This is a genomic window from Nocardioides sp. ChNu-99 (assembly GCF_029493445.1).
Classification (GTDB): domain Bacteria; phylum Actinomycetota; class Actinomycetes; order Propionibacteriales; family Nocardioidaceae; genus Nocardioides.
In genome coordinates, this window is the sequence record NZ_JAHWBL010000032.1 from 1 (window position 1) to 42,745 (window position 42,745).

The window sequence follows — 42,745 nt, forward strand, 5'->3', positions numbered from 1 at the left end:
ACCGCGGCGCCGGACACCGAGCCGGTCGAGGCGGCCGAGCCCGGCGCGTGGGCGCGGGCGGCGGCTGCCGGCGTACCGGGGGAGCCCGGCGAGCGCGCGACGCTGCTGCAGTTCTCCTCCGCCTTCTGCGCCCCGTGCCGCGCCACGCGGCGCGTGCTCGGCGAGGTCGCCGCGGTGGTGCCGGGCGTGGCCCACGTCGAGGTCGACGCGGAGCACCACCTGCAGCTGGTGCGGGACCTGGACGTCCGGCGTACCCCGACGACCCTCGTGCTCGACGCCGCCGGTCGCGAGGTCACCCGCGCCGCGGGCGCGCCGACCAAGCAGCAGGTGCTGGCCGGCCTCGAGGCCGCGCTGTAGGGCCCCTAGCGCACCCGCTCGAGCATCCGCCCCCAGGTGTGGTCGGGGCGGTCGACGTCGACGGCGTCGCCGCGCACGACGGTGCGGACGACGCGGCCGCCGTACCGGATGCCGTCGTACGCCGAGATGGGGTTGCGGTGGGCCAGCTGCGCGGCCTCGACGCGGAAGTCGACGCCGGTGTCGTAGACGGCGAGGTCGGCGTCGGCGCCCACGGCGATGCGGCCCTTGTGGCCGAAACCGACGAGGTCGGCGGTGTGGCGCGACATCCACCGGCTGACCTCGGCGAGCCCGATGCCGCGCCGGCGGGCCTCGGCGGCCATCACCGCGAGCCCGACCTGCAGCCCCGACACCCCGCCCCACGCCTGCTGGAGGTCGCCGTCGCCGCGGCCCTTCTCCTCCGCGGTGGCGGGGGAGTGGTCGGAGACGACGCAGTCGATGATCCCGGCGCGCAGCGCGGCCCACAGCTCCTCGCGGTTGCCGGCGTCGCGGATCGGGGGGCAGCACTTGAACTGCGCCGCCCCGTGCGGCACCCGCTCGGCGTCGAAGACCAGGTAGTGCGGGCACGTCTCGACGGTCAGCCGCAGCCCCTCGGCGCGGGCGTCGGCGATCATCCCCAGCGCCCGCGCGCTCGACAGGTGCAGCACGTGCACCCGGGCGCCGGTCTCGCGGGCGCCGTCGATCACCTGCCGGATCGCCGCGGTCTCCGCCTCGTGGGGCCGCGAACGCACGAACGCGCGGTAGGAGCCGCCCGCCTCCTGCGGCGCCGCGGCCAGCACACCTGCGTCTTCCGCGTGCACGATCATCAACCCGTCGAAGCGGGCCACCTCCCGCAGCGCGAGCAGGAACTGGGCGGGGTCCAGCGGCGGGAACTCGTCGACGCCGCTCGGCGCGAGGAAGCACTTGAACCCCAGCACCCCGGCGTCCCACAGCGGCTCGAGGTCGCCGACGTTGCCGGGCACCGCGCCGCCCCAGAACCCCACGTCGACCATGAGCTGGTCGCGCGCGACGGCCCGCTTGACGCGCAGGTGCTCCACCGTCGTGGTCGGCGGCAGGGAGTTCAGGGGCATGTCGACGAGCGTCGTCGCGCCGCCGAGCGCCGCGGCCCGCGTCGCGGACGCGAAGCCCTCCCACTCGGTGCGTCCCGGCTCGTTGACGTGCACGTGGGTGTCGACGACCCCGGGTACGACGTACGCCGTGTCGGCGGCCTGCACGACCACGCCCTCGGCCTCGTGCTCGTAGGCCTCGACGGCGGCGATCCGCCCCCGCTGGACGACGACGGTGGCGGGCACGAAGGCGTCCCCGACGAGCACCCGCCGGCCGCGGACGGCGTCGACCCGCATCAGGCGAACGCGGGCACGGTGGCCCACGCCTGCGGCACCTCGGCCTGCCCCTCCCGGGTGATGGTGGCCTGGATGAGCCCGTACGGGCGGTCGGCCGCGTAGAACACCTCGCCCGGGTTGTCGAGGCCGAACGGCTCCAGGTCGACGAGGAAGTGGTGCTTGTTCGGGCACGACAGGCGCACCTCGGCCACCACGCCGTACCGCTCCAGCACCCGGCGGCCCATGGCGAAGAGGGTCTGCTGCAGCGCCAGGGAGTGGAGGTCGGCGAACGCGGCGAGCAGCTCGGCGCGGATCCCGTCGTGGAGGGCGTCGAAGTCGAGCCCCTCGAGCTCGGCCTGGGTCTGCGGGGCGTAGCGCCACCACGCGGTCACCGACGTGGCCATGACGCGGTCGTCGACCTCGGCCAGCGTCGTGTAGCGGTCGCGCGGGAACCCGTGGAACTCCGAGCCCGTCGACTTCAGCACCACGCAGTCCTTGAGGCCCGACACGATCCAGGTCGCGTCGCCGTCCTTCTGCACGACCGTGGTGCGGGTCTCCTGCCCGCGCCGCACGAACGAGTGGTCGTGCGGCGCGCCGTCGACGCTGATGCGGTCCCAGGTGGACGTCTCGGCCTCCCAGCGCCCGCCGCTCACCCAGTCGAACCCCTCGACGAAGTGCGCGCCGTACGTCATGAGGAAGTGCTCGGGCGTGCGCACGCCGTGCTCGCGGGCGAAGGCGTAGAGCGTGTTCTTCTGCGTGTCCGTGGCGACCACCTGGCTGTTGTCGCCGTCGGTGTGGCAGGCGGTGAAGTCGCCGCGCAGCTGGGCGGTCACGGTGAGGTCGGTGATGCGGTGGACCGGGCTGTCGCGGTCGACGCGCACGAGGCGGCACTCCGCCTTGCCGTACTGGTTCGCCCCCAGGACGATGTCGCCGATCGCCATCTCAGCTCCCCTTGTAGGTGGTGTAGGAGTACGGGCTCAGCAGCAGAGCCACGTGCACGTGCGGTCCCGCGAGGGCCACGGTCAGCTCGACGCGCGGGAAGAAGGTGGCGCGGCCGGCGGCCGTGAACCAGGGGCCGGTCGCGAACCGCAGCTGATACGTCGCGGGGCCCAGCTCGGTCGGTCCGCCCGCGCGCCGCAGGGCGTCGGGCCAGCTGACACGCCCGTCGGTGTCGGTCGTGGCGTGGGCCAGCGCGGTGCCCGCGGCGTCGGCCAGGGTCACCTTGAGCCCGGCCGCCGGCACGCCGCGGGCGGCGTCGAGCACGTGGGTGGAGCAGGTGGTCACGAGAGGATCCCGTCGAGCCGGAGGAGCGCGATCTGGGTCAGCTGCTCGGCGACCTCGGCGGCCTCGGCGGCCGGCTCGTTGTCGAGCCGGCGCACGAGCTCGTCGAGGATCTCCTTGCGCGTGCGGCCCGCGGCGCGGATGAGGAAGACGCGGTCGAAGCGGGCCTCGTACGCCGCGTTCCCGGCCGCGACGGCCTCCTCGAGCCCGGGGTCGCGGGGGCCGGGGTCGACGATGGCGGCCTGCTCGCGGCGGCTGTGGGCGGCCTCGGCGCCCTCCCCGGCGGGGCGCTCGCCGATCCGGGGGTGGTGGGCGAGGGCGGCGTCGACGTCGGCGGTGCTCCACCGGGCCGCGTCGCGCTCGGCGCGGGCGAGCAGGGCGTCGCGGTCGTCGTACGGACGCGCGGCGACGAGCCCGTCGACCCACCAGCCGACGTCGGCGGCCGGGCGCAGCACCTCCCGCGCCGCGTCGGCCGGCAGGCCGTTGAAGTCCTCGATCCGCACGCCCCTGGCTCCCTTCCCGGCGGTCGGCGACCAACCTAGGGACGCCGTGTTTCACGGACCGGCGCGCGCGTTTCGCGGTGGTAACGAACGTTTCGTCAGACGCCGTCGCGGCTGCGGGCGAGGTCGGCGGCGAGCGCGAGGAGGTCACGGTCCCGGCCGGGGGCGGCGACGAGGCAGACCCCGCAGGGCAGTCCCTCGGCGGTGCGCAGCGGCACGTTGACCGCCGGGAGGCCGCCGATCCCGGCGATCGAGGTGAGCGCGAGCAGGGTGTCGCGCAGCTGCTGGTCGGCCGTGCCGGGGTACGGCGCGACCGTCGGCGTCGAGGGCAGCAGGAGCACCCGGTCACCGATGCGGTGTCGGATCTCGAGCCGGATGCCGGTCAGGGCGTCGGCGGCGGCCGTGACCTCGGCGGGGTCGAGGCGGGCGGCGGCCTCGAAGCGCTCCCGCACCGGCGTGCTCAGGGTCGAGAGCCGGGAGGCGACCCAGCCCGCGTGCTGGCGCCACGCCTCGGCGGACTGCACGAGCACGAACGTGCGCCGCCAGTCGGTCAGCTCGTGGGCGCCGAACGGCTCGCGGAAGACGGTGCCCCACGACCGGGTGACCGCCTCGACCGAGGCGCGCACGTCGGGCGCGGCCAGCGCCAGCAGGTCGGTGGCGAGCACGAGGTCGCTCACGGTCGGGGGCGGGGCCGGGGGGAGCAGCACGTCGCCGACGCGGGTGAGCAGGCCGGCGTCCCGGGTCATCCACCCGACGGTGTCGAAGGTCGGTGCCAGGGCGAGCAGCCCGTCGCGCGGCACCGCGTTGCGGGAGGTGCGGATGCCCCACAGCCCCTGCCACGAGGCGGGCACGCGGATGGAGCCACCGGTGTCGGTGCCGAGCCCGATGCTCACCTGGCCGAGGCTCGTGGCGGTGGCGGAGCCCGACGACGACCCGCCGGGGATCCGGTGCGGTGCGTGCGGGTTGGGCGGCGTGCCGTGGTGCTCGTTGGTGCCGAACAGGCTCCACGCGAACTCGTCGGTGCGCGCGATGCCGGTGACAACCGCGCCCGCGTCGAGCAGGCGCTGCACGGCTCGGGCGGTGCGGGGCGCGGGCGGGGCGGCGGCGAGGTACGCCGGGCTGCCCGCCCCCACCTTCTGGCCCGCGATGGCGTAGACGTCCTTGACGGCGACCGTCTCCCCGGCCAGCGGGCCCTCGCCGCGGCCGGTGACGAGCGGGTCGCCGACGACGCGCCAGATCCGGGTGTCGAGGGCGGGCGGGGTGGTCGCGACGTGGGCCGCGGTGACGACCCAGCCCTGCTCGCGGCGCTGCCACAGCTGGGTCTGCACACCGCGGCCGCCGCGGGCCAGCTCGGTGGTCGCCATGACGAGCGCGTTCGCGTCGTCAACCACCTGCACGCGGACGTCGACGACGGTACGGCGGGGCGCGCCGCCGCGGCCGCCGCGGAACGCGCTGATCTGCTCGTGCCCGACGAGGACGCCGGCGGCGTCGGCGCGCAGGGTGTCGGGACCGGGGGCGAAGAGCGCGTCGAGCGTCGCCAGGTCGTCGGCCATGAGCGCCCGCTCGTAGGCCCAGAAGGCCTCGACCAGACCGGGGGGCAGGTCGTCGGGGGCGTTCGCCGTACCGCTCATGCGCGGCATCATCGCGTGCGGGGGGCGGTCGGCGGCGGCAGGTGGGCGAAGTCGGCGGTGCGGATCCGCGCGTGAACGCCCTTGACGACGTCGACGACCTGGGAGATGTCGAAGTCGGTGGCGGCCGAGAGGTAGGCGTAGGCCATCGCCGGCTCCATCCCGTAGCGGGCGCCCAGCAGGGCGATGGCGGCGCGCACGCAGTTCTGGGTCGCGACGTCGAGGTCGGGGTCGAGGCCGGTGGGCACGAGGTGGTCGGAGGTGGCGGCGAGCGGGCCGGCCAGGTCGCCGAAGGCGGCCACCGCGTCCTCGTGCGCGACGACGTCGAGGCGGACGGTCGCGCGGAGGCTGGCCTCCATCGCCGTGAGCGCGACCTCGCCGTCGCCCTGCGCGAAGTGGGGGTCGCCGAGGTAGGCCAGCGCCCCGGCGACCTGCACCGGGAGGTAGAGCGTCGACCCGACGGTCAGCAGGTTGATGTCGAGGTTGCCCCCGTGGGCGCCGGGCGGCACCGAGTGGGGCCGGGCCTCGTCGGCGACGGCGACGCCCATGATCCCGAGGAAGGGCGCGAGCGGGAACCGGGCGCGCGGCGCCTGCGGGTCGCCGTACCCCGCGTGGGTGAGGGGAAGCTCCCCGTACGACGCCCGCTCCCCGCCGGCGCCCGTGTGCTCGGCCATGGCCGCGAAGGCGGAGAAGACGGGGAGGTCGTCGAGGGGGTACTCGCCGGGCAGCGTGCCGCGGCCGTGCCGGTTGGAGACGACGCCGTAGGGGACCCGCGGCAGGGTCTCGAGGACGGTGATGGCGAGCAGGTCCCCGGGGCGCGCGCCGGTGACCGCGATCGGCCCGGTGACCACGTGCGGGCCGTCGGTGCCGGGGTCGTGCGGGTGGTCGGAGGCGGCGAGGTCGACGGCGTCGGCAAGCACCCCGTCGGCCGCGACCCCGTGGCGGGCGAAGAAGGCACGCGGGTCGCGGCCCTGATCCTCCAGCACGCCCTCGTGGCTGAGGGTGTCGACGGTGACCTCGGTGCCGGGGTCGACCGTGAGCACCGGCCGGTCGCGCGCGCAGGGCAGGCGCCCCCACAGGAGGTTCTCGCGGGCCGACGGGAGGTAGGTCGCCGAGCGGATCGGCCCCACCCCGGCGTCGAGCGGCCGGTCGGGCACGGGGAGGAGGGTCACGCGCCGCACGCTAGGAAACCGATGTTTCGGGGGTGTTCCGGGCGTTGCAGCGCTGAGGTTTCCCCGCCTGGGCGCTGCCCGCCCGGACGGCGGCCGGGGGAGTGCGTGGATTCAGTCGGCGGGCGGGGCCGTGGCTGAATCTGCGCACGCGGACGCTGCGCGCTCGGGGTCCCTGCGGTGGAGGCCGCGGGCGGTCAGGAGGTCCGGTTCCTGCCGAGGTACCGGAGCAGCGCGAAGGCGAGCACTGCGTACACGACCACAGCGAGGGCCACCACAGGAAGGAACGACCAGTCCGGCAGGTCGAACAACCTCGGGAGCGTGGACGCGGCGAGGATGAACAGCACGTTGAACGCGGCAAAGACGTCGTTGCGGCGGTCGGGGTGGTGGTCAGTCGTCACGGTCCACTCCCGCCGCCACCCGACGGGACCTCTTCGACCGGAGGAAGACGATCTGGACGAGGACCGCAGCCGCTCCGGTCAACGGCATCACGATCGTGACCTTGAGCCACCAGTGAACGTCTGGCCCACTGAACAGCACCAATGCTGAGGAAGCCGGTGGTGAGGCCGAAGAAGAGTCCCCACTGCTCGTCGGTGGACATCGGCTCCCGCCGCGCGGGGCGTCTCCACCTCTCCCGACCGCGGACGGTGGCGACGGAGTAGCCGAACAGGCAGCCGACAGCCACGCACGACGTCTGACCCGCTGTGCGGTGGGTGGTGGAGACGTCGTCGACCAAGAAGCCCGCCACGAAAATGACGGCAGCGCCGGTCGCGACCACGACGGGCATGAGAAGCGCTGTCACGGCGTCCCGCGGGGGTCGTGCTCGAGCGGACGGCTGGGCGCGTCTGGGCCTGCGACGACCTGGTGCCGGCTCAGGCGCAGGACGGTCTTGTCGATGACGAACATGACAGCGCCACCCACGGGAAATAGGACGAGGACGCCGAACCAGTAAGGGAGGTCGAGACCGATCCAGACGGCCAGGACGACGGCTGCGATGGCGGCACCCGAGACGGCCGCGGCGACTCTGCCCCGGGCGCTGGTGGGCGCGCCCGCGACGGTGGTGATGCTGGCCCGCCCGCGAGGGGTGAGGAGGTGGTACGCGCAGAGCGTCACGGTGGCGAGCAGGAGCAGCCCCGCTGCGACTCGATCCAGCGTGGCATCGTCGCCGTCGAAGATGTAGAGCGACGTGCTCGTCGACACGCTGATCAGCAGGGCCGTGAGGCTCACGGCCGCTCGTCGCTCGTCACCGGTGAGTGCCACAACCGTCAACCTAGCGAAAGTGCGCCGCCCTGTACCCAGAGTGCTCGCGACAGCCGCCCGTGGCTGGTGGGCCTGGGCGCGCGGTCGTGTCTCCGCCAGGCTGGGCGGCTCCTCAGTCCAGGTCCACCACGACGGGCGCGTGGTCGGACGCACCCTTGCCGGCGCGCTCCTCGCGGTCGATGAAGGCCCCCGTCACGCGGTCGGCGAAGCTCGGCGAGCCGACGACGAAGTCGATGCGCAGGCCGCGGTTCCGCTCGTACCGCTGCCGGTAGTAGTCCCAGTACGTGTAGACGTCCGGCCCCGGCGTGTGCGGCCGCACGACGTCGACCCAGCCGTCGTCGAGGAACGCCTGGAAGGCGGCGCGCTCGCGCGGCGTCACGTGCGTCGACGTCGCGAACTGCTTCATGTCGAACACGTCCTCGTCCCGCGGCGCGATGTTCCAGTCGCCCACGAGCGCGGTGGGCGTGTCCGCCCAGGCGCCGGCAGCCTCGCGCAGGCGGGCGAGCCAGTCGAGCTTGTAGACGTAGTGCGGGTCGTCGACCTTGCGCCCGTTGGGCACGTAGAGCGACCACACGCGCACCCCGCCGCAGACCGCGCCGATCGCCCGCGCCTCCGGCTCGACGGGCTCGCCCCAGCCCGGCATGCCGGGGAACCCGACCTCGACCTCCTCGAGGCCGACGCGGCTGATGATCGCCACGCCGTTCCACTGGCTGGTGCCGGCCGCGGCCACCTCGTAGCCGCGCGCCTGCAAGCCCATCAGCGGCAGCTGGTCGACCCGCGCCTTCGTCTCCTGCAGTGCCAGCACGTCGACGTCGTGCCGCTCGAGGAAGGCCTCGACGCGGTCGATGCGGGAGCGGAGGGAGTTGACGTTCCAGGTCGCGATGCGCACCGCTCGAGGCTACGTGGCCCGTGCGGGGGCGACGCGGAACGGGGTCAGCAGGCCCGGCGTCGCGGCGTCGGCCAGGCGCAGCCCGACGCCGAGGTCGACGTCGCGCACGCGCATGGACTCCCCGCCGGCCGCGGTGGTCGCCACCAGGTCGGCCAGACCCGTACGACGCTGGAAGAACGACTGCTCGACCACCCAGCCGATGACGCCCTCGGCCTCGAGCACGGTGCGGGTGCGCGCGAACGCGCCGCTGCCGGCCACGAGGTGCCGCGGCCGCCCGTCGAGCGTCGTGAGGGCGTGGCCGAGGTTGCGGTACGACGACTCCGCCCCCGCGACGCCGAGCACCGCGAAGAACACGACCACCGGCACGGGCGCCCAGGCGGGCGTGCCGTCGACCAGGAGCGCGGCGAGGGCTGCCGTGCCGAAGATCAGCGTCGACCACTGCCAGCGCACGTGGGCGCGGCGGCGAGCACCCGGGCCGTGCGCGACGAGGGGGGTGGTGAGGGGAGCGGCGGCCGCCGCGTCGGGGCCCAGCACGTCGTGTCCGACGGCGACCGCCACGTCGAGGGGGCAGGAGGGCAGCACCTTGGTGGTGCCGTTCTCGACCCCGGTGGCGAGCGTCGACAGCTCCGCGCCGTCCGCGAACCGCATCAGGGCGGGCTCGACGAGCTCGACGCCGCGCACGCGCCGCTCCTCCACGGTGACGGAGCGCGTCGTGAGCAGGCCGGCGCGCAGGTGGAGCGAGGTGTCGCCGGGCCGGCGCCCACCCGGCTGGCGCACGAGGCGGAAGCCGGCCCACTGCACGACGTACCCCGTCAGCGAGATCACCAGCCACAGCACGAGCAGCACGACGGCGACCACGAGCAGCAGCAGCGGCAGGAACTGCCGGCCCAGCCAGTCCCACAGCGCCGAGGCGTGCTCGGTGTCGAAGACCGGCAGGTCGTCGAAGAACTGCGAGCCGGCACCGAACGCGCCGGCCACGATCGCGAGCCGCGCGAGGCTCAGCGGCGCGAAGCGCAGCCACGACCACCGCAGCGTCGCGAGCACCTGCTCCGCACCGGGACCCGGCACGCCGACGGGGGAGCCCGGCACGGCCTCCGGCGGGTCCGGCGACGCGTCCGCCGCCGCCTCGCCCCCACCGACGGCGGGGGTCGGGGCCGGCCCCGCGCCCCCTGCGGTCCGGGGCAGCAGCGCGACCTGCAGACGGTGGGCCTCCGGGGCGGTCACGACGTCCAGGGTGATGCGGCTGTCGTCGACGCCGGTGCCGATCTCGACCTTCGTCACGCCGAGCACGCGGTGCAGCAGCGACGCGGTCTGGTCGACGCTGCGCACCCGGTCGAGCGGCGCCGTCTGGTTGGTGCGGTTGAGCAGGCCGCGGCGGACCTCGAAGTGGGTGGCGGTCTGGCGGTAGTACGTCGTCAGCCACGGGATCGCGCCCAGCACGCACGCGGCCACGACGGCGATCGGCACGAAGAGCAGCGCCCACGGGCCCATCTGCGTGCCGATGCCGATGAAGCCGAGCAGCAGCGGGAAGGCGAACTGCCCCAGCACGCGCACCGGGCCGATGACGAGCATCCGCTTGTCGAGGCGCGTCCAGCCGTCGTCCGGGTCGACCGGCCGGTCGTACGGCGGGGGGTGCAGCTCGCTCACGTCGCGTCGTCCCGGGTGGCGGAGGTGATGGCCGTGAGGTCGGCGACGAGCTCGCGGGCCAGTTGCTCGTCGAGGCACTCGATGCTGATCGGGCCGGCCGCCGACGCGGTGGTGACGGTCAGCGACCGCAGGCGGAACATGCGTTGGATCGGCCCCTGCGAGGAGTCGACCGTCTGCACGCGCGACAGCGGGGCCACCCGCTCGTCGATGCTCAGCCAGCCGCTGCGGGTGTGGACGGCGTCGCCGGTGACCTCCCACCGGTGGATGCGGTAGCGCAGCGGCGGCATCACGACGACCTCGACGAGCAGGACCACGACGGACGCGACGAGGAGCAGCGTGAACCACCACGGCCGCTCGCCCCACAGCACCCAGGCCACCGCCAGGCCGATCACCGGGAGCGACGTCGCCAGCGCCGCGGTGAGCCGCCAGTAGCCGCGGGCGCGCGGCGACACCTGGTGCGCCGGGAGGCGCAGGGCGACGGGGGTCGGGTCCGCGGGCGGATCCTGCCGGGGCGGCGACGTCGGGGTGCTCACGGAGCGAGCCTCCCACGCCGCACCGACGGGGCGGCCGCAGATGTGAGCGGCGGGTGCGGCGCGCCGTACACTCGCGCCCCGTGGCTCTCACCATCGGCATCGTCGGTCTCCCCAACGCAGGCAAGTCGACGCTCTTCAACGCGCTGACGAAGAACGACGTGCTCGCGGCGAACTACCCGTTCGCCACGATCGAGCCCAACGTCGGCGTCGTGGGCGTGCCCGACGAGCGCCTCGCGGTGCTCGCGGAGATCTTCGGCTCCGCCAAGGTGCTGCCCGCGACCGTCGAGTTCGTCGACATCGCCGGCATCGTCCGCGGCGCGAGCGAGGGCGAGGGCCTGGGCAACAAGTTCCTCTCCCACATCCGCGAGTCGGCCGCCATCTGCCAGGTCACCCGCGTGTTCCGCGACGAGGACGTCACCCACGTCGACGGCGAGGTCAACCCCGCCAACGACATCTCGACCATCCAGACCGAGCTGATCCTGGCCGACCTGCAGACGGTCGAGAAGGCGATCCCGCGGCTGGAGAAGGAGGCGCGGGCCAAGAAGGAGCTCGCCGCGACCCTCGCCGCGGCCAAGGAGGCGCTCGGCCACCTCGAGGCCGGTACGCCGATCATCGCCACCTCGGTCGACCGCGAGCTCGTGCGCGAGCTGTCGCTGCTGACCGCCAAGCCGTTCATCTACGTCTTCAACTGCGACGCCGACGAGCTCGCCGACGAGGAGCTCAAGCAGAAGATGCGCGACCTCGTCGCGCCCAGCGAGGCGATCTTCCTCGACGCGAAGTTCGAGGCCGAGCTGGTCGAGCTCGGCGACGACGACGAGGCCCGCGAGATGCTCGCCGAGACGGGCGTCGACGAGCCCGGCCTCGACGTGCTCGCCCGCGTCGGCTTCGACACCCTCGGCCTGCAGACCTACCTGACCGCCGGCCCCAAGGAGACACGGGCCTGGACGATCAAGAAGGGCTCGACCGCCCCCGAGGCCGCCGGCGTCATCCACACCGACTTCCAGCGCGGCTTCATCAAGGCCGAGATCGTCTCGTTCGACGACCTCGTCGCCGCGGGCTCGATGCAGAAGGCCAAGGAGGCCGGCAAGGTCCGCATGGAGGGCAAGGACTACGTCATGGCCGACGGCGACGTGGTGGAGTTCCGCTTCAACGTGTGAGCCGCGCAGCGGCAGACGCCCTGCCACCCACGCCCGCCGTCGGTGACCATCGGCCGCCGACGACGAGCGTGGGTGTCAGTGCTTCGGGCGCGAGCGTCGGTTCTTCGCCGACGCCACCGCCTTCTTGATCTTGGCCTGGTTGTGCGGCTTGCGGGCCTCGTCGTACAGCTTCTTGCCGATCCCGATCACAGCGGCGCTCCTCAACAGCTTCATGGAGGTTCGGTACCCACCGCCCGCTGGCTCACCCGCCGTGGGAGCGTGGTCGGCGCGCCCGGTGGGTAACGGGTGCGGAGCGCGACGACCCCAGCAGGGCCACGACGAGCCAGCCGATCCGGAGGAGGAGCCGCATGCCGCCGCAGATCATCGCCGGCCGCTACCGCATCGAGCGGGAGATCGGACGCGGGGGGATGGGCAGCGTCTGGCTGTGCCACGACGAGGTCCTCGGCCGGGCGGTGGCCGCCAAGCAGGTCGGCAAGCTGCCGGGCGAGTCGACGCCCGACATGGCCCGCGCGATGCGGGAGGCGCGCTCGCTCGCGGCGCTCAACCACCGCAACGTCGTGTCGGTGTACGACGCCATCCAGGACGGCGACCACATCTGGATGGTCATGGAGTACGTCGCGGGCCGGACCCTCTCGCAGATCGTCGCCGAGGAGGGTCCGTTGTCGCCGGCGCGCGTCGCCCGGATCGGCGCGCAGGTCGCCGACGGTCTGGTGGCCGCCCACCACCGCGGCACGGTGCACCGCGACGTGAAGCCCGGCAACATCCTGGTCACCGAGGACGACGTCGCGAAGATCTCCGACTTCGGCATCGCCCGCACCTCCGGGGACGACCAGCTGACGCGCTCCGACATCGTCGTCGGGAGCCCGGCGTTCTTCTCGCCCGAGCTGGCCCGCGGTGAGGAGCCCAGCCGGGCCGCCGACGTCTGGGCGCTCGGGGCCACGCTGTACACGGCGGTGGAGGGCGCTCCGCCGTACCCCGAGCAGGGCAACGCCATCGCGCTGCTCGCCACGATCGCCACGCAGCGCCCGCCGCAGCCGCAGCGGGCGGGCGTCCTCGGCGACGTCCTCGCCCGGATGATGGACCCCGACCCGGTGTCCCGCTGGTCGATGGACGACGCCGCCCACGCCCTGCGCCGCGTGGCGGTGCGGCACGGCTCCGGGGAGGCGCTGCCGCGCTCGGGAGCGTTCCTGGGCCCGACCACGCCGGCGTCGCCGGCCGAACCGGTCGCCGAACCGGTCGCCGTACCCGTCGCCACGCAGGCGCGCCCGGCACCGCCCCCGCCCGTCGCACCGGACCCGCCCGACGACCGCGCCCATCGGAGGCGCTGGTCGCTCGTCGCCGCGCTCGCGCTCCTCGCCGTGCTGGGCGGCGTCGCGTTCCTCGTCTGGGGCCAGGGCGACGACGACCAGCAGAGCGCCGACGACCGCGCGAGCGCCACCCCCACCAGCGAGGCCCCGGCGAGCACGGCCACCGAGGACGAGCCGACGAGCCCGGAGCCGAGCGCCTCGACCTCCGAGCCCGCGCCCACGACGACCACCTCCGCGCCCGACGACGAGGCCGGCCGTGCCGCGTTCGTCGAGTCCTACTACGGGGCGCTGCCCGGCGACACCGCGACGGCGTGGGCGATGCTCGGCAGCGGCTTCCAGGCCGAGATCGGCAGCCTCGACAACTACGAGGGCTTCTGGGCGACGATCGATGCCGTGTCGGTCGACGACGTCCAGCCGGCGGGCGAGGACGCGGTCGACGTGTCCCTCACCTACACCACCGACGGGTCGTCGCAGAGCGAGGTCCGTCGGCTCTACCTGGAGCCCACGGACGGCGGCTACGTCATCGTCGACGACGAGGTCACCGGCTGACCGGCGGCCGCGTCGGGTACCTGCCCCGGTCCACGCCTACCCCCGGAGGCCCCCGTGTTCCTGTTCTTCAGCAACCGCCTCGGTTGCTTCGGCTCGATCCTGCTCTCGCTGGCGCTCACCGCGCTGCTCGTCCTGGTGCTGGTCGTCCTCTGACCCGTCCGACGTGACCCACCGGGCCGGTACGGCGCTCGCCGTACCGCTCAGCCGCCCGCCGCGTGCCACCACCGCGGGGGCGCGTCCACGAGGTACCACGCCACCCACGTGACGGGGAACAGCGCGCCGGCCGCCGCCGCGCGCACCCGTCCCGCACCGCGCCGCCGGCTGCCGCGCGCGGTGAGCACGGCGAGCGCGAGCGGCAGTGCCGCCACCGCCGCAGCCACCCAGACGAGCTCCATGCCGAGCAGTGTGGCCCAGGCGCGGCCGCCGCGCACCCCCCTGCTCGCCGGGCGCTGAGACCGCGGGCCCCGCGCGCGGCGCCCCCGTGCTACGTTCCGACCCGAGTCGATCGCATCCGAACGGATGCCAGGGAACACCGGTGGGAATCCGGGACTGGCGCGCAGCGGTGAGGGAGACGGCGACACCAGGTGCCACTGGGGCGGGAGCCCTGGGAAGGCGGTGTCGTCGGCCGATCCCGAGTCCGAAGACCTGTCGGCTCACGTGTTCGACAGCGGGCCCTCGCGCACAGGGCCCCGGACCCGAGAGGCACCTCGCCGTGGACCCGTCACCCCGTCCCGAACCCACCACCGGCCCCACCCCGTGAGCCACGGGAAGCGGACCCGGACCGCGCGCCCCCGCCGGCGCCTGCCGTTCTGGCCGCTCGTCCTCGTGCTGTCCGCGGCCGCGCTCGCGAGCATCGTCGTGTCGCTGGCCTTCGGGTCCGAGGCGATCCCCGTCGGCGAGGTCGTGTCGGCGGTGACCGACCGCCTCGCCGGGCGCGAGCCGGGCCGCTGGGACGTGATCGTGTGGGAGCTGCGCCTGCCGCGGGCGCTGCTGGCCTTCATCGTGGGCGCCGGCCTGGCCGTGGCCGGCGCCGGCATGCAGACCCTGGTGCGCAACCCGCTGGCCGACCCGTACCTGCTGGGCATCAGCTCGGGGGCGTCCGTCGGCGCGACGGCGGTCATCACCATGGGGGTGCTCGGCGCGCTCGGCATCTACGCCATCTCCGTCGGCGCCCTGCTGGGCGCCCTCGTGGCCGCGCTCCTCGTGTGGCTGGTGGCGACCGCGCAGGGCGGCCTGACGCCGCTGCGCCTCGTGCTCTCCGGGGTCGTCCTCTCCTCGGGGCTGTCGGCGATCGCCTCGTTCCTCGTCTTCCTCAGCGACGACCCGCGCGCCGCCAACTCCGTCATGTTCTGGATGCTCGGCAGCGTCGGCGGCGCGACCTGGGAGAAGCTCGTGATCCCCGCCGTCGTCGTCGCGGTGGCGACCGTGGCCATGGTCGCGATCCACCGGTGGATGGACGCCCTCGCGGCCGGTCCCGAGACCGCGTCGGCGCTCGGCGTCAGCGTGGGCGGGCTGCGCACCACCCTCTTCGTGGGCCTCGCGGTGCTCGTCGGCGTGCTGGTCGCGGTGAGCGGCGGCATCGGCTTCGTGGGCCTCATCGTGCCCCACGCCGCCCGGCTGGTCGTCGGCGCGCAGCACCGCGTCGTGCTGCCGGTCGCGGCGCTCGGCGGCGGTCTGTTCCTGCTCTGGGTCGACGTGGTGGCCCGCCTCGCGGTGCGGCCCCAGGAGATCCCCCTGGGGGTCGTGACCGGGGTCGTCGGCGCGCCGCTCTTCCTGCTGCTCATGGGCCGGGGCCGCTACGAGTTCGGCGGCGGCCGGTGAGCGCCGGGAGCCCGTCGCAGGCGCCCCCCGACCTGGCGCTGCGCCTGCGCGGCGTCACGGCCCGTCTCGGCGGGCGGGAGGTCCTGCGCGACGTGGACCTCGACGTACCCCGGGGAGGCCGGCTCGGGATCGTCGGCGTCAACGGGGCCGGCAAGACTACCCTGCTGCGCGTGCTGGCCGGCGTGCTGCACCCCGGGGCGGGCGACGTGCTCATCGCCGACGCCGCCGGCCGGCTCGAGGACAGCCACGACGTGTCGACCCGGGAGCGGGCCCGCCGCCTGGCCTACGTGCCCCAGGAGGAGGTGGTCGCGGCCGAGCTGCTGGTCGGCGAGATGGTGGCGCTGGGCCGCGTCCCGCGCGCCCGGCCCTGGTCCCGCGGGGGTACGGCGGAGCGCGAGGTCGTGCTCGCCTCGCTGGCCGCCGTCGGCCTGGCCGACCGCGTCGACGACCCCTGCGACCAGCTCTCCGGCGGCGAGCGCCGCCGCGCGGTGCTGGCCCGCGGCCTGGCCCAGCAGTGCCCGGTCATGCTGCTCGACGAGCCCACCAACCACCTCGACGTCTCCTGGCAGCTGCGCCTGCTCGAGGTGCTGGCCGAGCGCGCCGAGACGCTCGTCGCCACCATCCACGACCTCGACCTGGCCCTGCGCTTCTTCGACGTCGTCGCCGTCGTCGGGTGGCCCGACCCCGACCGGCGGGGTGCCGGGCCCGCCGGCCTCGTCGCCGTCGGCCGTCCCGAGGACGTGCTGAGCGCCCCCAACGTCGCGGCCCACTTCGGGGTCGGGTCGACCCAGGTCGCCCACCCCCACCTCGACCAGTCCCACCTCCTCATCCACGCCCGGAAGGACCTCTCGTGAGCAGCAGCGCCCCCGCCCGCCTCGTCGGCCTCGTCTCGCTCGCCCTCGGCGCCTCCCTGCTCGCCGGCTGCGGGGCGGACGACCCCGGCTCGGCCGCCGCGGGCGGCATCACCGTGGAGAACTGCGGCGAGGACCTGACCGTCGCCGAGCCCGTCACCGAGCTCTACGCCTACGACGGCGGCATCATCTCGATCGCCCTCGCCGCGGGCGCGCGCGAGGAGCTCGTCGCCGTCACCGGCATGGCGCGGGACCAGGACGTGCTCGAGCTCGCCTACCCCGACGACCGTGTCGACGAGCTCGAGGTCGTCGGCGACCAGTTCCCGACGCTGGAGAACGTCCTCGCCGTCGACCCGCAGCTGATGTTCGCCGGGTGGGGCTACGGGTTCAGCGAGGCCCGCAACCTCGTGCCCGACATGGTCGAGGAGCACGACATCGCGACCTACCTGCTGAGCGAGACCTGCCAGCAGGACGACGGCGGCCGCGGCACGATGGACGCCTGGACGGCCCTGACGACCGACCTGCGCAACATCGGCGAGCTCACCGGCCACGCCGGGACCGCCGAGCAGGTGGTCGCCGACATCGAGGCCCGTCGTACCGCGCTGCAGGAGGCGCCGCAGCCCGCCGAGGCGCCGACGGCGTTCCTCTTCGACTCCGGCACCGACGCGATCTTCACCTCGGGCTCGTACGGCGGGCCCCAGGCCATCTTCGACGCCGCCGGCGTCACCAACGCCACGGCCGACGTCGACGACACCTGGACCGAGGTCGGCTGGGAGACGCTCGCCGCCGCCGACCCCGACGTCATCTTCTTCGTCGACTACCCGGGCCAGTCCTTCGAGGACAAGGTCGAGGTGCTGCGCTCCAACCCGGCGTCGCGCGACCTGGCGGCGGTGCGCGAGGAGCGCTTCGTGAACCTGCCCTACGCGCTGTGGGTCTCGAGCCCGCTCAACATCGACGCCGCCGAGTGGGTACGGCGGGCGGTCGAGCACTACGGGTTCGCCCCGGAGTCGGGCATCGAGCCGACCCTCGACATCACCGCGCTCGACGAGCTGACCGGGAACGAGTGGATCGGCTGACGCCGAGGCCCTCCCGTTCGTGCGGGGTCGCGGTGGCGGAGGGCGAGCCGTCGCCGGCCTGCTGTCGCAGGTGCGCTCAGCGCGACCGCACCTGCCGCACGAGGTCGGCGGCGGCCTCGGGCCACGACGGGTGCTCGAAGGTGAAGCCCGCCTCGAGCAGCCGCCCGGGCACGACGCGGCGGCTCTTGAGGAGCAGCTCCGTGTCGCTGCGCAGCGCGAACGCCCCGAGCGCGGCCATCCACCGCGTGGCCGGCAGGCCGGGGCGGTGGCCCCACTCCCGGCGCAGGGCGCGCATCAGCTCTCGCTGGGGGAGCGGCTCCGGGGCGGCGACGTTGACCGGCCCGTCGATGTCGTCGCGCTCGAGGAGCAGCAGGACGGCGCGGACGAGGTCGTCCTCGTGGATCCACGAGACGTACTGCCCGCCGCCCGCCACCGGCCCACCCACGCCGAGGCGCGCCATCCACAGCAGGTAGTCGAGGATGCCGCCGCGGTCGGGGCTCATCACGAGGGCGGTGCGCAGCGCCACGCGGCGGGTGGCGGGCGTCGCCGCCTCCGCCTGCGCCGCCTCCCAGCTCCGCGCGATCCGCACGCTGTACTCCCAGTACAGGGGTACGTCGGGCTCCTCGCCGCCGATGACGCCGTGGGTCTCGTCGTGGGCGGGGCCGCGCGTGTCGGCGTAGATCGTCGCGGTGCTCATCTGCAGCCACACCCGGGGCGGCCGTTCCGCCTGCGCGATCGCGGCGCCGACGACCCGGGTCGAGGTGACCCGCGAGTCCATCATCTGCCGCAGGTTGCGGTCGGTGTAGCGGCAGTTGACGGAGCGGCCGGCGAGGTTGACGACGGCGTCGACCCCGTCGAGCTCCTCGGCCCACGGGCCGACGGTGCGCCCGTCCCACACCACGTGCCGCACGCCCGGCTCGAGGGCCTCCGGACGCCGGCTGAGCACGACGACGTCGTGCCCCTCCGCCGCCAGCGCCCGCCGCAGGATGCCTCCGACCTGCCCGGTCCCGCCGGGTATCACGATCCTCATGGGCTGACCGTAGCGCAGAACTGAACGCGTTCAAATAGGCGGCGGGCCTAGGACGCGACAGGATGCCCCGGTGACCGGACCAGAGCACCCGAGCGCTGTCGACATGGCGGGCCCACCAGCGCCGTGAGATCCCTCCTCGAACGGCTGCGCGGCTGTAGGTCGGGCTCGTTCCGGGAGCCCGCGGACTCCGGAGACGCCCGGGCCCTGAGCGCCGCCTGGGCGGCGGCGTGGCCGGGACACGCGCCCGACGCGTGGGAGGTCCGGGCGCTGCCAGGCGCCCACCACGTGCGGCTCGACGGACTGGCCGACGGCCGGCTGCCGCACGGTGACGCGGACGACGCCGACGTGGTGGACCTCTACCTCCGGCTCGTCCGGCGGCTGCGCAAGCTGCACGAGGACGAGCCCCTCGTGATCGTCGGGCACGAGTACGGGCGACGCAACATCATGGCTGGCCACTTCCGGAGGGCGTTCCCCGAGGCATGGCCCTGGCGGACCGACCGTCCGTACGGGGGCGTGCAGCGCGGCGGTGAGCCCATCACGTACTTCTGGGTCGTGGGTCCCGGGGTAGAGGCCGGTGAGCTGCGCCGTCTGCTGCGGGAGATCGTCCGCGACGAGGCGCTCACGGTCGTCCTGGCCCCGTCGTCCTTCACGTGGCTGTTCTACCCCTTCGGGCAGGCGGGCGACCTCGCCGTCGTCGACCGTTGGCGCTTCGACCTCGTGCTCGCCGAGTTCGAGGCGTGGGTGTGCCACCACGACGACGTCCCGGACGACGGGTTCCCGCCCGGCGCCTAGGGTGGCCGCCGTACCCCCAGCCGAGGAGGCAGCCATGGCCACCGTCGTCCTGTTCCACCACGCCCAGGGCCTGACGGACGGCGTCCTCGGGTTCGCCGAGCGCCTCCGCGAGGCCGGCCACGAGGTCCACACCCCCGACCTCTTCGACGGGCGCACGTTCGACACGGTCGTCGACGGGGTCAACCACGTCGCCGACATCGGCTTCCCGGCGATGCTGCAGCGCGGGGCGGCCGCGGTCGGCCACCTCCCGACCGAGCTCGTGTACGCCGGGTTCTCCCTCGGCGTGCTGCCCGCGCAGATGCTCGCGCAGGGTCGTACGGGCGCCCGAGGTGCGCTGCTCCTCGAGGCCTGCGTGCCGCCCAGCGAGTTCGGCGACCGCTGGCCCGACGAGGTCCCGGTGCAGGTGCACGGCATGACCGAGGACCCGTACTTCGCGGGCGAGGGCGACCTCGATGTCGCCCGGGCGCTCACCGCGCAGGTCGAGGGCGGCGAGCTGTTCCTCTACCCCGGGGACGCGCACCTGTTCGCCGACCCGACGCTGCCGTCGTACGACGAGGAGGCCGCCGGCCTGCTCATCGACCGCGTCCTGGCCTTCCTGGAGCGGGTGGACGCCCGGGCCTGAGCCAGGACGTCAGGAGCGCGGGCCCGTGCTGCCGCCGCGGTCGAGCTCGGCGGTCGTCATCGCGCGCAGCGCCCCGGTGTCGCCGTCGAGGACCGCGCCGTGGCGGGCGCCGGCGTCGTCGCGCCACACGATGTCGACCCGCGCGTCGATGGGGCGCAGCAGGAGCACCAGCTGGCCGTCGCCCTCCTGCAGGCTGCGGGCCCGCACGTCGGAACCCGGGTAGAGCGCGGTGCGGGGGTGGGGGAGGGCGACCACGTCGTGGACCGTGCCGTGCCCCGCCCAGCTGACGTGGTGGCTGCGGTGCTGCTCGTCGCCCTGCGCGGAGCTGCGGACGACGAGGTGGCCCGGTCGTCGGACCTCGCCGTGACGTTCGTGCGTCAGGTTCACGGGGTGCGCTCCTGGGGCAGGCGGATCGTGGCGGTGGTCCCGGCGCCGGGGGCGCTGTCGAGCTCGATGGTGCCGGCGTGCGCGGCGACGACGCGCTGCGCGACGGGCAGGCCGATGCCGAGGCCCTGGGTGGCGCTGCGGCGGGCCCGCTCGGTGCGGTAGAAGCGCGTGAACGCCTGGCGCGCCTCCGCCGGGGTCATGCCGTCACCCGTGTCGCGCACGGCCACCACGGCGTCGGGGCCGTTGGGCCCGTCCTCGCGGCGCACCGTGATGGTGACGCAGCCGCCGTCCGGGGAGTGCTTGACGGCGTTCGACACGAGCTGGTCCACGGCCTGCGCCAGGCGGGGCTGCGCCAGCACGCGCACCGGCGCGGGTGGTACGTCGAGGCGCAGCGTCGTGCTGCGCTCGGCCGCCAGCGCGCGGTGGCGGTCGTGCGCCTGGCGGGCCAGGTCGGCGAGGTCCGTCGGGCTGCGGTCGCCACCGACGTCGGCGAGGTCCTCGCGGGACGCCTCCAGCAGGTCGTTGATGCGTCCCATGAGGACGGCGGCGTTGCGGCGCGCGGAGTCGACCGAGCGCACCAGGCGCGGGTCACCCGGGCGGTGGCCGCCGTTCTCCAGCGCCTCGGCGAGCAGCTCGTTGTGGCCGATGATCGAGGTGAGCGGCGTCCGCAGCTCGTGGGAGACGGTCGAGAGGAACCGGTCGCGCACCTCCACCGCCTCGGTGAGCTCGGTGACGTCCCACGCAGCGACGACGGACCCGAGGTGCACCGGCGGCTCGTCGGCCCGCTCGTCGGCCGCCCCCGAGCCGGGACCCGTGCCCGTGCCGGGGAGGGGGCCGCGGTGCTGCCCGCCGCCGGAGGGGGCGCGGCCCTCCCACAGCTGGTGGCAGGAGGCCATCATGGCCCGCTGGTCGCCGGGCGGACCGACCCAGTAGAGCCGGCCGGGCTCGTCGTCGCCCCGTCGGGCCCGGGCGACGATCTGCTCGCGGGCCGGGACCGGGGTGACGCGGTCCTCGTAGAAGACGCGGTGGGGGGAGCCCGGGGGCGGACCGACGGGGACGGGCTGGCTCGCGTCGTACCCCGCGAGCGCCGCGAGGTGCCGCGCGTAGGGGTTGAGCAGCGCGGGGCGGCCGCGGTCGTCGAGGTAGCAGACGCCGGCGTCGATCACGCCCGTGACGCGCTCGGCGACGAGCAGGCGGTGCCGCGCCAGGTCGAGCTGCTCCCGCAGCGCCGCCCGGGAGGCGAGGAGGTCGTCCTGCTTGCGCTGCAGCAGCATCGCCAGCGAGCGGGCGGTCACGACCACCGCGATCGTCACCACGGGGAACAGCGAGGCCTGCACCCAGGCGAGGCCGGTGGACAGGCCGGTGCCGGGACCGACGAAGGTCCAGGCGCTCTGGGCGAACGCCCCCGCCAGCGCGAGGACGATGCCGCGCCCCCCGAACTCGAACGCCAGCCACGTCAGCGGCAGCACCGAGAGCAGGCCGATCGAGCGGAGGTCGCCCAGGTCGAGGCGCAGCACCACGGTCGCCAGCAGGGTGGCCGCGGGCACGACGATGCGCCAGGCGAGGCCCCAGCGCTCCCACGGCGCGGCGAGGGCGGCGACGGAGGCCGCGGCGACGAGGGCGAGGGAGAGGACGATGGGTGTGCTCGCCAGGAGGTGCGGGGCCGTCAGGGCCAGGGCGGTCGCCAGGTAGGCCGTCAGCAGCAGCGTGGGCAGCTGCCAGACGACGAACACGCGCACGCGTCCGCGCAGCGTCACATCACGTTCCGGTCCGAGCACCCGAGTGTCCTTCCATCTCCACGCACCGCGCGTGGGAGGGAACAGTCCACACCAGGAACGGGATGACGCCACCGTGCTTGTGGACAACCACCGCACAACTTGTGGCGGTGCAGAAGCGGTCTTCAGCAGGGCGCGGGAGGCGGCGCCGCAGCGCCGGGGTCCTCGCCAGACTAGGGCTTCGCGGCGCCCCTGTCCGACGATCCGGCGGGCCAGGCCGGCAGCAGCGGGACCAGCACGGCGAGCTGCTCGCGGGACACCCAGGACGGGTTGGAGCCGGCGGGCATCCGCAGCACCTCGAGGTCGCCCGCGCCGGCGGCCCGGACCTCCTCGGCCGGCACGCCGTCCGGCAGGAGCGGTACGTCGAGCCCGACCTCCGGGCGTCCGTCACCGTCGCGGGGGCGCACGGCGGCGGTCACGTTCCCCAGCCCCCAGATGCCGCGCGTCAGCAGCCGCCCGTCGCCGGACACCCAGAGGAGCACCCGGTCGCCCGGCGCCATCATCCGGCCGCGGTAGTTGTCGCTGACGCAGCGCCTCGTCACCACGAGCGGTACGCCGCCCCTCGCCGCCGCGACCAGGTCGGGGTTCGCGCGGGGGTCGGTCTTGACGAGCCACGCGCCGAGCGTCGCGGGGGTGATGCGGGCGGTGGCCACGCTTCGTTCCTACCAGGACCGGGCATGAAGACCGCTCGGAAGGGGAAGGAGAGCAGCCGTGAGCAACGGCAGGAACACCACCCTCGTGAGCTGGCTGTGGGCGCTCGTGCCCGCTGTCACGCTGGGCCTCGGCACCCCGGCGATCATGGCCCACGCGGCGGTCAAGAAGCGCAGCCGGGCGCAGGCGGTCGCCGTCGCGGTCTACCTGGCCGCGGTCGCGGCGCTGTTCGGCGTCGACCGTGATCGGGGCGGCCTCGATGCTGCCCTGTTCACGGCGGCGATGGTCGTGCTCCTGTTCGTGGGTCTGGCGCACGCCGTGGCGATCCGGGCGTGGGTCTTCGCGGACGACAGTCCTGCGGTGTCCCGCTCGCAGCCGTCGCCCGTGCTCGAGCAGCAGGCCGCGGCGGTCGCCGTGCACCGGGAGACGGTAGCGGCACGGGAGACGGCCCGGCACCTGATGGACGACCAGCCCGCGCTCGCGCACGAGCTGCGGATCGGACGCCCCGATCTCGTCGGCCGGACGTTCCCCGACGGTGGCCTCGTGGACGTGAACCGCGTCGACGCCCGCACCCTCGCGCAGCACGCCCACCTGCCCCTGCCGCTGGCGGAGCAGGTGGTGGCCGTGCGGGACGGCATCGGCGGGTACGGGTCGTTCGACGACCTCGTCGCGCTCTCCGGCGTCCCCCCGCACGAGCTCGACCCCGCCCGGGGCGTGCTGGTCTTCAGCCGCCGCCTCGGGTGACGCGGGCTCAGGCCAGCAGGTCGGGCTCCGTCTTGGCGCGGACCTCGGCCTCGTCGACGCCCGGCGCGAGCTCGACGAGGCGCAGGCCGTCGGGGGTGACGTCGATGACGGCGAGGTCGGTGATGATGCGCTGCACGACGCCGCGGCCGGTGTAGGGCAGCGAGCACTCCCGCACGATCTTGTAGGACCCGTCGCGCGCCACGTGCTCCATGAGCACGACGACCTTCGCGGCGCCGTGGACGAGGTCCATCGCGCCGCCCATGCCCTTGACCATCTTCCCGGGGATCATCCAGTTGGCGATGTCGCCCGCCTCGGACACCTGCATGGCGCCGAGGATGGCGGCGTCGACCTTGCCCCCGCGGATCATGCCGAAGCTGGTCGCGGAGTCGAAGTAGGACGCGCCCCGCCGCACCGTCACCGTCTCCTTGCCGGCGTTGATGAGATCGGGGTCGACGGCATCGTCGGTGGGGTAGGCGCCGACGCCGAGGATGCCGTTCTCGCTCTGCAGCACGAGCTCGACGTCGTCGGGCACGAAGTTGGGGACCCGGGTCGGCAGGCCGATGCCCAGGTTCACGTAGGAGCCGTCGTGCAGCTCTCGGGCCGCGCGGGCCGCCATCTCGTCGTGGGTCCAGCCCATGTCAGGCCTCCTCGCCGCTCGCGCGCACCGTGCGCTTCTCGATCCGCTTGTCCGCCGCCTGCTCGGGGGTCAGCGGCACCACCCGGTGCACGAAGACGCCCGGGAGGTGCACGTGGTCGGGGTCGAGGTCGCCGGGCTCGACGAGCTCCTCGACCTCGGCGATCGTCACCCGGCCGCACATGGCGGCCAGCGGGTTGAAGTTGCGGGCCGAGCGGCGGAACACGAGGTTGCCGTGGCGGTCGCCGCGGGCGGCCCGCACCAGGGCGAAGTCGGCGACGATCGCCTCCTCGAGCACGAACTCCTTCTCGCCGTCGGTCGTCTCGAAGACCTGGGTCTGCTTGGCGGGCGAGGCCTTCACGACGTTGCCGTCGGCGTCGTAGCGCCAGGGCAGGCCCCCGTCGGCCACCTGGGTGCCGACGCCGGTGGCGGTGAAGAACGCGGGGATGCCCGAGCCGCCCGCGCGCATCCGCTCCGCCAGGGTGCCCTGGGGCGTGAGCTCGACCTCGAGCTCGCCGGAGAGGTACTGCCGCGCGAACTCCTTGTTCTCCCCGACGTAGGAGGCCACCATCCGCCGCAGCCGGCCCGCTCCGAGCAGCAGGCCGAGGCCCGCGTCGTCCACGCCGGCGTTGTTGGAGAACGCCTCCAGCTGGTCCACGCCCGTGGCGAGCAGTGCCTCCAGCAGGACGGTCGGGATCCCGCAGAGGCCGAAGCCCCCGACGGCGATGCTCGACCCCGACCCGATGTCCGCGACCGCCTCAGCGGCCGAGGCGACGACCTTGTCCACCCGGCTCCTCCTGCCCTCGTCCTGCCCTCGTCCTGCTGCGTCCGTCCGGTGTCGCCCGAGCGACCCGTCCGCGAGTCCACCGCTGGGCCCGCACGGGGTCAAGCGACCGGTCGGGACTGCTCGCCGGGTGACCGCCTCTCGCTGGACGCGTCCACTGAGCGGACGCGTCGTACGATCCCGTCGTGAGCGAACCCCTGGGCATGGTCGGGCGCACCGCGGCCGTGCTGCGGGCGCTCGCCGAGCTCGACGCCGCGGGAGCCCGCACGGCCGACCTCGCCCGGGCCGTCGGGCTGCCGCGCCCGACGGTCCACCGGCTGCTGAGCGCGCTGCTCGAGGAGGGGTTCGTGGACCGCGCGGCCGGGAGCGGCCGCTGGCACCTCGGGCCGGAGCTGTTCGTGCTGGGCGCGGCGGCGGCACGTCGCTACGACGTCGCCCAGGTGGCCCACCCCGCGGTGCGGCGCCTCGCCGAGGTGACGGGGGAGAGCGCCTTCTTCTCGGCGCGCCGCGGCGACGACACCGTCTGCCTGCTGCGCGAGGACGGTGACTTCCCCATCCGCTCCCACGTGCTCGTCGAGGGTGCACGGTTCCCGCTCGGGGTCGTCTCGGCGGGGCTCGTCGTGCTCGCCCACCTGCCCGACCGCGAGGTGGAGGACTACCTCGCCCGCGTCGACCTCGCCCCCCGGTACGGCGCGCCCCACGCCCCCGAGGCGTTGCGGGCCCGCATCGCCACCACCCGGGCCGACGGCTACGCCACCAACCCCGGGCTCATCGTCGAGGGCAGCTGGGGGCTCGCCGCCGCGGTGTTCGACGGCGCGGGTCGCCCGGCGTGGGCGCTGACCCTCACGGGGATCGAGGCCCGGTTCGCCCCCGCCCGGCGCCGCGAGCTGGGCGCCCTGCTGCTGCGCGAGGCCCACGCGCTCGGGACCCGGCTGAGCGCCGGCCCCGCTCGCACGCCCGTCCCCGACGCCTGACGCGCCCCCGGCGTACCGCCCCGCGGGGACGCCCGGTGCGCCATCATGGGCGCGGCCGACCGGGAGGTGCCCGGCCGGGGGAGGGAGCCCACCCGTGCGCACGGACGTCGTCGTCGTCGGAGCCGGCCTGGCCGGACTGGTCGCCGCGGCGGAGGCCGCCGACGCGGGCCGCTGGGTCGTGCTGGTGGACCAGGAGCCCGAGCAGTCGCTGGGCGGCCAGGCGTTCTGGAGCCTCGGCGGGCTCTTCCTCGTCGACAGCCCGGAGCAGCGGCGCATGCGCGTGCGCGACTCCGTCGACCTCGCGCTGCAGGACTGGATGGGCTCCGCGCAGTTCGACCGTGAGGAGGACCGCTGGCCCCGGGCCTGGGCGGAGGCCTACGTCGACTTCGCCGCGGGCGAGAAGCGCTCGTGGCTGCGGGCGATGGGCCACCGCATCTTCCCGGTGGTGGGCTGGGCCGAGCGCGGCGACGGGCGGGCCGAGGGCCACGGCAACTCGGTGCCGCGCTTCCACATCACGTGGGGCACGGGCCCGGGCGTCGTCGCGCCGTTCGAGCGGCGGGTGCGTGAGCACGTGGCCACGGGCCGGCTCAAGCTCGCGTTCCGGCACCGCGTCGACGAGGTCGTCGTCGAGGGCGGTGCGGCGGTGGGCGTGCGCGGGCGCACCCTCGCCCCGGACGACGTCCGGCGCGGCGGCGCCTCCAACCGCGACGAGACCGGCGACTTCGAGATCCGCGCGCAGGCGGTCGTCGTCACCAGCGGCGGCATCGGCGGCGACCACGACCTCGTACGGCGCAACTGGCCGGCCCGCCTCGGCGAGCCGCCCGCGTCGATGGTCGCCGGTGTCCCGGCCCACGTCGACGGCCGGATGCTCGGCATCACGGAGGCGACGGGCGCCCGCGTCGTCAACCCCGACCGCATGTGGCACTACGTCGAGGGCATCCGCAACTGGGACCCGATCTGGGCGAACCACGGCATCCGCATCCTGCCCGGCCCCTCCTCGCTGTGGCTCGACGCGAACGGCGACCGGCTGCCCGCGCCGTACCACCCCGGGTTCGACACCCTGGGCACCCTGCGCCACCTGCGCTCCACCGGCCACGACCACTCGTGGTTCGTGCTGACGCAGAAGATCATCGAGAAGGAGTTCGCGCTCTCGGGATCCGAGCAGAACCCCGACCTCACCGGCAAGGACCTGCGGCTGCTGCTCAAGCGTGTCACGCCCGGCGCCCCGGGCCCGATCGAGGCGTTCAAGGAGCACGGCGAGGACTTCGTCGTGGCCGACGACCTCACGACCCTCGTCGCCGGCATGAACGAGCGCAACGGCACCGCCCGCATCGACGAGACCGCCCTGCGCCGCCTCGTCGAGCAGCGCGACCGCGAGATCGAGAACCCGTACACGAAGGACGCCCAGATCACCGCGCTGCGGGGGGCGCGGGGCTACCTGGGTGACAAGCTCGTCCGCGTCGCCTCCCCCCACCGCCTCCTCGACCCGGCGGCGGGTCCGCTCATCGCGGTCCGCCTGCACGTGCTGACGCGCAAGAGCCTCGGCGGGCTCGAGACCGACCTGCGCGCCCGCTGCCTCACCGCGTCGGGCGCCCCCCTGCCGGGCCTGTACGCCGCGGGCGAGGTGGCGGGCTTCGGCGGCGGCGGCATGCACGGCTACAACGCGCTCGAGGGCACGTTCCTGGGCGGCTGCCTCTTCTCGGGGCGTACGGCGGGGCGCGCCGCCGCCGCCGACGTGCGCTGAGGCGACGCCCCCGGGGAGCGGTCGCGACGACGTCGGGAAGGCGGACCGCCACGGTCCGCCACCGGCGCTAGCGTGCGGGCATGGACACCACGAAGGATGTGCTGCACGCTACCTGCGCTCGCACCGCGAGGCGGTGCTGTGGAAGCTCGAGGGACTGCCCGAGCGCGACCAGCGCTGGCCCGCGACCCCGTCGGGCACCAACCTGCTCGGTCTCGTCAAGCACCTGGCGTTCACCGAGGCGGGCTACTTCGGGCTCGTGTTCGGACGCCCGCCGCACTGGGCGCCCCAGTGGGTGCTCGACATCGCCACGGGGGCCGACGAGGAGCCCAACTCCGACATGTGGGCGCGCCCCGACGAGTCGCCCGAGGAACTGGTCGCCCTCTACCGCCGGATGGCGTCCCACTCCGACGACACCATCGCCGCGCTCCCGCTCGACGCCCCGGGTCGGGTGCCGTGGTGGGGCGAGCAGGGCGACACGACGCTGCACCACGTGCTCGTCCACATGATCGCGGAGACGGCGCGGCACGCCGGGCACGCCGACGTCGTCCGGGAGGGCATCGACGGGGCCCGCGGCCTGGCCGCCGGCAACGACAACCTGCCGGACGCCGACGAGGCGTGGTGGGACCGCTACGTCGACCGTCTCCGCGACGTGGCGCAGGCGGCCGACGGCTGAGCGCCGCCCGGCGCCGGCAGTTGGCCCCTCAGGCGCCGGGCGCCACGCGGTGCACCTTGTGCTGCGCCGCCTGGGCGCGGGGCCGGATGACGAGCTCGTCGATGTTGACGTGGCTCGGGCGCGTGACGACCCAGCCGATGGCGTCGGCGACGTCCTCGGCGACCAGCGGGTCGGGCACGCCGGCGTACACGCGGTCGGCGGCCTCCTGGTCGCCGCCGAAGCGCACGAGGGAGAACTCGGGCGTGTGCACCATGCCGGGCGCGACCTCCGTGATGCGGACGGGCTCGCCGACGAGCTCGAGGCGCAGGGTCTGCGTGACGACCTTCGTGCCGTGCTTGGCGGCGGTGTAGCCGGCGCCGCCCTCGTAGGCCACCCGGCCGGCGGTCGAGCCGACGTTGACGACGACGGCGTCGCCGCTGGCCCGCAGCGCGGGCAGCAGGGCCTGGGTCACCTGCAGCAGGCCGACGACGTTGACGTCGTACATCGCGCGCCACTGCTCCGCGTCCGCCCGCTCGACCGGGTCGGAGCCGAACGCCCCGCCGGCGTTGTTGACGAGCACGTGCACCACGTCGCCCGCGGCCCGGGCGAGGTCGGCGACCTGGGCGGCGACGGTGACGTCGCAGGCCACCGCGGTGCCGTCGATCTCGGCGGCGAGCGCCTCGACCCGCTCGGCGCGCCGGGCGGCGCACACGACGTGGAACCCGGCGGCGGCCAGGGTGCGGGCGGTCGCCGCACCGATGCCGCTGCTGGCTCCGGTGACGACGGCGGTACGGCGGGTGGCGGGGGCGCTGGGCGTGGACATGCGCCCAGTCTGACCGACCTTGGGGCCGGGGTGGACAATGGGCGGCGGTGCCCGGTCCCCGACGTGGGGCGGGCCGAGGCGAGGAGGTGCCGGGTGAAGCGGGTCGCGATGGTCAGCCTCCACACCTCGCCGCTCGACCAGCCCGGCACCGGCGACGCCGGCGGCATGAACGTCTACGTGCTCGAGCTCGCGCGCCGCATCGGCGCCCTCGGCGTGGACGTCGAGGTGATGACGCGGGCGACGTCGTCGCGCCAGCCCGCCGTCGTGGAGGTGGCCGAGCACGTCCGCGTCAGCCACCTCGTGGCCGGCCCCTACGAGGGCATGGACAAGGCCGACCTGCCCGCCCAGCTGTGCGCCTTCGCCCGCGAGGTGCTCCGGCAGGAGGCCGAGGCGCCCCGCGGCCACTTCGACGCCGTCCACACCCACTACTGGCTGTCCGGCCAGGTCGGGGCCCTGGCCCGCGACCGGTGGGACGTGCCGCTCGTGCACTCCATGCACACGATGGCGAAGGTCAAGAACGCCGCGCTCGCGGCCGGCGACCGCCCCGAGCCGGCCGTGCGCGTCATCGGGGAGGAGCAGGTCGTCGACGCGGCCGACCTCCTCGTGGCCAACACCGTCCGCGAGGCCGACGAGCTGGTGAGCCTGTACGGCGCGGCGCCCGAGCGCGTGCAGGTCATCCACCCCGGTGTCGACCTCGGACGCTTCCGTCCGCAGCACCGCGCGAGCGTCCGCGCCGCGCTCGGGCTGCCGCGCGACGCCCGCGTCGTGCTCTTCGCCGGCCGCATCCAGCCCCTCAAGGCGCCCGACGTGCTGGTGCGCGCCGTGGCCCGCCTGCTCGCCGACGACCCGGCCCTGCGCCCCGGTCTCGTCGTCCCCATCGTCGGCGGTCCGTCGGGCTCGGGGCTGGCCCGCCCGGAGGCCCTGGCGCAGCTGGTCGGCGAGCTCGGGCTCGACGACGTCGTCCGGTTCGTGCCGCCGGTCGGCCAGGCCGAGCTCGCGTGGTGGTACGCCGCCGCCGATCTCGTGGCCGTGCCGTCGTACAACGAGTCGTTCGGCCTCGTCGCGCTCGAGGCCCAGGCGACCGGTACGCCGGTGGTCGCCGCCGGCGTCGGAGGCCTGACGACGGCCGTGCGCCACGGCGAGAGCGGCTGGTTGGTCGACACCCACGAGCCGGGCGACTGGGCCGCGGTGCTGCGCCGCCTCCTGCGCGACGACGCCGCGCGCCTCGCGCTGTCGGCGGGAGCGCTGGAGCACGCCCGCGGGTTCGCCTGGGAGCGGGCCGCGGAGGCCACGCTGGCGGCGTACGAGCACGCGCGTCGCACGATGCGCGTGACGGCAGGACGGTGACCCGGTGAGCGAGCTGGACGAGCAGCAGCCCGAGCCCGACGTCGACGAGGGGGCCCGCGCGCTGGTGCGCGCCTACCTCGAGGCGGGCGGCATCGAGCACGACGAGCAGGTCCCCGGCGTCTTCTCCCTCTCGCTGCCCGGCGAGCGCAAGCTGACGATCCCGGTGCGCCTCGACGTGGGCCGGCACGCGCTGGGGGTGCACGCGTTCGTGTGCCGCAACCCCGACGAGAACCACGAAGGCGTCTACCGCTGGCTGCTGCAGCGCAACCTGCGGATGTACGCCGTCGCCTTCGCCGTCGACCGCACCGGCGACATCTACCTCGACGCGCGCCTGCCGCTGGAGGGGCTCGGCGAGGAGGGGCTCGACCGCCTGCTCGGCTCGGTGCTGACCTACGCCGACGAGTCGTTCAACACGATCCTCGAGCTGGGGTTCGCCACCTCCATCCGCCGCGAGTGGGAGTGGCGCATCGAGCGCGGGGAGTCGACCCGCAACCTCGACGCGTTCCGGGGCTGGCTCGAGCAGGGCCCCGACACCGACGCCGGCGCGCGGCGCGGCTAGGACCCTGCAGCGGCCGGCCGCGGCCGGCGCCGGGTCAGCAGCACGCCGCCGATGCACAGCGCGCCGCCGAGGAACGCCAGCGGCGGGGGCACCTCGTCGAGCGCCACCCATGCGATGCCCGCGGCGAGGAACGGCACGAGGAACGTCGTCAGCGCCATCGTCGAGGCGTTGGTGCGCGACAGCGCGTAGGCCCAGGTGCTGAACGCCAGCGCCGTCGGGAACAGCCCGAGGTAGACGATCCACACCACGGTGTCGACCGACGAGTCGCCCAGCATCGTCACGAGGTCGCCGGCCCAGGGCAGGCACACGGCCGCGCCGATCGCGCAGGCCAGGAAGGTCACCTCCAGGGCGCCCGCGTGGGCCAGCACGGGCTTCTGGCTCAGCACCCCCACGGCGTAGGTCAGCGCGGCGACGAGGGCGAGCAGCACGCCGCCCAGGTCACCCGTGCCGTGGCCCGAGGAGGCCTGCGCGATGACCACGACGCCCGCGAAGCCCACGACCATGCCGACGACGAGCCACCGGTGGAGCACCTCGCCGAGGAACACGGTGGCCAGCAGCGCGACGAGGATCGGGCCGACCTGCACCACCAGGGCGGCGGTGCCGGCGTCGATGCGCCGCTCCGCGGCGTTGAGCGCCACGTTGTAGACCCCGAACCAGGCGACGCCGCAGAGCAGCAGGACGGGGAGGTGCCGGCGTACCGGCCAGCGCAGCGAGGAGCGGCGGCGCAGCAGCAGGAGCGCCCCCAGCACCAGGGCGGCGACGAGCAGCCGGCCGAGCGACAGGGCGCCCGGCGAGACGGACTCGCCGAGGTGGCGGATCGCCACGAAGGCCGAGGCCCACAGCACCAGCGTCACGGCGCCGGCGGCCACCGGCAGCCAGGGCCGCTCCGTCGGGCGGGGCGTGACGTCGTCGGGCGCGGGGGCCGGGGCGGGGGCCGCGGCGGGCGGGGGAGTGCTGCTCACCCCCGCACGCTAGGGCACCCCGCCGACCCGGCGACACTGGGTTTCCTGCCGGGCCGCGACGATCCCCCGCCAACCCTCAGAGGTCGAGCTTGTAGCCCAGGCCGCGCACGGTGACGAGGTACTTCGGCTCGCTCGGGTCCGGTTCGAGCTTGGCGCGCAGGCGCTTCACGTGCACGTCGAGCGTCTTGGTGTCGCCGACGTAGTCGGAGCCCCACACGCGGTCGATGAGCTGGCCGCGGGTCAGCACCCGGCCCGGGTTGCGCAGGAACATCTCGAGCAGCTCGAACTCCTTGAGCGGCAGCCGCTGCTCGTTGCCGTCGACCGTGACGACGTGACGCTCCACGTCCATCCGCACCGGCCCGGCCTCCAGCGTGGAGGGCGACAGGTCCGGCTCGGCGCCGCGCCGCAGCACGGCGCGGATGCGGGCCACCAGCTCGCGGGGCGAGTAGGGCTTGGTGACGTAGTCGTCGGCGCCCAGCTCGAGGCCGACCACCTTGTCGACCTCGTCGTCCTTCGCGCTGACCATGATGACCGGCACGCTCGAGGTCTGCCGGATCTGGCGGCACACCTCGGTCCCGGGGATGCCGGGGAGCATGAGGTCGAGCAGGACGATGTCGGCGCCGTTGCGGTCGAACTCGGTCAGGGCCGTGTTGCCGTCGGCGGCGATGGCCACCTCGAAGCCTTCCTTGCGGAGCATGTAGGCGAGCGCGTCGCTGTAGCTCTCTTCGTCCTCGACGACGAGTACCCGCGTCACGGGCGTTCCTCCTGGTGGGTGGGGCGGAGCTCGGAGCTGGACACGAGGTCCCGGGGGTCCTCGGGCACGACGAGGTCGTCGTGGTGGGGGGAGTGGTCCAGGCTGCGGGGCAGCCGGAGCCGGAAGGTCGAACCCTGGCCCTCGACGGACCAGACGCGCACATCGCCGCCGTGCGTGGCGGCGATGTGCTTGACGATGGACAGGCCGAGGCCGGTGCCGCCCGTCGAGCGGTGGCGCGCCGGGTCGACGCGGTAGAAGCGCTCGAAGATGCGGTCGATGTCGCTGGCCGGGATGCCGATGCCCTGGTCGGAGACCGCGATCTCGACGTCGTCGTCGCACGCCTTCGCGGTGATCGCCACCGTCGAGCCGGCGGGGCTGTAGGTCACCGCGTTCGCGACGAGGTTGCCGACCGCGATGAGGATCTGCTCGCGGTCGCCGAGCACCACGAGGTCGGGCTCGGCCGAGAAGGCCACCGTGACGTCGCGCGTCTGCGCGTCGATCGTGTTCGTGTCGACGGCGGCCTCGACGACCTGGGCGACGTCGACCGGCGCGGCGTGCTCCAGCGGGTCGTCGCCCTGCAGGCGGGAGAGCTCGATGATCTGCTGGACGAGCACGGAGAGCCGCTCGCTCTCCTTGATCATCCGCAGCGCGAAGCGCTCGACCGCCTCGGGGTCCTCCGACGCCTCGACGGCTGCGTCGGCCAGCAGGCGGATGGCGCCGACGGGGGTCTTGAGCTCGTGGCTGACGTTCGCGACGAAGTCGCGGCGCACCGCCTCCACGCGGTGCTCGCGGGTGCGGTCCTCGACCAGGCCGAGCACGAGGCGCGAGCCGAGCGGCGCCACCCGGGCCACGATCGTGCGCGTCGGGTAGCCCGGGCGCGCCATCGTGATCTCCTGCTCGCGGATCTGCCCGTCGCGGCGCACGTCGCGCACCATCTCGGCCAGGCGCGGGTCCACGACCTCGCGGCCACGCACGATGCCCAGCGCGTACGTCGGGGCGGAGGCCTTGAGCACGACGTCGTCGTCGTCGACCACCAGGCCGCTGCTGCGCAGCACGGACAGGACGTCGGCGACGCCGGCGGGCAGGGCGGGCTCGGCGGCGGGCGGGGCGGAGCGCTGCAACCGGTCGCTGATGTGCCAGGCCATCACGGCCGACCCGGCCACGAGGGCGCCCAGGAGGGCAGCCACGAGTGCCTGGGTCGACGGGTCCACGCGGCGATCGTACGCATCCTCCACCCGTGCCCCCTCCGCCGTGGACCCCTGCGAGGGGATGTTCACCGCCCGTTCACGCATCGATCGCCGCAGCGGTCGGCGGCCCCGCGGGGCACGTCGTACCGTCGGGGCATGCGCGTCATCTTCCACGAGAAGCTCGACTCCCTCTTCGACGACCTGGCCACGATGGCCGGCCTGATCCGTCACGCGGTCGCCGACGCCACGGAGGCGCTGCTCTCGGGCGACGCCGAGATCGCCGAGCGCGTCATCTCCGCCGACAAGGAGATCGACGACCTCCGCGAGCGCACCGAGGAGAACGCGTTCGCGCTGCTCTCCCTCGAGGCCCCGGTCGCGGGCGACCTGCGCGTCGTCGTCGCCGCGCTGCGGATGGTCACCGAGCTGGAGCGCATGGGCGACCTCTCGGTGCACGTCGCGAAGATCGCCCGCCTGCGCGTGCCGGAGCTCGCGGTCCCGGAGCCGGTGCGGCCCACGCTCGAGCGCATGGCGAAGGTCGCCGAGACCATGACGGCGCGCGTCGAGACGATCATCGCGAACCGGGACGCCGAGTCGGCCGCCGACCTGCGCCTCATCGACGACGAGATGGACCAGCTGCGGCGCGCGACCTTCACGGCGATGCTCGGCGACGACTGGCCGCACGGCGTCGAGGCCGCCGTCGACCTGGCCCTGCTGGGCCGCTACTACGAGCGGATCGCCGACCACGCCGTCTCCGTCGCGAACCGCGTCGTCTTCGTCGTCACGGGCGAGAACCCGTCGGCGCACCAGGTCGCCCGCTGACCCACCGACGACGAAGGGCCCGGAGTGATCTCCGGGCCCTTCGTGCGTGGGGTGGCCGTCGTGACGGCGTCACGGGGGGTACGGCGGGACTCAGCGCCCCTGGTTGGCGACGGCCGCCGCGGCCGCGGCGGCGGCCTCGGGGTCGAGGTACTCCCCGCCGCGCACCGTCGGCGTCATCGACGCGTCGAGGCGGTAGACCAGCGGCATGCCCGTCGGGATGTTGAGCCCGGCGATCTCGTCGTCACCGATCTGGTCCAGGTGCTTGACGAGGGCGCGCAGGCTGTTGCCGTGCGCGGCGACGAGCACCGTGCGGTCGGCCTGCAGGTCCGGGACGATCTCCGACTCCCAGTACGGCAGGAACCGCTCGATGACGTCCTTCAGGCACTCGGTGCGGGGCAGCTCGTCACCGAGGTCGGCGTAGCGGGGGTCGCCGGCCTGCGAGAACTCGTCGTCGTCGGCCAGGGGCGGGGGCGGCACGTCGAACGAGCGGCGCCAGAGCATGAACTGCTCCTCGCCGAACTCCTCGAGCGTCTGCTTCTTGTCCTTGCCCTGGAGGGCGCCGTAGTGGCGCTCGTTGAGGCGCCACGAGCGCTTCACGGGGATCCAGTGGCGGTCGGCGGCGTCGAGCGCGAGCGCGGCCGTGTTGATGGCGCGGCGCTGCAGCGAGGTGTGCACGACGTCGGGGAGCAGGCCCGCCTCGCGGATGAGCTCGCCGCCCCGGACGGCCTCGGCGCGACCCTGCTCGGTCAGCGCCACGTCCACCCAGCCGGTGAAGAGGTTCTTGGCGTTCCACTCGCTCTGGCCGTGGCGCAGGAGCACGAGGGTGTGCGTCATGGCGCTCAGCCCTCCGAGCCGTCGTCGGTCGCGGACGTGGTGGGCTCGCCCGAGGTCGTCGGGGCGACCGTCGCGGCCTCCCCGGCGACGCCGTCGGCCGAGCGGTCGAGACCGGCCCAGGGGTTCTCCGCGCCGTCGTGCGCCTCCTCGTGCTCCTCCCCGTCGCCGCTCTCGTGCCCGTCGCGGCGGGGCTCGGTGGTGAGCTCGTCGTCGTCGGGGACGACGGGCACCCACATGGTGCGGGCGTCCTCGCCCTCGCCGACCTCGAACGGGATGGAGGCACCGGCGTCGACGTCGTCGCCGGACACGGTGATGGGCTCCATGGTCTCGTCGGCGAGGTTGACCGCCTCGTTGCCCGAGAGCTCGAACGGCTCGTAGCCGACCAGCTCGACGCCCTCGGTGGCCTCGATCTGCGGGGTCGTCATGGTGTCGCGCGAGGTGTTGAGGAAGGTGGCGACCAGGGTGCCCCGGCCGTCCTCCGCGGACACGATCACCATGCCGTTGACCTGCACGAGCGCGTCGAGGGAGGACACGCGGTAGTTCGCCCCGTGGTTCGGCACGTAGGGCCGGTCCGTCTCGACGTCGAAGCCGGTCAGCTTCGAGCAGCCGGTCAGCGCGGGGGCCGCCAGCAGGGCCCCGGCCAGCACGGCGCCGGCGGTGCGGCGCCTGCGGGCGCGGGAGGCGGCGGAGGTGCGTGCGGGGGTGCGCGACATCGTGTCTACCTTCGACGGTCGGTGGGCGGGACCTGCGCCGCGCCGGGGCGTGGCGGACGACAGCCTAGCGTCCGGCCCGGGGCCGGGGACGCGTGCCCTCAGGCGGTCAGCCCGACGGTGGCCCCGGCGACGAGGAGCCCGACCACGACCAGGCCGGTCGCCACCCCGGAGAGCAGCAGCAGCCGCGAGGCGCCCGTCCGCAGGGCGACCCGGAGGGGGAGGTGGCGGCGGCCGTCGCGGTTGTCCTGCACCAGCCCGGGCAGGGCCCGCAGGAAGTGCACGCACACGCCGAGGAGCGCCGCCAGCGCGACGACGACGAGGTGCGGCGGCTCGCCCTCGTGGCGCCCGCCGAACCCGCCGTACGAGAGGAAGACCGGGTAGAGGCCGAAGGAGACGGCCCACGGCAGCCACGACAGCACGCTGCCCCGCAGCACGAGGTTGCCCAGCAGGGCGACCACGAGGCTGCCGACGTACGCAGCGGCGGCCACCAGACCGTTCGCCACGGACAGGGGCACGAGGGCCAGCACCGCCGCCGCGACGGCGAACCACACGGTCCCCGCGTCGAGGCGCCCGTCGGCCACCGGCTTGCCGGCCCGTCCCGCGTCGCGGTCCGCCTCGGCGTCCACGACGTCGTTGTGCCACCCCAGCACGGCCTGGCCGATCGCCACCGTCAGCCCGACGAGCGCGACCTCCTCCACGGGACGCCCGGCGACGAACGCGGCCAGGGCCACGGCGGCGGCGGTGAGCACCAGCTGGCGGGGGTGGGCGGCGACGACGAGGGCCAGGGCGTTGCGGACGGCGCCGGGCACGGGGATGCGTCGGCGGGCGCGCGCGGGAGCGGCGTCCGAGGGGCTCGTCGAGGTCGGCGAGGGGGACGAGGACGGCGACGCCGCGGACGTCGTCGTCCCGCTGCTCGTGGTCGGGGCGGCCATGGAGGGGAGTATCGGTCACGACGGGCCGCCCGGGGAGGTCTTGCGCGCAGATCGCGTCCACCGCGGGCGTGCGCACCACAGCGGATCCTGTCTTGTCAACCCCTTGCGAGGCGCTGACCTGCACAAACGTCCCTGAGAGGGAGATGAGAGCCGTGTTAGACTCGACCCCCTAGGAAGGGGAACCTGACATATGACTTTCACCGTCGGCGAAACGGTCGTCTATCCCAATCACGGGGCCGCAGTCATCGAGGACATCGAGATGCGGAAGATCAAGGGAGAGGACCGGCAGTACCTGGTGCTGCGGATCGTGGCCCAGCAGGACCTGGTGGTGAGGGTGCCGGCGTGCAACCTCGACCTCGTCGGAGTGCGCGACGTCGTGGACAAGGCCGGCCTGGACCGGGTGTTCGACATCCTCCGCGCCGAGCAGGTGGAGGAGCCGACCAACTGGTCGCGCCGCTACAAGGCCAACCTGGAGAAGCTGCACAGCGGCGACGTGAACAAGGTGGCCGAGGTCGTCCGCGACCTGTGGCGCCGTGAGCGCGACCGCGGTCTGTCGGCCGGCGAGAAGCGCATGCTGGCGAAGGCGCGCCAGATCCTCGTGTCCGAGCTCGCGCTCGCGGAGAGCACGAACGAGGACAAGGCCGAGTCGATCCTGGACGACGTGCTCGCCTCCTGAGCACCACCACTGCACCACCACTTCCGTCGAGGGCCCCCGGGGTGATGACCCCGGGGGCCCTCGTCGTCCCGGTGCCCGGGTCGTCCCGCCTGAACGACCCCCGTGCCGGGTAACGGCACGGGAGGAGGTCGCATGACGCACGACACGCCCACGTTCCCGGGGACCCACCCCGGCGCCCGCCCGCAGCCCCGTCCGGAGGTACGGCGGGAGCCCCGCCCCGACCCGGCCCGGGGACGCCGGGTGCTCCGTGCCCCCCACCGCCCGCCCGCGTCCTCCGTCCCGCCCGCGACGTGCCTCTACACGCCCTCGGCGGACCCCTCCGGGATGGGTCAGCACATGCTCGACCTCGCCGCCTGCCTCTTGGAGCGGGGCACCGACGTCACCCTCATGGCGTGGCCCACCGACCCGGGCCGGCGCCTCCTCGAGCGCGCGGCGGCCGCGGGCGCCGTACCCGTCGCCCTGCCCCACCCCCGCGACCCGGGCTTCGCCGCCGCGATCGCCACCCACCTGCGCCGGCGCCACGTCGCCGTGTTCCACGCCCACGTCGGGACGGGCCGGGAGAACTTCGACGGCGCCCGCGCGGCCCGGGCGGCCGGCGTGCCGGCCGTGGTGCAGACCCTGCACCTGCCGTGGATGCTCTCGGAGCGACGCAAGCGCGACCCGTTCTTCGCCGCGATCGCGGACGTCGACCACCTCGTGACCGTGTCCGAGGCGCAGCGGGCGACGTACCTGCGGATCGGTGTGCCGCCCGGGATGCTGAGCACCGTGCCCAACGGCGTGCGGCCCCGGGGCGGGCCGCCGCCCGCCGCGCCCTCGGGCTCGACGCGCACCAGCCGGTCGTGATGGCGGTGGGGCGGCTGACCGTGATGAAGGGGCAGCGCTACCTCGTCGACGCCCTGCCCCACCTCCTCGCGCAGTGGCCCGACCTGGCCGTCGTCGTGGTCGGCTCCGGCCACCTCGAGGCGGCCCTGCGCACCCAGGCCGAGACGCTCGGCGTCGCGCACGCCCTGCATCTCGTCGGCCACCGGTCCGACGCCCGCGACCTGCTCGACGCCGCGGACGTCTTCGCGTTGCCCTCGCTGCACGAGGGGATGCCGCTGGCCGCCATGGAGGCGATGGACGCCGGTCTCCCCGTGGTCGGCACCTCGGTGGTCGGCACCGCCGAGATCGTCGAGCCGGGTCGCACCGGCGAGCTCGTGCGCCCCCGCGACGCCGTGGCCCTCGCCGGGGCGATCGCCGGTCTGCTGCGCGACCCCGCCCGCCGGGCCGCGCAGGGTGCGGAGGGACGGCGCCGCTTCGCGGAGCGCTTCACCGCCGACGAGATGACGGCCCGCACGACGGAGGTCTACCGCTCGGTGCTGCGCGCCGTCGGCGCCGACGTCGCGGGCTAGGTTGGCGAGCGTGACCCAGGACAGCGAGCAGCCGGCGTACCCCGAGGTGGAGGGGCCCGTCTGGGGTGCCGTCGTGGAGGAGGGGCGCGGCGCGCTGCCGTTCGCGCTCGTCCACGGCGAGTCGCTCGTCGCGTGCGCCTCGTGGGCCCTCGGCGCGGCGGAGGTCGAGGCCGTCGCCCTCGGCACGCCGTGGGCCGTCGTGCAGGAGGCCGAGGTGCCGTTCGTGCTCCACGACGCGCTGTGCCCGCTCCTCGACGCCGGGGTGATCCTGGAGTGCGTGCGCCGGGCCGTCGCCGAGGACGTGGTCGTCGTCGGGGTGCGCCCGGTGACCGACACCGTGAAGCTGGAGCGCGGCGGCGTGCTCGGCGGCACCGTCGACCGCGACCACCTCGCCGCGGTGGCCTCGCCCGTCGTGCTGCCTGCCGGCGTCGTGGCCGACCTGGAGCGCCTGCCGTCGACCGACTTCGCGGCGCTGACGACCGTGCTGCAGGCGCGCTACCCCGTCGTGCTGGTCGAGGTGCCCGCCAGCGGGGCCCGCGTGTCGTCGGTCGCCGACCTCGCCGTGCTCGAGGCGCTCACGGCCGGATGAGGTGCTCGGCGACGCGCACGTCGCCGGGCCAGGTCACCTTGAGGTTGGTGGCGTCCGAGGGGACCGCCACGACCTCCACGTCCGGCCCACCGTGACCGGGTCGCCCCGCCCAGGCCGCGACGCACGAGGCCGTGTCGGTGCCGGTGAAGCCCGTCTCCTCCGCCCAGCGGTGCGCCGCGAGCAGCACGTCGGCGCGGAACGCCTGCGGGGTCTGCACCGCCACGGTCCGGGATCCGCGCCCCGCGCCCGGCACCGGGCCGCCGTCGCGGCGCACGAGGCCCGTGACGGGGTACGCCGGGACCGCGCCGCCGTGCTCCCGGGCCGCGGCGAGCACGGCGTCGTACAGAACCGGGGCGGCGAGCGGACGGGCCGCGTCGTGCAGCGCGACGACGTCGATGCTCCCGTCGTCCACCTCCGCCTCGAGCGCCCGCAGGGCGGCGCGCTCGGAGGCGTGCCGCGTCGCCCCGCCCACCGTCACCCGCACCTCGCGGTCGGCGTGGTCCGGGTGCTCGAGGAGCACGGGCGCCACGGCGTCGGCGACCTCCGCCTCGTCGCCGGGGCGCACCACGACCACGAGGTGGTCGACCTCGCCGACGGCCAGGGCGGAGCGCAGCGCGTGCACCAGCACCGGCGCACCGGCGACGGGCAGCAGCACCTTGTTGACCCCGGCGCCGACACGGGTGCCGGACCCGGCGGCGAGCAGGACGACGGCGGCGCTCACGAGCGCTCCCTCCGGACGGTTGTTTTTCACGGGCGTTACACACCGACACGCGGCGTTGACACGCAGAGCCTAGTTTCCGAGCGACCAGCGAGATCTCGGGCCTCGCGGCGCCTGCCGGCGCAGCGCGGTCCGTCGGAGCGAGGGGGACCGATGGGCGGGGCGCAGGAGTGGCGACCGGTCTGCCGCGTGGCCGAGCTCGAGGTGGAGCGCGGGGCGACCGCGCTCGTGCACGGCCAGGCCATCGCGCTGTTCCGGCTGCCGGACGACCGGGTGTTCGCGCTCGGCAACCACGACCCGTTCGCGCACGCGTCGGTGATGGCACGCGGCATCGTCGGGTCCCGCGACGGCGTGCCGTTCGTCGCCTCACCGGTGCACCGGCGCTCCTTCGACCTGCGCACCGGTCGTTGCTGCGAGGACGAGGGGGTCTCGGTGCCGGCGTACGAGGTGCGGGTCGTCGAGGGCGTCGTCCTGGTCGGCGGACGCCGCCAGGAGGCCGCTGCCTGAGCGTCGTGCCCGCCGGTGGGGACCTCCCTGCGATGATGGCCGCGATGAGTGCGCGCCACGGGGAGATGACGATCGACGAGCTCGCCGCACGGGTCGGGATGACCGTGCGGAACGTCCGCGCGTACGCGACCCGTGGCCTCATGGCCGCACCCCGTCTCGTGGGCCGCAAGGGCTACTACAGCGAGGAGCACGTCGCCCGCCTCGCGCTGGTGCGCGACCTCCTGGACCGCGGCTACACCCTCAACGCCGTCGAGAAGGCCCTGGCGGAGAACCCGCACGTGCCCGAGACCCACGCCCTCGACCTCCTGACGCTGCTCACCCGCCCCGTCGGCGGCACGGTCGAGCCGGAGGAGATCGCGGTCGACGCCCTGGCCGAGCTGGCCGGCATCGAGCACGACGACGACTTCGTCGCGCGCCTCGAGGAGCGCGGCCTGCTGGTGCGGGTCGACCCCGACACCGTGCGCCTCCTGCGGCCCGCGCTCGTGCGCGCCGGCGCCCAGGCCATGCGCCTCGGGCTGGGCAAGGAGCGCGTGCTCGAGCTCTTCGGCCAGTCGCAGGACCTGCTGGGCCGGATGGCGGGGGCGTACGTCGGGGCCTTCCGCGACGACGTGTGGCGCCGCTTCCTCGGCGAGGGCATGCCCGAGGAGAAGTGGCCCGCGCTGGTCGGCAGCATCGAGACGCTGCTGCCGGTCGTCAGCCAGGCCGTGCTCGCGTCGTTCCGCTACGAGCTGGCGCGGGTCATCGAGCAGGCCCTCGCCGAGGAGCTGGGCGCGCTGACCGGCGAGCAGGCCCAGGCCCTCTTCGGCGGTGACGACGGCGCGCTCGGGTCGTTCGGCGCCTAGCCGGCCGGCTGGTCGAGGGGGACGACGAGCGCCGTCGCGACGGCCGCCACGCCCTCGCCGCGCCCGGTGAGCCCCAGCCCGTCCGTCGTCGTCGCCGACAGCGTCACCGGCGCCCCGACCACGGCGCTGAGGACCGCCTCCGCCTCGGCCCGGCGCGCCCCGATCCGGGGGCGGTTGCCGATCACCTGCACGGCGACGTTGCCGACCACGAAGCCGGCGGCGCGCACCCGCCGTACCGTCTCGGCGAGCAGCGCCGTCCCGGCGGCACCCGCCCAGGCCGGCTCGGCCGTGCCGTAGTTCGACCCCAGGTCGCCCAGGCCGGCCGCGGACAGCAGGGCGTCGCAGGCCGCGTGGGCGGCGACGTCGGCGTCGGAGTGGCCCTCGAGGCCCTGCTCCTCGTCCGGGAAGTGCAGGCCCGCCAGGTGCATCGGGGCGCCCGGGGCGAACCGGTGGACGTCGGTGCCGACGCCCACACGGGGCAACGCGGGGGGCAGCGCGGGCGGGAGGGGGTGGGGGGAGGGGTGGGGCTGGCCGTGCACGGGGGCGTCGCCGGATACGGTCACGTCGGGCATCATGCCGGACGGTCGGGGCCGAGAGGAGGACGGGCGTGGAGGAGCGCACCCGCGTCGCGTGGGCCGGTTCCGGCCTCGTCGCGGCCCTCCTCGGGTTCGGCGTCAGCGAGCTCGCCGCCGGCGCGCTCACCCTGCACACCGGACCCCTGCCCGGGGTGCGTGAGGCGGTGCAGCGGCTGCTGCCGGCGGAGTTCGTCGTGCACAACGGCATCGACCTCGTCGCCCTCGCGACCGGCCCGCTGCTCACCCTGCTCGTCGCCCTCGTCGTGGCCGGCCTCGCGCTCGCCTCGGGCCTCGCCGCCGCGCGCGGCTGGCGCCGCCCCGCCGTGGTCGCGGCCGGCGTGGGCGTGGTGGGCGCCGCGCTGACCCTGGTGCGACCCGGCGCCG

The 42,745-nt window shown here is 74.8% G+C and carries 50 protein-coding genes and 1 riboswitch; of the genes, 22 read left to right on the forward strand and 28 right to left on the reverse strand.

Annotated features, from left to right (window positions below; genetic code table 11):
* Positions 1 to 357, forward strand: a 357-nt coding sequence (locus KK617_RS11730) for a thioredoxin family protein (protein ID WP_277500204.1), incomplete at its 5' end; no start/stop codon positions are given.
* Between the two features lie 5 nt (positions 358 to 362).
* On the opposite strand, the gene allB is transcribed toward KK617_RS11730, so the two are convergent.
* The 11 genes from allB to KK617_RS11785 all read right to left on the reverse strand — a co-directional run bounded on the left by allB (position 363) and on the right by KK617_RS11785 (position 10,583).
* Complete coding sequence (gene allB, locus KK617_RS11735; RefSeq protein ID WP_277500205.1) at positions 363 to 1,697, reverse strand: allantoinase AllB; 1,335 nt, start codon at positions 1,695 to 1,697, stop codon at positions 363 to 365.
* Positions 1,697 to 2,617, reverse strand: coding sequence for a factor-independent urate hydroxylase (pucL, locus tag KK617_RS11740; RefSeq protein ID WP_277500206.1), 921 nt, complete (start codon positions 2,615 to 2,617; stop codon positions 1,697 to 1,699). Before pucL ends, allB begins: the two co-directional genes overlap by 1 nt.
* A gap of 1 nt (position 2,618) precedes the next feature.
* Positions 2,619 to 2,960, reverse strand: coding sequence for a hydroxyisourate hydrolase (uraH, locus tag KK617_RS11745; RefSeq protein WP_277500207.1), 342 nt, complete (start codon positions 2,958 to 2,960; stop codon positions 2,619 to 2,621).
* A complete protein-coding gene (gene uraD / locus KK617_RS11750; protein ID WP_277500208.1) occupies positions 2,957 to 3,460 on the reverse strand; it encodes a 2-oxo-4-hydroxy-4-carboxy-5-ureidoimidazoline decarboxylase in 504 nt (167 codons plus the stop codon). The genes uraH and uraD overlap by 4 nt, the downstream gene beginning before the upstream one ends.
* A gap of 95 nt (positions 3,461 to 3,555) precedes the next feature.
* A complete protein-coding gene (locus KK617_RS11755; protein WP_277500209.1) occupies positions 3,556 to 5,088 on the reverse strand; it encodes an AtzH-like domain-containing protein in 1,533 nt (510 codons plus the stop codon).
* A gap of 8 nt (positions 5,089 to 5,096) precedes the next feature.
* Positions 5,097 to 6,257 (reverse strand): acetamidase/formamidase family protein, encoded by a 1,161-nt coding sequence (locus tag KK617_RS11760; protein ID WP_277500210.1) that lies wholly within the window; start codon positions 6,255 to 6,257, stop codon positions 5,097 to 5,099.
* Between the two features lie 194 nt (positions 6,258 to 6,451).
* Entirely contained in the window at positions 6,452 to 6,655 is a 204-nt protein-coding gene (locus KK617_RS11765; protein ID WP_277500211.1) for a hypothetical protein, read from the reverse strand.
* A gap of 397 nt (positions 6,656 to 7,052) precedes the next feature.
* On the reverse strand, positions 7,053 to 7,481 hold the full coding sequence (locus KK617_RS11770) for a hypothetical protein (RefSeq protein WP_277500212.1): 429 nt from the start codon (positions 7,479 to 7,481) through the stop codon (positions 7,053 to 7,055).
* A 145-nt stretch (positions 7,482 to 7,626) separates the two neighbouring features.
* Complete coding sequence (locus KK617_RS11775; protein ID WP_277500213.1) at positions 7,627 to 8,403, reverse strand: exodeoxyribonuclease III; 777 nt, start codon at positions 8,401 to 8,403, stop codon at positions 7,627 to 7,629.
* Between the two features lie 9 nt (positions 8,404 to 8,412).
* The gene (locus tag KK617_RS11780) at positions 8,413 to 10,050 is read right to left on the reverse strand and encodes a PH domain-containing protein (protein ID WP_277500214.1); all 1,638 of its coding nucleotides are present in this window, start codon (positions 10,048 to 10,050) and stop codon (positions 8,413 to 8,415) included.
* Positions 10,047 to 10,583, reverse strand: coding sequence for a PH domain-containing protein (locus KK617_RS11785; RefSeq protein ID WP_277500215.1), 537 nt, complete (start codon positions 10,581 to 10,583; stop codon positions 10,047 to 10,049). The genes KK617_RS11780 and KK617_RS11785 overlap by 4 nt, the downstream gene beginning before the upstream one ends.
* An 80-nt stretch (positions 10,584 to 10,663) precedes the next feature.
* Between KK617_RS11785 and ychF the strand changes: the two genes are divergently transcribed.
* The gene (ychF, locus tag KK617_RS11790; RefSeq protein WP_277500216.1) at positions 10,664 to 11,740 is read left to right on the forward strand and encodes a redox-regulated ATPase YchF; all 1,077 of its coding nucleotides are present in this window, start codon (positions 10,664 to 10,666) and stop codon (positions 11,738 to 11,740) included.
* A 75-nt stretch (positions 11,741 to 11,815) separates the two neighbouring features.
* Here the strand turns inward: ychF and KK617_RS11795 are convergent, their stop codons facing one another.
* The gene (locus KK617_RS11795) at positions 11,816 to 11,953 is read right to left on the reverse strand and encodes a hypothetical protein (protein WP_277500217.1); all 138 of its coding nucleotides are present in this window, start codon (positions 11,951 to 11,953) and stop codon (positions 11,816 to 11,818) included.
* 134 nt (positions 11,954 to 12,087) lie between these two features.
* Between KK617_RS11795 and KK617_RS11800 the strand changes: the two genes are divergently transcribed.
* Positions 12,088 to 13,596 (forward strand): serine/threonine-protein kinase, encoded by a 1,509-nt coding sequence (locus tag KK617_RS11800; RefSeq protein WP_277500218.1) that lies wholly within the window; start codon positions 12,088 to 12,090, stop codon positions 13,594 to 13,596.
* Positions 13,597 to 13,796: 200 nt separating this feature from the next.
* Here the strand turns inward: KK617_RS11800 and KK617_RS11805 are convergent, their stop codons facing one another.
* Entirely contained in the window at positions 13,797 to 13,991 is a 195-nt protein-coding gene (locus tag KK617_RS11805; RefSeq protein WP_277500219.1) for a hypothetical protein, read from the reverse strand.
* A 90-nt stretch (positions 13,992 to 14,081) separates the two neighbouring features.
* A riboswitch (cobalamin riboswitch) is annotated at positions 14,082 to 14,264 on the forward strand.
* Positions 14,265 to 14,397: 133 nt separating this feature from the next.
* Here KK617_RS11805 and KK617_RS11810 point away from each other — a divergent pair.
* The 3 genes from KK617_RS11810 to KK617_RS11820 are packed head-to-tail and all read left to right on the forward strand — an operon-like array spanning position 14,398 to position 17,344.
* Entirely contained in the window at positions 14,398 to 15,417 is a 1,020-nt protein-coding gene (locus tag KK617_RS11810; RefSeq protein WP_277500255.1) for an iron ABC transporter permease, read from the forward strand.
* Positions 15,414 to 16,271 carry an ABC transporter ATP-binding protein gene (locus tag KK617_RS11815; protein ID WP_277500220.1) on the forward strand — a complete coding sequence of 286 codons (858 nt, stop codon included), beginning with the start codon at positions 15,414 to 15,416 and terminating at the stop codon, positions 16,269 to 16,271. The genes KK617_RS11810 and KK617_RS11815 overlap by 4 nt, the downstream gene beginning before the upstream one ends.
* Positions 16,268 to 17,344, forward strand: a complete 1,077-nt coding sequence (locus tag KK617_RS11820; RefSeq protein ID WP_277500221.1) for an ABC transporter substrate-binding protein — start codon at positions 16,268 to 16,270, stop codon at positions 17,342 to 17,344. Before KK617_RS11815 ends, KK617_RS11820 begins: the two co-directional genes overlap by 4 nt.
* A gap of 76 nt (positions 17,345 to 17,420) precedes the next feature.
* Here the strand turns inward: KK617_RS11820 and KK617_RS11825 are convergent, their stop codons facing one another.
* Positions 17,421 to 18,374, reverse strand: a complete 954-nt coding sequence (locus KK617_RS11825; RefSeq protein ID WP_277500222.1) for a TIGR01777 family oxidoreductase — start codon at positions 18,372 to 18,374, stop codon at positions 17,421 to 17,423.
* A 285-nt stretch (positions 18,375 to 18,659) separates the two neighbouring features.
* Here KK617_RS11825 and KK617_RS11830 point away from each other — a divergent pair, with 285 nt between their 5' ends.
* A complete protein-coding gene (locus KK617_RS11830; protein ID WP_277500223.1) occupies positions 18,660 to 19,166 on the forward strand; it encodes a hypothetical protein in 507 nt (168 codons plus the stop codon).
* Positions 19,167 to 19,200: 34 nt separating this feature from the next.
* On the forward strand, positions 19,201 to 19,788 hold the full coding sequence (locus KK617_RS11835; RefSeq protein ID WP_277500224.1) for a dienelactone hydrolase family protein: 588 nt from the start codon (positions 19,201 to 19,203) through the stop codon (positions 19,786 to 19,788).
* A 9-nt stretch (positions 19,789 to 19,797) separates the two neighbouring features.
* Here KK617_RS11835 and KK617_RS11840 read toward each other — a convergent pair whose 3' ends face one another.
* From KK617_RS11840 to KK617_RS11850, 3 genes are all read right to left on the reverse strand, one after another.
* A complete protein-coding gene (locus tag KK617_RS11840; RefSeq protein WP_277500225.1) occupies positions 19,798 to 20,175 on the reverse strand; it encodes a hypothetical protein in 378 nt (125 codons plus the stop codon).
* Entirely contained in the window at positions 20,172 to 21,953 is a 1,782-nt protein-coding gene (locus KK617_RS11845) for a HAMP domain-containing sensor histidine kinase (protein WP_277500226.1), read from the reverse strand. The genes KK617_RS11840 and KK617_RS11845 overlap by 4 nt, the downstream gene beginning before the upstream one ends.
* A 170-nt stretch (positions 21,954 to 22,123) precedes the next feature.
* The gene (locus KK617_RS11850) at positions 22,124 to 22,603 is read right to left on the reverse strand and encodes an EVE domain-containing protein (protein WP_277500228.1); all 480 of its coding nucleotides are present in this window, start codon (positions 22,601 to 22,603) and stop codon (positions 22,124 to 22,126) included.
* Between the two features lie 58 nt (positions 22,604 to 22,661).
* Between KK617_RS11850 and KK617_RS11855 the strand changes: the two genes are divergently transcribed.
* On the forward strand, positions 22,662 to 23,345 hold the full coding sequence (locus KK617_RS11855) for a helix-hairpin-helix domain-containing protein (RefSeq protein WP_277500230.1): 684 nt from the start codon (positions 22,662 to 22,664) through the stop codon (positions 23,343 to 23,345).
* 7 nt (positions 23,346 to 23,352) lie between these two features.
* On the opposite strand, the gene KK617_RS11860 is transcribed toward KK617_RS11855, so the two are convergent.
* Both KK617_RS11860 and KK617_RS11865 read right to left on the reverse strand, forming a co-directional pair.
* The gene (locus KK617_RS11860; RefSeq protein WP_277500231.1) at positions 23,353 to 23,982 is read right to left on the reverse strand and encodes a 3-oxoacid CoA-transferase subunit B; all 630 of its coding nucleotides are present in this window, start codon (positions 23,980 to 23,982) and stop codon (positions 23,353 to 23,355) included.
* A 1-nt stretch (position 23,983) separates the two neighbouring features.
* Positions 23,984 to 24,766 carry a CoA transferase subunit A gene (locus KK617_RS11865; RefSeq protein ID WP_277500232.1) on the reverse strand — a complete coding sequence of 261 codons (783 nt, stop codon included), beginning with the start codon at positions 24,764 to 24,766 and terminating at the stop codon, positions 23,984 to 23,986.
* Between the two features lie 182 nt (positions 24,767 to 24,948).
* On the opposite strand from KK617_RS11865, the gene KK617_RS11870 reads away from it, so the two are divergent.
* The 3 genes from KK617_RS11870 (at position 24,949) to KK617_RS11880 (ending at position 28,154) form a co-directional block, all read left to right on the forward strand.
* Positions 24,949 to 25,737 carry an IclR family transcriptional regulator gene (locus KK617_RS11870; protein ID WP_277500233.1) on the forward strand — a complete coding sequence of 263 codons (789 nt, stop codon included), beginning with the start codon at positions 24,949 to 24,951 and terminating at the stop codon, positions 25,735 to 25,737.
* 94 nt (positions 25,738 to 25,831) lie between these two features.
* Complete coding sequence (locus tag KK617_RS11875) at positions 25,832 to 27,481, forward strand: FAD-binding dehydrogenase (protein WP_277500234.1); 1,650 nt, start codon at positions 25,832 to 25,834, stop codon at positions 27,479 to 27,481.
* Positions 27,482 to 27,614: 133 nt separating this feature from the next.
* Positions 27,615 to 28,154 (forward strand): DinB family protein, encoded by a 540-nt coding sequence (locus tag KK617_RS11880; RefSeq protein WP_277500235.1) that lies wholly within the window; start codon positions 27,615 to 27,617, stop codon positions 28,152 to 28,154.
* A 28-nt stretch (positions 28,155 to 28,182) separates the two neighbouring features.
* On the opposite strand, the gene KK617_RS11885 is transcribed toward KK617_RS11880, so the two are convergent.
* Positions 28,183 to 28,956 (reverse strand): SDR family NAD(P)-dependent oxidoreductase, encoded by a 774-nt coding sequence (locus KK617_RS11885; protein WP_277500236.1) that lies wholly within the window; start codon positions 28,954 to 28,956, stop codon positions 28,183 to 28,185.
* Positions 28,957 to 29,049: 93 nt separating this feature from the next.
* On the opposite strand from KK617_RS11885, the gene mshA reads away from it, so the two are divergent.
* The gene (gene mshA, locus KK617_RS11890; protein WP_277500237.1) at positions 29,050 to 30,303 is read left to right on the forward strand and encodes a D-inositol-3-phosphate glycosyltransferase; all 1,254 of its coding nucleotides are present in this window, start codon (positions 29,050 to 29,052) and stop codon (positions 30,301 to 30,303) included.
* Between the two features lie 61 nt (positions 30,304 to 30,364).
* Entirely contained in the window at positions 30,365 to 30,862 is a 498-nt protein-coding gene (locus KK617_RS11895) for a YbjN domain-containing protein (RefSeq protein ID WP_301799691.1), read from the forward strand.
* Here KK617_RS11895 and KK617_RS11900 read toward each other — a convergent pair.
* From KK617_RS11900 to KK617_RS11910, 3 genes are all read right to left on the reverse strand, one after another.
* The gene (locus tag KK617_RS11900) at positions 30,859 to 31,824 is read right to left on the reverse strand and encodes a DMT family transporter (protein WP_277500239.1); all 966 of its coding nucleotides are present in this window, start codon (positions 31,822 to 31,824) and stop codon (positions 30,859 to 30,861) included. The genes KK617_RS11895 and KK617_RS11900 overlap by 4 nt on opposite strands.
* Positions 31,825 to 31,900: 76 nt before the next feature.
* Positions 31,901 to 32,578, reverse strand: a complete 678-nt coding sequence (locus KK617_RS11905) for a response regulator transcription factor (RefSeq protein WP_163774485.1) — start codon at positions 32,576 to 32,578, stop codon at positions 31,901 to 31,903.
* Positions 32,575 to 33,789 (reverse strand): ATP-binding protein, encoded by a 1,215-nt coding sequence (locus KK617_RS11910; RefSeq protein ID WP_277500240.1) that lies wholly within the window; start codon positions 33,787 to 33,789, stop codon positions 32,575 to 32,577. The genes KK617_RS11905 and KK617_RS11910 overlap by 4 nt, the downstream gene beginning before the upstream one ends.
* Positions 33,790 to 33,921: 132 nt before the next feature.
* On the opposite strand from KK617_RS11910, the gene phoU reads away from it, so the two are divergent.
* Positions 33,922 to 34,584, forward strand: coding sequence for a phosphate signaling complex protein PhoU (gene phoU / locus KK617_RS11915; protein WP_277500242.1), 663 nt, complete (start codon positions 33,922 to 33,924; stop codon positions 34,582 to 34,584).
* 90 nt (positions 34,585 to 34,674) lie between these two features.
* Here phoU and KK617_RS11920 read toward each other — a convergent pair whose 3' ends face one another.
* From KK617_RS11920 to KK617_RS11930, 3 genes are all read right to left on the reverse strand, one after another.
* Complete coding sequence (locus KK617_RS11920) at positions 34,675 to 35,418, reverse strand: phosphoglyceromutase (protein ID WP_277500243.1); 744 nt, start codon at positions 35,416 to 35,418, stop codon at positions 34,675 to 34,677.
* A 5-nt stretch (positions 35,419 to 35,423) separates the two neighbouring features.
* A complete protein-coding gene (locus KK617_RS11925; protein WP_277500244.1) occupies positions 35,424 to 36,131 on the reverse strand; it encodes a hypothetical protein in 708 nt (235 codons plus the stop codon).
* A gap of 98 nt (positions 36,132 to 36,229) precedes the next feature.
* Positions 36,230 to 37,063, reverse strand: a complete 834-nt coding sequence (locus tag KK617_RS11930; protein WP_277500245.1) for a UbiA family prenyltransferase — start codon at positions 37,061 to 37,063, stop codon at positions 36,230 to 36,232.
* A 190-nt stretch (positions 37,064 to 37,253) separates the two neighbouring features.
* Between KK617_RS11930 and KK617_RS11935 the strand changes: the two genes are divergently transcribed.
* The 4 genes from KK617_RS11935 (at position 37,254) to KK617_RS11950 (ending at position 39,719) form a co-directional block, all read left to right on the forward strand.
* Entirely contained in the window at positions 37,254 to 37,739 is a 486-nt protein-coding gene (locus KK617_RS11935) for a CarD family transcriptional regulator (protein ID WP_277500246.1), read from the forward strand.
* A 132-nt stretch (positions 37,740 to 37,871) separates the two neighbouring features.
* On the forward strand, positions 37,872 to 38,582 hold the full coding sequence (locus KK617_RS11940) for a glycosyltransferase family 4 protein (RefSeq protein WP_277500247.1): 711 nt from the start codon (positions 37,872 to 37,874) through the stop codon (positions 38,580 to 38,582).
* Complete coding sequence (locus tag KK617_RS11945) at positions 38,582 to 39,130, forward strand: glycosyltransferase (protein ID WP_277500256.1); 549 nt, start codon at positions 38,582 to 38,584, stop codon at positions 39,128 to 39,130. Before KK617_RS11940 ends, KK617_RS11945 begins: the two co-directional genes overlap by 1 nt.
* A 10-nt stretch (positions 39,131 to 39,140) precedes the next feature.
* Positions 39,141 to 39,719: a 2-C-methyl-D-erythritol 4-phosphate cytidylyltransferase gene (locus KK617_RS11950; RefSeq protein WP_277500248.1), complete on the forward strand. Its 579-nt coding sequence runs from the start codon at positions 39,141 to 39,143 to the stop codon at positions 39,717 to 39,719.
* Here KK617_RS11950 and KK617_RS11955 read toward each other — a convergent pair.
* Positions 39,706 to 40,440: an IspD/TarI family cytidylyltransferase gene (locus KK617_RS11955; RefSeq protein ID WP_277500249.1), complete on the reverse strand. Its 735-nt coding sequence runs from the start codon at positions 40,438 to 40,440 to the stop codon at positions 39,706 to 39,708. The two genes, KK617_RS11950 and KK617_RS11955, sit on opposite strands and share 14 nt — an antisense overlap.
* A 150-nt stretch (positions 40,441 to 40,590) precedes the next feature.
* Between KK617_RS11955 and nirD the strand changes: the two genes are divergently transcribed.
* Positions 40,591 to 40,944, forward strand: coding sequence for a nitrite reductase small subunit NirD (gene nirD / locus KK617_RS11960; RefSeq protein ID WP_277500251.1), 354 nt, complete (start codon positions 40,591 to 40,593; stop codon positions 40,942 to 40,944).
* A 44-nt stretch (positions 40,945 to 40,988) separates the two neighbouring features.
* Positions 40,989 to 41,786 carry a MerR family transcriptional regulator gene (locus KK617_RS11965; RefSeq protein WP_277500253.1) on the forward strand — a complete coding sequence of 266 codons (798 nt, stop codon included), beginning with the start codon at positions 40,989 to 40,991 and terminating at the stop codon, positions 41,784 to 41,786.
* Here the strand turns inward: KK617_RS11965 and ispF are convergent.
* Entirely contained in the window at positions 41,783 to 42,268 is a 486-nt protein-coding gene (ispF, locus tag KK617_RS11970; protein ID WP_277500257.1) for a 2-C-methyl-D-erythritol 2,4-cyclodiphosphate synthase, read from the reverse strand. The two genes, KK617_RS11965 and ispF, sit on opposite strands and share 4 nt — an antisense overlap.
* A gap of 125 nt (positions 42,269 to 42,393) precedes the next feature.
* On the opposite strand from ispF, the gene KK617_RS11975 reads away from it, so the two are divergent.
* Positions 42,394 to 42,745 (forward strand): hypothetical protein (locus KK617_RS11975; RefSeq protein ID WP_277500254.1); only part of this gene is annotated, 352 nt, incomplete at its 3' end.

Excerpts from the sequence above, each read along its gene's own strand:
- allB (WP_277500205.1), bottom strand. The coding sequence starts at position 1,697 with ATGCGGGTCGACGCCGTCCGCGGCCGGCGGGTGCTCGTCGGGGACGCC.
- pucL (WP_277500206.1), bottom strand. The coding sequence starts at position 2,617 with ATGGCGATCGGCGACATCGTCCTGGGGGCGAACCAGTACGGCAAGGCG.
- KK617_RS11755 (WP_277500209.1), bottom strand. The coding sequence starts at position 5,088 with ATGAGCGGTACGGCGAACGCCCCCGACGACCTGCCCCCCGGTCTGGTC.
- KK617_RS11795 (WP_277500217.1), bottom strand. The coding sequence starts at position 11,953 with ATGAAGCTGTTGAGGAGCGCCGCTGTGATCGGGATCGGCAAGAAGCTG.
- KK617_RS11800 (WP_277500218.1), top strand. The coding sequence starts at position 12,088 with ATGCCGCCGCAGATCATCGCCGGCCGCTACCGCATCGAGCGGGAGATC.
- KK617_RS11805 (WP_277500219.1), bottom strand. The coding sequence starts at position 13,991 with ATGGAGCTCGTCTGGGTGGCTGCGGCGGTGGCGGCACTGCCGCTCGCG.
- KK617_RS11825 (WP_277500222.1), bottom strand. The coding sequence starts at position 18,374 with ATGAGGATCGTGATACCCGGCGGGACCGGGCAGGTCGGAGGCATCCTG.
- KK617_RS11835 (WP_277500224.1), top strand. The coding sequence starts at position 19,201 with ATGGCCACCGTCGTCCTGTTCCACCACGCCCAGGGCCTGACGGACGGC.
- KK617_RS11860 (WP_277500231.1), bottom strand. The coding sequence starts at position 23,982 with ATGGGCTGGACCCACGACGAGATGGCGGCCCGCGCGGCCCGAGAGCTG.
- KK617_RS11885 (WP_277500236.1), bottom strand. The coding sequence starts at position 28,956 with ATGTCCACGCCCAGCGCCCCCGCCACCCGCCGTACCGCCGTCGTCACC.
- phoU (WP_277500242.1), top strand. The coding sequence starts at position 33,922 with ATGCGCGTCATCTTCCACGAGAAGCTCGACTCCCTCTTCGACGACCTG.
- KK617_RS11920 (WP_277500243.1), bottom strand. The coding sequence starts at position 35,418 with ATGACGCACACCCTCGTGCTCCTGCGCCACGGCCAGAGCGAGTGGAAC.
- KK617_RS11925 (WP_277500244.1), bottom strand. The coding sequence starts at position 36,131 with ATGTCGCGCACCCCCGCACGCACCTCCGCCGCCTCCCGCGCCCGCAGG.
- KK617_RS11930 (WP_277500245.1), bottom strand. The coding sequence starts at position 37,063 with ATGGCCGCCCCGACCACGAGCAGCGGGACGACGACGTCCGCGGCGTCG.
- KK617_RS11935 (WP_277500246.1), top strand. The coding sequence starts at position 37,254 with ATGACTTTCACCGTCGGCGAAACGGTCGTCTATCCCAATCACGGGGCC.
- KK617_RS11940 (WP_277500247.1), top strand. The coding sequence starts at position 37,872 with ATGACGCACGACACGCCCACGTTCCCGGGGACCCACCCCGGCGCCCGC.
- KK617_RS11945 (WP_277500256.1), top strand. The coding sequence starts at position 38,582 with ATGGCGGTGGGGCGGCTGACCGTGATGAAGGGGCAGCGCTACCTCGTC.
- nirD (WP_277500251.1), top strand. The coding sequence starts at position 40,591 with ATGGGCGGGGCGCAGGAGTGGCGACCGGTCTGCCGCGTGGCCGAGCTC.
- KK617_RS11965 (WP_277500253.1), top strand. The coding sequence starts at position 40,989 with ATGAGTGCGCGCCACGGGGAGATGACGATCGACGAGCTCGCCGCACGG.